The sequence below is a fragment of the Mesorhizobium captivum genome (genome assembly GCF_033977165.1).
GTDB classification, from domain to species: Bacteria; Pseudomonadota; Alphaproteobacteria; order Rhizobiales; family Rhizobiaceae; genus Mesorhizobium; species Mesorhizobium captivum.
On record NZ_JAVIJB010000010.1, the window covers coordinates 56,234 to 112,672 of the forward strand.

General features: G+C 63.6%; 54 protein-coding genes and 1 tRNA gene (1 of these 55 running past the window's edge). 33 read left to right on the forward strand and 22 right to left on the reverse strand.

The window, feature by feature from the left end; all coding sequences use genetic code 11:
* The 13 genes from RFM40_RS11165 to RFM40_RS11225 form a co-directional block, all read left to right on the forward strand.
* Positions 1-661: the 3' portion of a deoxyguanosinetriphosphate triphosphohydrolase gene (locus tag RFM40_RS11165; RefSeq protein WP_320226568.1), read on the forward strand. It extends 557 nt beyond the left edge of the window; 661 of the gene's 1,218 nt are visible here — the last part of the coding sequence; its start codon lies off the left edge, out of view; it ends in the stop codon at positions 659-661.
* A 62-nt stretch (positions 662-723) separates the two neighbouring features.
* The gene (gene argS / locus RFM40_RS11170) at positions 724-2,481 is read left to right on the forward strand and encodes an arginine--tRNA ligase (protein ID WP_320226569.1); all 1,758 of its coding nucleotides are present in this window, start codon (positions 724-726) and stop codon (positions 2,479-2,481) included.
* Between the two features lie 103 nt (positions 2,482-2,584).
* Positions 2,585-6,262: an SPOR domain-containing protein gene (locus RFM40_RS11175; RefSeq protein WP_320277550.1), complete on the forward strand. Its 3,678-nt coding sequence runs from the start codon at positions 2,585-2,587 to the stop codon at positions 6,260-6,262.
* Positions 6,263-6,396: 134 nt separating this feature from the next.
* A complete protein-coding gene (gene nagZ / locus RFM40_RS11180; protein ID WP_320275449.1) occupies positions 6,397-7,416 on the forward strand; it encodes a beta-N-acetylhexosaminidase in 1,020 nt (339 codons plus the stop codon).
* Between the two features lie 63 nt (positions 7,417-7,479).
* On the forward strand, positions 7,480-8,280 hold the full coding sequence (locus RFM40_RS11185; RefSeq protein ID WP_320277569.1) for a segregation and condensation protein A: 801 nt from the start codon (positions 7,480-7,482) through the stop codon (positions 8,278-8,280).
* Positions 8,277-9,032, forward strand: a complete 756-nt coding sequence (gene scpB / locus RFM40_RS11190; protein ID WP_320277551.1) for an SMC-Scp complex subunit ScpB — start codon at positions 8,277-8,279, stop codon at positions 9,030-9,032. Before RFM40_RS11185 ends, scpB begins: the two co-directional genes overlap by 4 nt.
* A gap of 179 nt (positions 9,033-9,211) precedes the next feature.
* On the forward strand, positions 9,212-9,430 hold the full coding sequence (locus RFM40_RS11195) for a twin-arginine translocase TatA/TatE family subunit (RefSeq protein ID WP_320221194.1): 219 nt from the start codon (positions 9,212-9,214) through the stop codon (positions 9,428-9,430).
* An 83-nt stretch (positions 9,431-9,513) separates the two neighbouring features.
* Positions 9,514-10,239 carry a Sec-independent protein translocase protein TatB gene (gene tatB / locus RFM40_RS11200; RefSeq protein WP_320226573.1) on the forward strand — a complete coding sequence of 242 codons (726 nt, stop codon included), beginning with the start codon at positions 9,514-9,516 and terminating at the stop codon, positions 10,237-10,239.
* On the forward strand, positions 10,236-11,102 hold the full coding sequence (tatC, locus tag RFM40_RS11205) for a twin-arginine translocase subunit TatC (RefSeq protein WP_320277552.1): 867 nt from the start codon (positions 10,236-10,238) through the stop codon (positions 11,100-11,102). Before tatB ends, tatC begins: the two co-directional genes overlap by 4 nt.
* Positions 11,103-11,303: 201 nt before the next feature.
* Positions 11,304-12,608, forward strand: coding sequence for a serine--tRNA ligase (serS, locus tag RFM40_RS11210; protein ID WP_320226575.1), 1,305 nt, complete (start codon positions 11,304-11,306; stop codon positions 12,606-12,608).
* 4 nt (positions 12,609-12,612) lie between these two features.
* Positions 12,613-13,371 carry a 5'/3'-nucleotidase SurE gene (gene surE / locus RFM40_RS11215; RefSeq protein ID WP_292338939.1) on the forward strand — a complete coding sequence of 253 codons (759 nt, stop codon included), beginning with the start codon at positions 12,613-12,615 and terminating at the stop codon, positions 13,369-13,371.
* On the forward strand, positions 13,368-14,021 hold the full coding sequence (locus tag RFM40_RS11220; RefSeq protein WP_320226576.1) for a protein-L-isoaspartate(D-aspartate) O-methyltransferase: 654 nt from the start codon (positions 13,368-13,370) through the stop codon (positions 14,019-14,021). Before surE ends, RFM40_RS11220 begins: the two co-directional genes overlap by 4 nt.
* Before the next feature lie 260 nt (positions 14,022-14,281).
* On the forward strand, positions 14,282-15,799 hold the full coding sequence (locus tag RFM40_RS11225) for a peptidoglycan DD-metalloendopeptidase family protein (RefSeq protein ID WP_320226577.1): 1,518 nt from the start codon (positions 14,282-14,284) through the stop codon (positions 15,797-15,799).
* A gap of 104 nt (positions 15,800-15,903) precedes the next feature.
* Here the strand turns inward: RFM40_RS11225 and RFM40_RS11230 are convergent, their stop codons facing one another.
* The gene (locus RFM40_RS11230; RefSeq protein WP_320226578.1) at positions 15,904-16,776 is read right to left on the reverse strand and encodes an ATP-binding protein; all 873 of its coding nucleotides are present in this window, start codon (positions 16,774-16,776) and stop codon (positions 15,904-15,906) included.
* A gap of 267 nt (positions 16,777-17,043) precedes the next feature.
* Between RFM40_RS11230 and yajC the strand changes: the two genes are divergently transcribed.
* The 6 genes from yajC to RFM40_RS11260 all read left to right on the forward strand — a co-directional run bounded on the left by yajC (position 17,044) and on the right by RFM40_RS11260 (position 22,822).
* Positions 17,044-17,382, forward strand: a complete 339-nt coding sequence (gene yajC, locus RFM40_RS11235) for a preprotein translocase subunit YajC (protein WP_067000009.1) — start codon at positions 17,044-17,046, stop codon at positions 17,380-17,382.
* A 55-nt stretch (positions 17,383-17,437) separates the two neighbouring features.
* Positions 17,438-19,996: a protein translocase subunit SecDF gene (secDF, locus tag RFM40_RS11240; RefSeq protein ID WP_320277553.1), complete on the forward strand. Its 2,559-nt coding sequence runs from the start codon at positions 17,438-17,440 to the stop codon at positions 19,994-19,996.
* A 127-nt stretch (positions 19,997-20,123) separates the two neighbouring features.
* Positions 20,124-20,513, forward strand: a complete 390-nt coding sequence (locus RFM40_RS11245) for an Mth938-like domain-containing protein (protein WP_320226580.1) — start codon at positions 20,124-20,126, stop codon at positions 20,511-20,513.
* Positions 20,514-21,362, forward strand: a complete 849-nt coding sequence (locus RFM40_RS11250; protein ID WP_320226581.1) for a phytoene/squalene synthase family protein — start codon at positions 20,514-20,516, stop codon at positions 21,360-21,362.
* Between the two features lie 81 nt (positions 21,363-21,443).
* Positions 21,444-21,872, forward strand: a complete 429-nt coding sequence (locus tag RFM40_RS11255) for a hypothetical protein (protein ID WP_320226582.1) — start codon at positions 21,444-21,446, stop codon at positions 21,870-21,872.
* Complete coding sequence (locus tag RFM40_RS11260) at positions 21,872-22,822, forward strand: sterol desaturase family protein (RefSeq protein ID WP_320226583.1); 951 nt, start codon at positions 21,872-21,874, stop codon at positions 22,820-22,822. The genes RFM40_RS11255 and RFM40_RS11260 overlap by 1 nt, the downstream gene beginning before the upstream one ends.
* A gap of 7 nt (positions 22,823-22,829) precedes the next feature.
* Here RFM40_RS11260 and RFM40_RS11265 read toward each other — a convergent pair whose 3' ends face one another.
* The 4 genes from RFM40_RS11265 to RFM40_RS11280 all read right to left on the reverse strand — a co-directional run bounded on the left by RFM40_RS11265 (position 22,830) and on the right by RFM40_RS11280 (position 25,375).
* Entirely contained in the window at positions 22,830-23,141 is a 312-nt protein-coding gene (locus RFM40_RS11265) for a type II toxin-antitoxin system ParD family antitoxin (RefSeq protein ID WP_320226584.1), read from the reverse strand.
* A 72-nt stretch (positions 23,142-23,213) separates the two neighbouring features.
* Positions 23,214-24,623 carry a methylenetetrahydrofolate--tRNA-(uracil(54)-C(5))-methyltransferase (FADH(2)-oxidizing) TrmFO gene (gene trmFO, locus RFM40_RS11270; protein ID WP_320226585.1) on the reverse strand — a complete coding sequence of 470 codons (1,410 nt, stop codon included), beginning with the start codon at positions 24,621-24,623 and terminating at the stop codon, positions 23,214-23,216.
* 421 nt (positions 24,624-25,044) lie between these two features.
* The gene (locus tag RFM40_RS11275) at positions 25,045-25,185 is read right to left on the reverse strand and encodes a DUF1127 domain-containing protein (RefSeq protein WP_071096637.1); all 141 of its coding nucleotides are present in this window, start codon (positions 25,183-25,185) and stop codon (positions 25,045-25,047) included.
* Positions 25,186-25,234: 49 nt separating this feature from the next.
* Positions 25,235-25,375: a DUF1127 domain-containing protein gene (locus RFM40_RS11280; protein WP_006335194.1), complete on the reverse strand. Its 141-nt coding sequence runs from the start codon at positions 25,373-25,375 to the stop codon at positions 25,235-25,237.
* 234 nt (positions 25,376-25,609) lie between these two features.
* On the opposite strand from RFM40_RS11280, the gene RFM40_RS11285 reads away from it, so the two are divergent.
* Both RFM40_RS11285 and RFM40_RS11290 read left to right on the forward strand, forming a co-directional pair.
* Positions 25,610-26,722, forward strand: a complete 1,113-nt coding sequence (locus RFM40_RS11285) for a DUF2157 domain-containing protein (RefSeq protein WP_320277554.1) — start codon at positions 25,610-25,612, stop codon at positions 26,720-26,722.
* Complete coding sequence (locus RFM40_RS11290; protein WP_320226587.1) at positions 26,719-27,300, forward strand: GDYXXLXY domain-containing protein; 582 nt, start codon at positions 26,719-26,721, stop codon at positions 27,298-27,300. The genes RFM40_RS11285 and RFM40_RS11290 overlap by 4 nt, the downstream gene beginning before the upstream one ends.
* Positions 27,301-27,353: 53 nt before the next feature.
* Here the strand turns inward: RFM40_RS11290 and RFM40_RS11295 are convergent, their stop codons facing one another.
* Both RFM40_RS11295 and RFM40_RS11300 read right to left on the reverse strand, forming a co-directional pair.
* Positions 27,354-28,286 (reverse strand): COG3904 family protein, encoded by a 933-nt coding sequence (locus tag RFM40_RS11295; RefSeq protein WP_320226588.1) that lies wholly within the window; start codon positions 28,284-28,286, stop codon positions 27,354-27,356.
* A gap of 332 nt (positions 28,287-28,618) precedes the next feature.
* A tRNA-Leu gene (locus tag RFM40_RS11300) sits at positions 28,619-28,703 on the reverse strand.
* A 344-nt stretch (positions 28,704-29,047) separates the two neighbouring features.
* Between RFM40_RS11300 and tig the strand changes: the two genes are divergently transcribed.
* The 4 genes from tig to RFM40_RS11320 all read left to right on the forward strand — a co-directional run bounded on the left by tig (position 29,048) and on the right by RFM40_RS11320 (position 33,178).
* Entirely contained in the window at positions 29,048-30,547 is a 1,500-nt protein-coding gene (gene tig, locus RFM40_RS11305; RefSeq protein ID WP_320226589.1) for a trigger factor, read from the forward strand.
* Between the two features lie 180 nt (positions 30,548-30,727).
* A complete protein-coding gene (locus RFM40_RS11310) occupies positions 30,728-31,252 on the forward strand; it encodes a hypothetical protein (protein ID WP_320226590.1) in 525 nt (174 codons plus the stop codon).
* A gap of 230 nt (positions 31,253-31,482) precedes the next feature.
* Complete coding sequence (locus tag RFM40_RS11315; protein WP_320226591.1) at positions 31,483-31,863, forward strand: c-type cytochrome; 381 nt, start codon at positions 31,483-31,485, stop codon at positions 31,861-31,863.
* A 496-nt stretch (positions 31,864-32,359) separates the two neighbouring features.
* On the forward strand, positions 32,360-33,178 hold the full coding sequence (locus RFM40_RS11320) for a DUF2189 domain-containing protein (protein ID WP_320226592.1): 819 nt from the start codon (positions 32,360-32,362) through the stop codon (positions 33,176-33,178).
* 43 nt (positions 33,179-33,221) lie between these two features.
* Here RFM40_RS11320 and RFM40_RS11325 read toward each other — a convergent pair whose 3' ends face one another.
* From RFM40_RS11325 to map, 8 genes are all read right to left on the reverse strand, one after another.
* Positions 33,222-33,695 (reverse strand): aminoacyl-tRNA deacylase, encoded by a 474-nt coding sequence (locus RFM40_RS11325; RefSeq protein ID WP_320226593.1) that lies wholly within the window; start codon positions 33,693-33,695, stop codon positions 33,222-33,224.
* 128 nt (positions 33,696-33,823) lie between these two features.
* Entirely contained in the window at positions 33,824-34,216 is a 393-nt protein-coding gene (locus RFM40_RS11330; protein ID WP_320226594.1) for a cytochrome C oxidase subunit IV family protein, read from the reverse strand.
* 26 nt (positions 34,217-34,242) lie between these two features.
* Positions 34,243-34,962 (reverse strand): heme-copper oxidase subunit III family protein, encoded by a 720-nt coding sequence (locus RFM40_RS11335; RefSeq protein ID WP_320226595.1) that lies wholly within the window; start codon positions 34,960-34,962, stop codon positions 34,243-34,245.
* A 10-nt stretch (positions 34,963-34,972) separates the two neighbouring features.
* Entirely contained in the window at positions 34,973-35,677 is a 705-nt protein-coding gene (locus RFM40_RS11340) for a cytochrome c oxidase subunit 3 (protein WP_320226596.1), read from the reverse strand.
* Entirely contained in the window at positions 35,674-37,443 is a 1,770-nt protein-coding gene (gene ctaD / locus RFM40_RS11345; RefSeq protein ID WP_320226597.1) for a cytochrome c oxidase subunit I, read from the reverse strand. Before ctaD ends, RFM40_RS11340 begins: the two co-directional genes overlap by 4 nt.
* 21 nt (positions 37,444-37,464) lie before the next feature.
* Positions 37,465-38,349 (reverse strand): cytochrome c oxidase subunit II, encoded by an 885-nt coding sequence (locus RFM40_RS11350; protein WP_320226598.1) that lies wholly within the window; start codon positions 38,347-38,349, stop codon positions 37,465-37,467.
* Between the two features lie 158 nt (positions 38,350-38,507).
* Entirely contained in the window at positions 38,508-39,269 is a 762-nt protein-coding gene (gene radC / locus RFM40_RS11355; RefSeq protein ID WP_320226599.1) for a RadC family protein, read from the reverse strand.
* 139 nt (positions 39,270-39,408) lie between these two features.
* Positions 39,409-40,236, reverse strand: a complete 828-nt coding sequence (map, locus tag RFM40_RS11360) for a type I methionyl aminopeptidase (protein ID WP_292300542.1) — start codon at positions 40,234-40,236, stop codon at positions 39,409-39,411.
* A gap of 219 nt (positions 40,237-40,455) precedes the next feature.
* On the opposite strand from map, the gene RFM40_RS11365 reads away from it, so the two are divergent.
* The 5 genes from RFM40_RS11365 to RFM40_RS11385 all read left to right on the forward strand — a co-directional run bounded on the left by RFM40_RS11365 (position 40,456) and on the right by RFM40_RS11385 (position 44,065).
* Positions 40,456-40,851: a hypothetical protein gene (locus tag RFM40_RS11365; RefSeq protein WP_320226600.1), complete on the forward strand. Its 396-nt coding sequence runs from the start codon at positions 40,456-40,458 to the stop codon at positions 40,849-40,851.
* 114 nt (positions 40,852-40,965) lie between these two features.
* Positions 40,966-41,202 carry a hypothetical protein gene (locus tag RFM40_RS11370; RefSeq protein ID WP_320226601.1) on the forward strand — a complete coding sequence of 79 codons (237 nt, stop codon included), beginning with the start codon at positions 40,966-40,968 and terminating at the stop codon, positions 41,200-41,202.
* A 140-nt stretch (positions 41,203-41,342) separates the two neighbouring features.
* Positions 41,343-42,317 carry an ABC transporter substrate-binding protein gene (locus tag RFM40_RS11375; RefSeq protein ID WP_320226602.1) on the forward strand — a complete coding sequence of 325 codons (975 nt, stop codon included), beginning with the start codon at positions 41,343-41,345 and terminating at the stop codon, positions 42,315-42,317.
* A gap of 108 nt (positions 42,318-42,425) precedes the next feature.
* The gene (locus tag RFM40_RS11380) at positions 42,426-43,856 is read left to right on the forward strand and encodes an ABC transporter permease (protein WP_320226603.1); all 1,431 of its coding nucleotides are present in this window, start codon (positions 42,426-42,428) and stop codon (positions 43,854-43,856) included.
* Positions 43,829-44,065 carry a hypothetical protein gene (locus RFM40_RS11385; RefSeq protein ID WP_320226604.1) on the forward strand — a complete coding sequence of 79 codons (237 nt, stop codon included), beginning with the start codon at positions 43,829-43,831 and terminating at the stop codon, positions 44,063-44,065. Before RFM40_RS11380 ends, RFM40_RS11385 begins: the two co-directional genes overlap by 28 nt.
* 18 nt (positions 44,066-44,083) lie before the next feature.
* Here RFM40_RS11385 and RFM40_RS11390 read toward each other — a convergent pair whose 3' ends face one another.
* Complete coding sequence (locus RFM40_RS11390) at positions 44,084-45,127, reverse strand: ABC transporter ATP-binding protein (protein ID WP_320226605.1); 1,044 nt, start codon at positions 45,125-45,127, stop codon at positions 44,084-44,086.
* A 214-nt stretch (positions 45,128-45,341) separates the two neighbouring features.
* Here RFM40_RS11390 and RFM40_RS11395 point away from each other — a divergent pair, with 214 nt between their 5' ends.
* On the forward strand, positions 45,342-45,647 hold the full coding sequence (locus RFM40_RS11395) for a DUF982 domain-containing protein (protein ID WP_320226606.1): 306 nt from the start codon (positions 45,342-45,344) through the stop codon (positions 45,645-45,647).
* A 105-nt stretch (positions 45,648-45,752) separates the two neighbouring features.
* Here RFM40_RS11395 and RFM40_RS11400 read toward each other — a convergent pair whose 3' ends face one another.
* From RFM40_RS11400 to RFM40_RS11425, 6 genes are all read right to left on the reverse strand, one after another.
* On the reverse strand, positions 45,753-46,439 hold the full coding sequence (locus RFM40_RS11400; protein ID WP_320226607.1) for an aspartyl/asparaginyl beta-hydroxylase domain-containing protein: 687 nt from the start codon (positions 46,437-46,439) through the stop codon (positions 45,753-45,755).
* Positions 46,440-46,539: 100 nt separating this feature from the next.
* Positions 46,540-48,033, reverse strand: coding sequence for an efflux transporter outer membrane subunit (locus tag RFM40_RS11405; RefSeq protein WP_320277555.1), 1,494 nt, complete (start codon positions 48,031-48,033; stop codon positions 46,540-46,542).
* Between the two features lie 11 nt (positions 48,034-48,044).
* On the reverse strand, positions 48,045-51,200 hold the full coding sequence (locus tag RFM40_RS11410) for an efflux RND transporter permease subunit (protein ID WP_320277556.1): 3,156 nt from the start codon (positions 51,198-51,200) through the stop codon (positions 48,045-48,047).
* A 4-nt stretch (positions 51,201-51,204) separates the two neighbouring features.
* On the reverse strand, positions 51,205-52,437 hold the full coding sequence (locus tag RFM40_RS11415) for an efflux RND transporter periplasmic adaptor subunit (RefSeq protein ID WP_320277557.1): 1,233 nt from the start codon (positions 52,435-52,437) through the stop codon (positions 51,205-51,207).
* A gap of 313 nt (positions 52,438-52,750) precedes the next feature.
* Positions 52,751-52,921, reverse strand: a complete 171-nt coding sequence (locus tag RFM40_RS11420; RefSeq protein WP_320226611.1) for a hypothetical protein — start codon at positions 52,919-52,921, stop codon at positions 52,751-52,753.
* Positions 52,922-53,041: 120 nt separating this feature from the next.
* Entirely contained in the window at positions 53,042-53,725 is a 684-nt protein-coding gene (locus RFM40_RS11425; RefSeq protein ID WP_320226612.1) for a hypothetical protein, read from the reverse strand.
* Between the two features lie 228 nt (positions 53,726-53,953).
* On the opposite strand from RFM40_RS11425, the gene RFM40_RS11430 reads away from it, so the two are divergent.
* Positions 53,954-54,679 carry a response regulator gene (locus RFM40_RS11430; protein ID WP_320277558.1) on the forward strand — a complete coding sequence of 242 codons (726 nt, stop codon included), beginning with the start codon at positions 53,954-53,956 and terminating at the stop codon, positions 54,677-54,679.
* Positions 54,676-55,938, forward strand: coding sequence for an ATP-binding protein (locus RFM40_RS11435; protein ID WP_320226614.1), 1,263 nt, complete (start codon positions 54,676-54,678; stop codon positions 55,936-55,938). Before RFM40_RS11430 ends, RFM40_RS11435 begins: the two co-directional genes overlap by 4 nt.
* Positions 55,939-56,439 lie beyond the last annotated feature (501 nt).

Here is a 56,439-nt window from a genome sequence, read left to right on the forward strand (position 1 = left end):
GCAGGCGATCCGCGACTATTCGGAGCTGCACGACCTCGAGCTCGACCGCTTCGCCGGCATCGAGGCGCAGTGCGCCGCAATCGCCGACGACATCGCCTACAACACCCATGACATCGACGACGGCCTGCGCGCCGGCTTCCTGACGCTGGAAATGCTGGAGGATGTCGGCCTGCCGGGTTCGATCCTCGAGGCAGTGCGCGCCCGCTATCCTGGGCTCGACGACGTACGCACCGGCCATGAGCTGATGCGCCGGCAGATCACATTGATGGTGGAGGATGTCATCGCGTCCACCGCCGCCAACATCGAGCGCCTCAAGCCGGACAGCGCCGACGCGGTGAGAGCGGCGGGCGACACGATGGTGACCTTCTCCGCCGAAATGGCCGCGGCCGAAAAGGAACTGAAGGCCTTCCTCTACAAGCATCTCTACCGGCATGCCGAAGTGATGCGCGTGCGGGCGGATGCCGAACAGATCGTCCGGGACCTGTTCGATGTCTATTTCGTCGACCCGCGCGCCATGCCGGACGGCTGGCGCGAAGGGCTCGACAGAGCGGAAGACCGCATCAAGGCGCGCAGCGTCGCCGATTTCCTGGCCGGCATGACCGATACCTATGCGCTCAAGGAGCACAGGCGATTGTTTGACCATACGCCCGATTTGAGCTAGGGCGAGCCTCGATTTTGCCGGCCAAGAATGCCGGTCGCCTCTTAAAGCCCAGAGCACACCCGATGAATATCTTCGCCGATTTCAACGCGCGGATTATAAAAGCTGTCGAAGCCCTTGATCTGAAAGACAAGGATGGCGTGTCGCCGGATCTGTCACGTATCGCGGTCGAGCCGCCGCGCGATGCGAGCCATGGCGATCTTGCCACCAATGCGGCGATGGTGCTGGCCAAGCCCACCGGCCAGAACCCGCGCGCCCTCGCCGAGAAGCTGATCGAAGTATTGCGCGCCGATACCGACATCGCGTCTGCCGATGTCGCCGGGCCGGGTTTCGTCAATCTTAGACTCAAGGACGGGTTCTGGCAGGCGCATCTCGCGGTGCTGCTCGGCGAGGGCCGCAACTATGGCCGCTCGAAGATCGGCGGCGGCCGCAAAGCCAACGTCGAATATGTCTCGGCCAATCCGACCGGCCCGATGCATGTCGGCCATTGCCGCGGCGCCGTCGTCGGCGACACGCTTGCCAACCTGATGGCCTTCGCCGGGTACGACGTGACCAAGGAATATGTCATCAACGACGCCGGCTCGCAGATCGACGTGCTCGGCCGCTCGGCCATGCTGCGCTACCGCGAAGCGCTTGGCGAAGACATCGGCGAGATCCCGCCAGGCCTCTATCCCGGCGACTATCTGGTCCCGGTCGGCCAGGCGCTGGCCGAGCAGTTCGGGCTTGGCCTGCTGGAGATGCCGGGAGACGAAGCGCTGGCGATCGTCAAGGACCGCACGGTCGACGCGATGATGGCGATGATCCGCGAGGATCTTGCGCTGCTCAACGTGCATCACGACGTGTTCTTTTCCGAGCGCACGCTGCATGCCGACAACGCCAAGAAGATACGGGCGGCGATCGCCGACCTGACGCTCAAAGGGCATATCTACAAGGGCAAGCTGCCGCCGCCGAAGGGCGAGAAGCCGGACGACTGGGAGGACCGCGAGCAGACGCTGTTCCGCTCGACCGCCGTCGGCGACGACATGGACCGGGCGCTGGTCAAGTCCGACGGCTCGTTCACCTATTTCGCCGCCGACGTCGCCTATCTCAAGGACAAGGTCGAGCGCGGCTTCGTCGATCTGATCTATGTGCTCGGCGCCGACCATGGCGGCTACGTCAAGCGGCTCGAGGCCCTGGCGCGCGCGGTCGCCGGCGACACGGTCAAGCTCACGGTCCTGCTCTGCCAACTGGTCAAGCTGTTCCGCGATGGCGAGCCGGTCCGGATGTCGAAGCGGTCAGGCGATTTCGTCACGCTGCGCGACGTGGTAGAGGAGGTCGGCCGCGACCCGATCCGCTTCATGATGCTCTACCGCAAGAACGACGCGCCTCTCGATTTCGACTTCGCCAAGGTCACCGAGCAGTCCAAGGACAATCCGGTGTTTTACGTGCAGTACGCCTCGGCGCGCTGCCACTCGGTGTTCCGGCAGGCGAGCGAGCAATTGGGCGAGGCGAATTTCGACCGAAACCGGCTCGTGGCCTCGGTCGCGTCGCTGACAGACGAGGGCGAGATCGGCCTGATCCGCAAGCTGGCTGAATATCCACGGCTGATCGAATCCGCCGCACTTGCGCTGGAGCCGCACCGGCTGGCATTCTACCTCTACGATCTGGCGTCCAGCTTCCACGCACACTGGAATCGGGGCACCGACAACCCAGACTTACGTTTTGTTAAGGTTAACGACCCACAATTGACGTATGCCAGACTAGGGCTGGTGCAGGCTGTTTCGGATGTTTTGACCTCCGGCCTGACGCTGATAGGAGCTGATGCGCCTACCGAAATGCGTTAGGTTTGACTAAAAAACCTGTCACCTTTTGCCCACATTGCGCTGGTAAGGGCCAACCCTGCGCGACGTCCATGGCGTCCGACTGTGTGCGAGTTCGGGAACAATAATGGCAGACAGAACCCAGCTGAAAGTAGCCGCAAACAACCACATCGCCGATGATGATCCTTTCGCGGAACTGACCCGCATCATGGGTTTCGATCCGCGCCAGCCGGTCAGGCCGCAGACGCCAGGGGCCGCAAAGGCTGCCCCCGCAAACCAGGCTGCGGAAGAGGGCGATTTCGACATCGACCTCGAAAAGGAGTTGATGGGCGAATTCGACGTTGCCGAGGAAAGCGCGCCGGTCGCGCAGCAGGCGGCCCAGCACCAGCCGGCTTACGAACTCACCGACGACGAGCTTGCCGCTTCCTTTGAGCAGGATTTCGTCTTTGACGACGCGGCCGACCACGCTCACTTTGCCGCGCCCCGTGCACCGGAGCCGACAGCTGACGATGATTTCGACAAGGCGGTCGCGGGCTCCTTGGACGTCTCGCCTCTGGAGGACGAAGTCTCGCCTCTGGAGGACGAGGTCTCGCCTCTTGAGGACGATCTTTCCGTCGACCAGGAAATGGCGGCCTCGCTGGATGATAGCTTCCGGACTGACCATAACGAGGCCGATGCGGGCCATGGCGCCGTCGCGGCCGCCGAGCCCGCCGTTGCCGAGCCTGCGGCCGAGGCGGCATTCGATGCCGATTTCGACAATGCCGTCCAGATGTCGATCGAGGACGAACTGGCGTTCGATGACCGTGAGACCGGGCAGTCCGAGGCCGCTGACGTTCAGCCGATCGAGGCTCATCTCGCTGCCGGCCAGCCGATCGCCGACGGAGATTTCGAGGGCGAGTTCGATCAGGTCCAGTTCGATCAGGCCCCATTTGACCAGGCGATGGCCGATGTCGACATGGATCTCGATCAGCCGATCCTGGAACAGGAACTGGTCGATGCCGAGCAGCCGGAGGCTGTCGAGGCAGCGCTTTTCGCCGCCGATCCCGAGACCGCCATCGATCCTGAGCTTGTTGCCGATCCCGAGCCCGCCGCGGATCAGGTCTTCGAAGACGATTTCGAGCTCAGCTTCCGTGACGCCCTTGCCGAGGAGCCGGAAGCTCCCGCCGTCGAGCCTGAACCCGTTGCTGGCCACCGGGCTGCAACCGATCAGGTCTTTGGAGACGATTTCGAACGCAGCTTCGGTGACGCCCTTGCCGAGGAGCCGGAAGCTGCCGCCGCGGAGCCTGAACCCGTCGCTGGCCACGAGGCTGCAACCGATCAGGTCTTCGAAGACGATTTCGAACTCAACTTCGGTGACGCTCTTGCCGAGGAGCCGGTAGTTCCTGCTGTCGAGCCTGTGGCTGCGGCTGAGCCGTCATTCGCGGAGCCTGCTCCGGCCGTATCGGCACCGGTTCCGCCGATTGCGGCAGTCGAGCCGGCCGAGCCGGCTGCGACCAGCGGCGAGCGGAGCCTGGAAGACGAGCTCAACGCGCTGCTCGGCGCTATGACCGCACGGCCCATCCCGGCAGCGCCGGCTCCGGTTGCTCCCACTCCGGTTGCTCCCACTCCGGTCGCCCCCACTCCGGTCGCCAAGGAACCCGCTCCGGCGCCGCAGCCGGCCGGCTACACCGGCCAGCATGCTGCCGTCGCAGCCGATGATCTCGATTGGGATCTCGATGAGCACGAGCTTGCGCGAAGCGAGGAGACCGATCAGCCTGCCGATGCCGATCTCGATGCGCTGCTCGCCGGCGAACTCGACCGGCAGGGCTTCGAAGACACGGCGGCTGAACAGAATGCCGAGCCGAGCATCGATTTCGATGACGAGGCTTTCGATGCAGCTTTTGCCAAGGGCATCGAGCAGGACGCGTCGGTCGCCGAACCGGCCCGGTCGTGGAGCCGCGTGACCCCGGTCGCCGCACCTGCGCAGGCGTCGTTCGCGACGCACCCGCTGACGGCCTCAGTGCCGCAAACGGCGGCTCCCGCCTATCGTGACGAGCCGGTGAAGGACTATTCCGCCTACGCCAAGCCGACGTTGGAGATGGCGGCGCCTGGCTATGGTGACGAGCCGACGAAGGACTATTCCGCCTACGCCAAGCCAGCCTCGGCACCGCCGCCTCGCCATCAGGAGGAAATGCCCGATGTCGAGACCGTCGACGTGCCGGAGCGCGTCGTGGCGCTGGCCGACGATCTCGATATTCCGGAGCTCAGCTTCGAGGAGGATCAGCCGGCGGCGTCCGCCTATGACGATCTCGATGCCGAGTTTGCGGGCTTGCTTAGCGAGATGAACGCGACGGAGATCGCGGCGGCTCCGGTGCAGAACCGAGGCTATGACGACGATTCCTACAATGCCGGGTTCAAGACCGGCTATGATCGTCGCGAGCTTCGCGCGGAGACGCCCGCCGCTCCGGCGGCCGCCTCCTATGCCGCGGCCGCGAGCGAATTCGATGCCGACGATTTGCCCGGCAGCCGCCCGGTTTCTCAAGCTGAGGGCTTCGCAGTCGACGAGCTCGACTACGATCCCGAGTTCGACGAGGCGATGACCGTGCCAGGCCTTGCCGAGCGCGAAGCCGCAAAGCCGCGCAGCCGTGGCTTCATGGTTGCCGCGCTCGTCGGCGCCGCGGTGATCGCCGGCGGGCTCGGCGCTCTTGCCTTCTCCTTCGGCGGCAAGGGCGGCAGCGAAGCGCCCGTAATCGTCAAGGCCGACAATTCGCCGATCAAGGTCAAGCCGGAAAATCCGGGCGGCGCCGTGGTGCCGAACCAGGACAACAAGGTCTATGACGCGGTGGCCAAGGGTGGGGCGGCCAAGCCCACTGAGCCTGTGCAGCAGAAACTGGTGACCAACACCGAGGAGCCGATCGACGTGGCGTCGAAGGAACCGCCGCAGAGCCGGATCGTCGACCTCTCGCCTGACGATACCGACGCAGCGCCTGGTACTGACGCAGCGGGCAATCCGAACGCCGCCGCGCCGAAAGCAGAAGCGCCGACTGCAGACGCCTCAGTGCCGGCTGGTGCCCAGGCGGCAGCGCCTGAGAGCGCGCAGCCGGCCGCTCCAGCGCCGAAATCGGAAGACCGCATCGCCCAGGTGCTGCAGGAAGCCGACAAGGGGACCAACAACGACGTCGTCGCCGTTGCGCCGCGCAAGGTCAAGACCATGATGGTGAAGCCCGACGGCTCGCTGGTTCCGCGCGAGGACCCGGCTCCCGCGCCGCAAGTTGCGGCGACGGAGCCTCCCGATCCGGTGCCGCAGCATGTCGCTCCGGCCGGACAGGGCGATGCCCAGTCGACGGGAACCGTCACGCCGGCCGCCGACCAGTCCGCGGATCAGGCCGATTCCGGTCAGGATGAGACCGCCAAGCCAACGAAACCGACTGCCGCGCCGAAAGCCGAAGCCAAGGTCCAGTCGACCAACACGCCGGCGAAAGTGCCGGTGGCGCCGCCGCGCCCGTCCGATCAGCCGGTCGACATCGTCGGCGAGGTCAAGCCCGACAAGGTCGCTTCCATCGATCCGGCGGCGGCAGGCGGCGGCTCGTGGTCGATGCAGGTCGCCTCGCAGCCGACGGTCGAAAGCGCTCAGTCGACCTACCAGGACCTGCAGCGCCGTTACGGCAGCGTGCTTTCCGGGCGCACCGCCAACATCGTCAAGGCCGAGATCGCCGGCAAGGGCACGTTCTACCGCGTTCGCGTTCCGGCACAGTCGCGCAACGACGCGATCAACCTGTGCACCAGCTACAAGGCGGCCGGCGGCACCTGCTTCGTGTCGCGCTGACCATCCCGAACGTCCCAAAGCCGGCGCTGCCCTCAGGGCCGTGCCGGCTTTTCGTTGTGGACGGCTTTCGGCATTCGAGCGCTGCGGGGCAGAGGTGATTCCCTTTGCTTTCCCAAAGCCCTAAGCTTCCTTCTATGACCGAATCAAAATCCATGATCCTCGGCTGCGCCGGGAAATCGCTCGCCCCTGAGGAAATCCGCTTCTACCGCGATGAACGCCCCTGGGGTTTCATCCTGTTTGCGCGCAACATCGGCGAGGCCGGGCAGATCCGCGATCTGGTAGCCTCGATGCGCGACTGCGTCGGGCGCCCGGATGCTCCGGTCTTCATCGACCAGGAAGGCGGCCGGGTGCAGCGCCTGCGGCCGCCGCTGGCGCCGAATTACCCTGCCGGTGGCGCGCTTGGCGCGCTTTGGCGCGACGATCGCGAGGCCGGCCGCCGCGCCACGTGGCTGCTGGCGCGGCTGCACGCCTTCGATCTTTCCCGTTTAGGCATCGCCGCCGATTGCCTGCCGGTGCTCGACGTTCCAGTCGAGGGCGCCAGCGACGTGATCGGCGCTCGCGCTTATGGCAAAGAGCCCAATGCCGTGATCGAGCTTGGCCAGGCTTCGGCCGAAGGCCTGATGTCGGGCGGCGTCCTGCCGGTCATGAAGCATATTCCTGGCCATGGCCGCGCCTTCGCCGATACGCATTTCGCGCTGCCGACGGTCGACACGCCGCTCGCCGAGTTGCGACGACATGATTTCGCCCCGTTCAAGGCGCTCAACCACCTGCCGATGGCGATGACGGCGCATGTCGTCTACAGCGTCGTCGACCCGGACAATCCAGCGACGACCTCGGCCAAGGTCGTCAACGAGGTGATCCGCGGCGAGATCGGCTTCGACGGGCTGTTGATGAGCGACGACACGTCGATGAAGGCACTTTCTGGGGATTTCCCGACAAAGGCGGCCGCGATCCTTGCGGCCGGCGTCGATCTCGTCCTTCACTGCAACGGCGTTTTCGAGGAAATGTCAGGGATCGCGTCGCGCACGACGGCGCTTGAAGGCAAGTCCTTGGCGAGAGCGGAGCGGGCGCTGACCTATATAAAGAGCCGCGACGTCGCCGACGAAAGTGCGATACGCGCGGAATTCGCCACCTATTTCGAAGCGGTGGCCTGAACCGAAGGGATAGAAGGGCAAGTGGCGGAGACATTGGACAGCAAGGCCGCGAAGGCCGCACCGATGGACCGTCTTTGGGCCGAGAACGACGATTCACGCCTGACCGGCGATCCGGCGCTGGTGGTCGACGTGGCAGGCTTCGAAGGCCCGCTCGACCTTCTGCTGCACTTGGCCCGCAATCAGAAGGTCGATCTGGCGCGCATCTCGATACTGGCGCTCGCCGAGCAATATCTGGCTTTCATCGAGAGGGTGAGGGCGCTGAGGCTGGAGCTTGCGGCCGATTATCTGGTGATGGCGGCGTGGCTTGCCTTCCTCAAATCGAAGCTGCTGATCCCAAAGCAGCCTGGCGAAGAGGGCGAGAGCGGCGAGGAACTGGCGGCGGTGCTGCAATTCCGGCTGAAGCGGTTGGAAGCGATGCGCGATGCCGCCGCAAGGCTGCTCAACCGCAACCGGCTCGGCCGCGATGTCTTCGCACGCGGCATGCCCGAGATGGTGATCGTGGAGAAGCGCAATGCCTATTCGGCCTCGCTCTACGATCTGCTGACCGCGTATGCGCAGCAGCGCCAGCGGCAGGCGATCAACAACGTGACGATCGCCCGGCGCGCCGTATGGTCGTTGAAGGACGCGCGCGACGTGCTGGGGCGGCTGGTCGGCACGCTGAGCGACTGGACGGCGCTGGACAGCTTCCTGATCCAATATCTGGCGGCGCCGGAAGAGAAACGCACGGCAGTAGCCAGTTCCTTCGCGGCGACCCTCGAAATGGTGCGCGAGGGCAAGCTGGAAGTGCGGCAGGACCAGGTTTTCGCGCCGATCTACCTGCGCGGGCGCGCACAAGGGGTCAAGGCAGTCGAGGTGGTATCATGAGCGAGCGCGCCAACGCTTCGGTCATCCCGTTCAAGGTCGAGGACGAGCCGGAAGACGAGATGGCCGAACAGGGTTCTGTTGCGAACCCCGCCGAGCGGCTGCAGCTGTCGGAAGCCGTCCGCATGGCCGAGGCGATCATCTTCGCCAGCGCCGAGCCGGTGAGCGAAAGGCAATTGGCGGCGCGCCTGCCCGAGGGCGTCAACATGGCGGCGGCGATGGCCGACCTGCAGGAAATCTACGCCAAGCGCGGGGTCAACCTGGTGCGGGTCGGCGATGCCTGGGCGTTCCGCACCGCCGGCGATCTCGCCTTCCTGATGAGCCGGGACTCCGTCCAGCAGAGAAAACTTTCGCGCGCGGCGCTCGAGGTGCTGGCGATCATTGCCTATCACCAGCCGGTGACGCGGGCCGAGATCGAGGACATCAGGGGCGTCGAGACCTCGAAGGGAACGCTGGACACGCTCTTGGAAACGGAGTGGGTCAGGATGCGCGGCCGGCGCCGCACGCCTGGCCGTCCTGTGACCTATGGCACGACCGATGCCTTCCTCGATCACTTCGCGCTGGAGGAAATCCGCGATCTGCCCGGCATGGAAGAGCTGAAGGGCGCCGGATTGCTCTCGACGCGCATGCCGTCCAATTTCTCGATGCCAGTGCCGCCGGCCGATCCGGAGGCACTTGCCGAGGATGAGGATGCGCTGACCGATATCGACCTCGAGGAACTCGGGCTGCTCACACCGCGCGTCACGGAAGAGTGACCTTGAATTTGCCGCGAATGGTCTATTAGCAAGGGCTGCGCGGATTCGTAGCAAGCCGGGCACGCTGAAAGTGCGTGACATCCGCTAGCCATTTTATCAACTTCATTGCGGTTGTGTTTGAATCCCCGTGCGAAAACGCATAGATCATCGCCGAGGGAAAACATTCGAGAGAGATTGTTATGGGTTCACTATCGATATGGCACTGGCTGATCGTTCTGGTCATCGTGCTTCTAGTGTTCGGCCGGGGCAAAATCCCTGAGCTGATGGGCGACATGGCCAAGGGCATCAAGAGCTTCAAGAAGGGCATGGCCGACGACGATACCGACGACAAGCGTACCGTCGAGCACCGCGCCGACGAGACCGTTTCGCCGGGTAAGGAAAAGGCCAGCAAGAGCTGAGCCCGGTTGTTGCTTTGAGCATGTCGTTGTCCCAAAACCGCTTCGCACTTTTGGGCGACATGCTCTCGTTGGAATAGATTGCCATGTTCGAAGTCGGTTGGAGCGAACTGCTGGTGATCGCGGTCGTCATGATCGTGGTCGTCGGGCCGAAGGATTTGCCCAACATGCTGCGCACCTTCGGCCGCACCGCGGCCAAATTGCGCGGCATGGCGGCCGACTTCCAGAAGCAGTTCAACGACGCCCTGAAGGAAGCCGAACTCGACGACGTCAAAAGCTCGGTCGACAGCCTGCGGGGGCTCAATCCGATGACCGAGATCCGCAAGCAGCTCAATCCGTTCGAGCAAGCGGCGGCCGATGTGCGGGCCGGCGTCGATACGATGATGAAGCCCAAACCGGCTTCCGATCAGGCGCCGTCGGATGCAACGACGCCGCAGGCGGCCGAGCCGCTGAAGAACGGCGCGACAGAGATGCCCGGCATCAACGGAACGGAGGCGGCACCGGCCGCGCCGATCTTTCCGGCCATGACTGACGCTTCGGTAACCGCGCCCGTTCCGGACACCGCTGCGCTTGCCCAGCCTGCGAAAAAGGTGGCCGCATCGAAGACGAAGACGGCCGGTGCAGCGGCGAAAGCGGCATCGGCCAAGGCTCCGGCGGCGAAAGCCCCGGCAAAGTCCGCGCCGGCGGCGGCAAAGGCTGCCGCGCCCTCCCGGAAGGCTGCGCCCAAGGCTGAAGCCAAGCCCGCGGCGGCAAAGAAGCCGGCCGTGAAAAAGGCCGCCGATGCCAAGAAGACGGCGGGAGCCGCCAAGTGAGTGTTTCAGATCAGGAAAAAGACGAGATCGAGAAATCGTCGGCGCCGCTGATCGAGCACCTCATCGAATTGCGCCGGCGTCTGATATGGTCGCTGGGCGGCTTCTTCATTGCTTTTCTCGTCTGTTTCTTCTTCGCCAAGCGCCTGTTCAACCTTCTTGTCGTCCCGTTCAAATGGGCGACGCAATGGGCGGGGCTCGACCCGCACAAGGTCGAGCTGATCTACACTGCGCCGCAGGAGTTCTTCTTCACCCAGGTGAAGCTCGCCATGTTCGGCGGCATGGTCATTGCGTTCCCGTTGATCGCCACGCAGATCTACAAATTCATCGCACCGGGCCTCTATAAGAACGAGCGCAGCGCCTTCCTGCCGTTCTTGATCGCGTCGCCCATTCTGTTCCTGATGGGTGCCTCGCTGGTCTATTTCTTCTTCACGCCGATGGTGATGTGGTTCTTCCTCGCCATGCAGCAGGCCGGGACCAACGACCAGGTGCAGATCTCGCTGCTGCCGAAGGTGTCGGAATATCTCAGCCTGATCATGACGCTGATCTTCTCCTTTGGCCTGGTGTTCCAACTTCCGGTAGTGACGAGCCTGCTGACACGCGTCGGCCTGCTGTCGTCGCAGGCGCTAGCCGAGAAGCGCAAATGGGCGATCGTCATCGCTTTCGTCGTCGCAGCGGTGCTCACCCCGCCCGATCCGATGAGTCAGATCGGTCTCGCCCTTCCGACCATCGTGCTCTACGAGGTCGCCATCTGGTCCTCGCGCATGATCGAGCGCAGCCAGGAACGTGACCGACTGGCGCGCGAAAGGCAAGAAAAGGCGGATAGCTCCGTTGCCGGAAATACGCGAGACGCGTCATCGACCTAGAGCGCGTCGCGTCGAAACGGATTCAGGCGACGCGCTTTAAAGTCTTTGTTTTGATGCATGTCGCCCAAAACCGCTGGGCGACATGCGTTAAGCGCGGGCCGGTCCCCAGCCGGAAAATCAAGGCAGTCCGCTTACCCGCCGTCTTGCATCGATGACAGATGCGGTTTACGCCCTCTGGCCTTAGCCAGGAGCGTTCATACCATGCTTGACATCAAATGGATTCGCGACAACCCGAAGGCCCTTGTCGATGCGCTGGTGAAGCGCTCCTGGTCGGCTGGCGAAGCGCAGTCCACGGTCGACGAGCTGATCGCCAGGGATGAGGCGCGGCGCGCGCATCTCAGCGAACTGCAGGTCAAGCAGGAGCGCCGCAACGCCGCCTCGAAGGAGATCGGCAACGCGATGCGTTCGGGCGACGCCGCCTTGGCGGAAAAACTCAAGGGCGAAGTCAGCGATATCAAGGTGTTCATCCAGAACGGCGAGGCGCGCGAGCGCGAGCTCGACAAGGCGTTGAACGACGCGCTCGCGGTGCTGCCCAATGTGCCGCTCGATGATGTGCCGATCGGCAAGGACGAGCACGACAACGTCGTCAAGCGCATCGTCGGCGAGGTGCCGACGCGGCCGAACTGGGTGAAGGAGCATTTCGAGATCGGCGAAGCGCTCGGCATGATGGACTTCGAGCGGGCGGCGAAGCTGTCGGGCTCGCGCTTCACGGTGCTGAAGAGCCAGCTCGCGCGCATGGAGCGCGCGATCGGCCAGTTCATGCTCGATCTCCACACGACCGAGCATGGCTATGAGGAAATCCAGCCGCCGCTGATGGTGCGCGACGAAGTGCTTTTCGGCACCAACCAGCTGCCGAAATTCGAGCTCGACCTTTTCTTCACGCCGCATGGCGACGGGCGCCTCGGCCTGATCCCGACGGCGGAAGTGCCGCTCACCAACCTCGTGCGCGAAGAGATCACCGCGCATGAAAAGCTGCCGCTGCGCTACACGGCGCTGACGCCATGCTTCCGCTCGGAAGCAGGCTCGGCCGGGCGCGACACGCGCGGCATGCTGCGCCAGCACCAGTTCTACAAGGTCGAGCTGGTCTCGATCACCGACCAGGAGAGCTCGCTTGCCGAGCACGAGCGCATGACCCAATGCGCCGAAGAGGTGCTGAAGCGGCTCGGCCTGCCGTTCCGTACGGTGACCCTGTGCACCGGCGATATGGGTTTTGGCGCGCGGAAAACCTACGACATCGAGGTATGGCTGCCGGGACAGAACGCCTATCGCGAAATCTCGTCCTGCTCGGTCTGCGGCGATTTCCAGGCGCGCCGCATGGACGCCCGCTACAAGGACAAGGACGGCAAGGGCAACCGCTTCGTCCACACGTTGAACGGTTCCGGCACCGCGGTCGGCCGCGCTCTCATTGCCGTCATCGAAAACTACCAGAATGAGGATGGCAGCGTAACCATTCCTGAAGTGCTGCGGCCTTACATGAGTGGCCTCGCCAAGATCGAATCGAAATGAGTTCATGCGCATCCTGCTGACCAACGATGACGGCATCCATGCCGAGGGGCTGGCGTCGCTCGAACGCATTGCCCGCACGCTCTCGGATGACGTCTGGGTGGTCGCGCCCGAGCAGGATCAGTCCGGCTACGCGCATTCGCTGTCGATTTCCGAGCCGCTGCGGCTGAGGACGGTCGGCGAAAGACACTATGCCGTGCGCGGCACGCCGACCGACTGCGTCATCATGGGCACGAAAAAGATCCTGCCCGGGCCGCCGGACCTCATCCTGTCGGGCGTCAATTCCGGCGCCAACATCGCCGACGACGTCACCTATTCCGGCACCGTTGCCGGCGCCATGGAGGGTGCGCTGCTCGGCGTCCGCTCGATCGCGGTGAGCCAAGCCTATTCCTATGTCGGCGAGGACCGGGTCGTTCCCTACGAGACGACCGAAGCGCTGGCGCCGGCGCTGCTGAAGAAGCTGATTGCGACGCCGCTGCCGGAAGGCGTGCTGCTCAACGTCAATTTCCCGAACTGCGCGCCCGACGAAATCGAGGGCACGGTCGTCACTTCGCAAGGCAAGCTCGTGCATAGCCTCTGGGTCGACGAACGTCGTGACGGCCGCGGCCTGCCTTACTATTGGCTGCGCTTCGGCCGCGAGCCGGTCGAAGGCAAGAAGGGCACAGACCTCTATGCGCTGCGCAACCGGCTGGTGTCGGTGACGCCACTGCAACTCGACCTCACCGCCCATGAACTCCGCGACCAGCTGACCAAGGCGCTGTCATGACCATGACTATCGACGATCGCGAAGGCTTTGCCGCTTTCCTGCTTCGCCTGCGGGGCAGGGGCACGGCGCCGAAAGCGTTGATCGCAGCCTTCGAGGCGACGCCGCGGCGGGGTTTCCTGTCGGCGCAGTTCCATTCGATCGCCTGGTCGGAGGGCATGCTGCCGATCGAATGCGGCGAGGCGATCGAGGGCGCGGACCTACAGGCGGCGGTGATCGCGGCTTTGGCCATCGAGCCGGGCAACCGCGTGCTCGAGATCGGCACCGGGTCGGGGTATACGTCCGCCGTTATGTCCAGGCTTGCCGCGCGCATCGTCACCGTCGATCGCTACAAAACCTTGATCGAGCAGGCAAAGCAGCGCTTCGAGGCGCTCGGCATCGGCAACGTCATCGCGCGCCAGGCGGATGCCTCCAACGGTCTGCCCAATGACGGGCCGTTCGACCGCATCCTCGCCTGGGCGGCGTTCGACAGCCTGCCCCGCTTCCTGCTCGATCAATTGTCGAGCGGCGGCATCGTCATCGCGCCCATCGGCCCGGAGGAGGGCGAGCAGGTGCTGACCAAGCTCACCAAGGTCGGCAGCCGCTTCGAGCGCGAGGACATCGGCATGGTCAGGCTGCAGCCAATCCTGCGCAGCGTCGCCGCGGTCACCTAGCTGGGCTTGGATTCAGGTGAGGCCGGCCTGCAAATGGCGGCCTCCTGCGCTTCCGGTGCTCACGTACGTTAAGTACGCTCCGCTCCGGTTCTCGGATGCCACCATTTTCGACTCGGCCTGACCTGAATCCAAACCCAGCTTCTGCGCTTTTCGAAATGTTTTAAGAAAATTTTCGTCGGATTCTAATGGGTTAACCCCGCAGTAACATTAACGCGCTTTAATCAGAACCAGTTTGTACCGGGTCTGTGCGGGTTAGTGCGATGCAATTCAATGGTTTGAAGGCAAACGGACGCAATCTGGCGCGTGGCTGCGCCGTCCTCGTGATCGCCGGCGCCGCGGCCGGGTGCAGCTCGCAGGCCATGCGCTTCAATGGTGTCGACGACGTCTTTACCTCGTCCACCAACAACCAGCGCGCCATCATCAACAAGCAGAATGCCGACCAGCCTTATCCGGGCGATACGGTCGCGCCGGCGCCTGTCGACGGCAGCCACACCCAGTCGGTAAGCCGCTCCAGCCTCGAGCCGGTGACGTCCCAGCAGTTGCCGCCGCCTTCGCAGGCGGCCGCGGCGCCTGCCAAGCCGATGCGGACCGCCTCGGCCCCGGCGCTCGCTCCGGCTCCTGCGGCGCCGCATCTCGACAAGACGGCCACCGGCACGGTCGCGCCGGCAGCGAAGCCGTTCAAGACCGCCGAGCCCGATGCCGTGCGCAACGCAAGTGCTGCGCCGCATGCGACCGAGATCGTCGTGAGAGAAGGCGAGACGATTTCGGGCCTCGCGCGGCAGTATCATGTGCCGGCGGATGCGATCATCAAGGTCAATGGGCTCGATACCAACAAGGGCATCAGAACCGGCCAGAAGATCGTCATCCCGGCCTATGCCTATTCGAGCAAGGTTGCCGACAACACCAAGCCCGCCAACACGCCGAAGCAGCCGGCGGGCGCGCCGGAGAAGGTTGCCGTGCTGCCGCAGCAGCCGAAAGTCAAGGACGGCAAGTCGGCCGCGCAGGTCGATGCATCGGCTGCGGCCAGCGGTTCGAAGAATGCCAAGCCGGCGCCGCAGATGGCTGAGGCCAAGCCGGCCGGCGCCGGCGGAACCTACACTGTCCAGCAGGGCGACTCCCTGTCCTCGATCGCGCGGAAGACCGGCGTCGGCGTCACGGCGCTCAAGCAGGCCAACGGCATGAAGGACGGCCTGCTGAAGATTGGCCAGACGCTCAAGGTTCCGGCCGGCGGCACCGTCGCCGCCGCCAACCCAGCCGCGACCAAGCCGTCCGTCGACCCGGTGACGACGGCGACGACGCAGCCGCCGGCAAAGACCACGCCGTCGCAGACGCTCGCTTCCTACACGCCGCCGAAGAAGGACGCCAAGGTCATCCAGCAGGCCGAGGACGACGATGCGGTGGCGCCGGATGCGACCGGCATCGGCAAGATGCGCTGGCCGGTGCGCGGCCGCGTCATCTCCGGCTTCGGTTCGGGCAAGGACGGCGTCGATATCGCGGTGCCGGAAGGAACGCCGATCAAGGCGGCCGAGAACGGCGTCGTCATCTATGCCGGCGACGGCCTCAAGGAGTTCGGCAACACTGTACTGGTGCGCCACGAGAACGGACTGGTCACCGTCTACGGTCACGCCAGCTCGATCGAGGTGCAGCGCGGCCAGAAGGTCAAGCGCGGCCAGGAAATCGCGCTGTCCGGCATGAGCGGCACCACCGACTCGCCGAAGCTGCATTTCGAAGTGCGCAAGAATTCGGCCCCGGTCGATCCGAGCGGCTACCTCGAATAGAACAAGAACAACTTGCGGGCCGCCTGACCTCCAGTCCGGCCCGCCGGCTTCAGCCCGCTCCGTCAGGAGCGGGCTTTTTCAGTTACAGCCCGAATGGAAGATCGTCAGTCCTTGAGCGGCTTGCCGAGCCGGCCGGCAAGGTCCTGCGTGAATTGCCAGGCGACGCGGCCGGAGCGGCTACCGCGTGTCGTCGCCCATTCCAGTGCGTCCGCGCGCAGGGTCTGGGGGTCGATGGTGAGGCCGTGATAGCGGACATAGCCGTCGATCATGTCGAGATACTCGTCCTGCGAGCATTTGTGGAAGCCGAGCCACAGGCCGAAGCGGTCGGAGAGCGAGACTTTTTCCTCGACCGCTTCCGACGGGTTGATGGCAGTCGAGCGTTCATTGTCGATCATGTCGCGCGGCAACAGATGCCGCCTGTTCGACGTGGCGTAGAAGATGACATTGGCCGGGCGGCCCTCGACGCCGCCTTCGAGCGCCGCCTTCAGCGACTTGTAGGAGGTGTCGTCGTGGTCGAAGGAGAGGTCGTCGCAAAACAGGATGAAGCGATAAGGCGCTGCCTTCAGCAGGCCCATCAGTTTCGGCAGCGTGTCGATGTCCTCGCGGTGGATCTCGATCAGCTTGAGCGGCCGGTCGAGCTTGTCCGAGGCGTTGACCCTGGCGTGCACGGCCTTGACCAGCGACGACTTGCCCATGCCGCGCGCGCCCCAGAGCAGCACATTGTTGGCGGCGAAGCCGGAAGCGAAGCGCTCGGTGTTGTCGAGCAGGATGTCGCGGACCCGGTCGACGCCGCGGATCAGGCCGATGTCGACGCGGTTGACCTTGCGCACCGGCTCCAGATAGCCGGGATCGGCCTGCCAGACGAAGCAGTCGGCCACGCCGAGATCGGTCTCGGGAACGGGCGGCGGGGCGAGGCGGGAGACCGCCTCGATCAGGCGGTCAAGCTTCTTGTTCAGGGCTTCCAGGCTATCGGTCATTTCCGGTCTTTTCGCTTTGGCATCTCGCAACGTGAAGCGGGTCCATGATTGCGCACCAAGGACCAACTGCAAGCTTTTGTTGGAGCACGATCTTTTCGGGCCGGCTCCAAGCGGCTTCCGGCTGCGACGCTCTAGCACGCGCCAAACGGCTGGAAAAGCAACGGATTCGGCGGGTCGCGCAGTTGCATTGGCAACTTTACCGACTATATTCCGCCCAAATTTTCGCGGGGCCGCAGCGGCGGTATTTTACCATCCAGGAGTCTCTTGATGTTCGTCACACCGGCATACGCCCAAGGCGTCGGCACCTCGCCCGATATGTTCATCAGCATTTTGCCGTTTGTCCTGATTTTCGTGATCATGTATTTTCTGATCATCAGGCCGCAGCGCACGCAGCTGAAGAAGCGCCAGGAAATGCTGGCCGCGGTGCGCCGCGGCGATACGGTGGTGACCGGCGGCGGCTTCGTCGGCAAGGTGACCAAGGTGATCGACGACAATGAGCTGGAGATCGACCTTGGCGGCGGAACCAAGGTGACGGCGCTGCGCTCGACGATCTCCGACGTGCGCGTCAAGGGCGAGCCGGTGGCGAACCAGAACGCCAAGAAGTAATCATCACCTCGATGGCGGAACGCTGCCGCTTGTACGCCTGAACGGATAAGAACGAATGCTGTATTTCTCGCGCCTGAAGATGGTCCTGATCTGGCTGGCCGTGGCCGTCACAGTGATCCTCGCCGCGCCCAACCTGTTCCCGACAAGCACGCTGGCGCAACTGCCGAACTGGGTGCCGAAGCGGCAGATGACGCTCGGCCTCGACCTTCAGGGCGGCTCGCACATCCTGCTCGAAATGAATCAGAACGATCTGATCAAGGACCGGATGGAGACGACGCGCGATGAGATCAGGACGCTGCTGCGCGATGCCAACCCCAAGATCAACTACACCGGCCTTTCCGGCTCCGGCCGCACCGTGCAGGTCCGCATCACGGACCCAGCTCAGCTCGACCAGGCCAAGAAGGTTCTGAAGCCACTGACCGACCCGGTGGCCGCCGGGCTGTTCAGCGGCGGCTCCATCCAGGAAATGTCGCTGGACGATTCCGAGCCGGGCCTGCTCAAGTTCACGGTCACCGACGCCGGCCTGAAATACCGGACCTCGACGGCGCTGACGCAGTCGATCGAAGTCGTCGAGCGGCGCGTCAACGAACTCGGCACCACTGAGCCGATCGTGCAGCGGCAGGGCGACGATCGCATCCTGGTGCAGGTGCCGGGCCTGCAGGATCCGCAGCGGCTGAAGGAAATCCTCGGCCAGACCGCCAAGCTGACCTTCCAGATGGTCGACCAGTCGATGCCCGTGCAGGATGCGCTGAAGGGCCGTCCGCCCGCCGGCTCTTCGGTCCTCTACTCGCAGGACGATCCACCGGTTCCCTATCTGATCGAGAACCGCGTCATCGTTTCAGGCGAGAATCTGGTCGACGCGCAGGCGACCTATAATTCTCAGACCAACGAGCCGGTGGTTTCGTTCCGTTTCGATTCCAAGGGTGCGACCCGCTTCGGCCAGGCGACGGCGCAGAATGTCGGCAAGCTGTTCGCCATCATCCTCGACAACCAGGTGATTTCTGCGCCGCAGATTCGCGAGCCGATCCTCGGCGGCACCGGCCAGATTTCCGGCAATTTCACGCCGCAGAGCGCCAACGACCTTGCCGTGCTGCTGCGCGCCGGCGCGCTGCCGGCGACGCTGACGGTGATCGAAGAGCGCACGGTGGGCCCGGGCCTCGGCCAGGACTCCATCCACGCCGGCAAGGTCGCGGGCGTGATCGGTTCGATCCTCGTGGTCGCCTTCATGTTCGTCGCCTACGGCTTCCTCGGCTTCCTCGCCAATATCGCGCTGGCCGTCCACGTGGCGATGATCGTGGCGCTGCTGTCGCTGCTGGGCGCCACGCTCACTCTGCCGGGCATCGCCGGTATCGTGCTCACCATCGGCATGGCGGTGGACTCCAACGTTTTGATCTACGAGCGCATCCGCGAGGAGCGGCGAAACGGCCGCTCGGTGATCCAGGCGATCGATACCGGCTTCTCCAAGGCGCTGGCGACCATCGTCGATTCCAACGTCACCTCGCTGATCGCGACCGTGGTGCTGTTCTGGCTGGGCACCGGTCCGGTCAAGGGCTTCGCCATCACCTACGCCATCGGCATCCTGACCACGGTGTTCACCGCCTTCACCTTCACCCGCATGCTGGTGTCGATCTGGCTGCGCCGCGCCCGTCCGAAGGAATTGCCGCGGGCGCCGGTCACCTTCATCCCGCCAGGCACCAAGATCCCGTTCATGGGCATTCGCCGCTGGACCTTCGCTTTGTCCAGCCTGTTGTCGATCCTGTCGGTCGTCGGGTTCCTCACCATCGACATCAATTACGGCATCGATTTCAAGGGCGGTTCGATGATCGAGGTGCAGTCCAAGCAGGGCGACGCCGATCTCGGCGACATCCGCAACAGGCTGTCCGAGCTCAATATCGGCGAGATCCAGGTGCAGCAGTTCGGCGCGCCGAACGACGTCCTGATCCGCGTCGGTACGCAGGATGCCGGCGAGAATGCCGAGCAGACCGTCATCGACAAGGTGCGGGGCGAACTGCAGGACCAGTATGATTTCCGCCGCGTCGAGGTGGTGGGGCCGACCGTTTCCGGCGAACTTGCCAAGCAGGGCACGATCGCGATGCTGATCGCTCTGGTCGGCATCCTGCTCTATGTCTGGTTCCGCTTCGAATGGCAGTTCGCGGTCGGCGCCATCGTCGCCACGGTGCACGATGTGGTGATGACGATCGGCTTCTTCGTCCTAACCGGGCTGGAGTTTAACCAGTCGTCGCTGGCGGCGATCCTGACCATCATCGGCTATTCGCTGAACGACACCATCGTCGTCTATGACCGCGTCCGCGAGGATCTTCGAAGATACAAGAAGATGCCGCTGCCGCAGCTCTTGAACAACGCCATCAACGAGACGCTGTCCAGAACGACGCTGACCTCGGTGACCACCATCCTGGCGCTGTTGGCGCTGGTGCTGTTCGGCGGCGAGGTGATCCGCTCGTTCACGCTGGCGATGCTGTTCGGCGTGGTGTTCGGCACCTATTCGTCGATCTTCATTGCCGCGCCGCTGCTGATCCTCTTCAAGCTCAGGCCGCAGGCCGCGACCGCCGAAGAGGAGCAGAAATCGGCGAACGGCAAGGCCGTGGCGACCTGACGCCGTCAGAGCCGGATGATTTCAGGTCGAGTCGACCTGAAATCTGAATCCGGCTCTAAATCAATGAGATAGAGCATGATGTCGTCCGAAAACCGCTCCGCACTTTTCGGCATCATGCTCTAGACCCATGGCCAAAGGCATCGTCATCCGCGAGGCGCATTTCCCGGGCCGGGCGCCGATCGAAGCCTACGGCAATGGCGGCTTCCGCTTTGCCGACATGTCGCATCGCGGCTCGCTTCTGTTCCTGCCGTCCGGCATTCATGGCTGGGAGCCGGCGGATCCGCTGGCGCTGAAAGTTTCGGACTTCGACAAGCTGTTCGCTGAAGCCGACAGGATAGAGATCCTGCTGGTCGGCACCGGCAAGGATCTGCGGCCGCTGCCGGCGGCGTTGCGCTCCGCGTTCAAGGAGGCCGGTATCTCGGCCGATCCGATGTCGACGGGAGCGGCGGTGCGGACCTACAACGTGCTTCTGGCCGAAGACCGCGCCGTGGCCGCAGCGCTGATTGCCGTCGATTGAATGGCCGTCGGTTCAACCATCGTCGTGGACGCGGTGCGCGCCGCCGACCCTGACCGCTATCTCTCGGCACTCTACGCGCCGGCCGGCAAGCGCGCCGCGCTGTTCGCGCTCTATGCCTTCAATGCCGAGATCGCCAGCGTGCGCGACCGCATCCACGAGCCGCTGCCGGGCGAGGTGAGGCTGCAGTGGTGGCGCGATGTCATCATGGCCGAGGGTGAGGCGGATACAGGCCATCCGACCGCCGATGCGCTGAGGGCGGCGATCGCCGCCAACCACCTGCCGAAGGCTGCCTTCGACAACATGCTCGAAGCCCGCATCTTCGACCTTTATGACGACCCGATGCCATCGCGGACCGACCTCGAGGGCTATTGTGGCGAGACCGCCGCCGCGCTGATCCAGCTTGCGGCGATGGCGCTCGATCCAACCGCCGCGCCGCGCTTTGCCGAACTGGCGGGCAGGGCCGGTTGCGCGCAAGCCATTACCGGCCTGCTGCTCTTGCTGCCGCTGCACCGCAGGCGGGGCCAATGCTACCTGCCAGCCGACATCCTGGCAGCCGCCGGGACGACACCGGAAGAGTTCGTCAAAGGCGAGGGCGATGCTGCCGCGGAGCGAGCGGTGGCGGCGATGATCGCGCTGGCGCGGGAGCATCTCGGCGCCTTCGAGAGGGGCGCGTCGGCGCTCCCCGTGTCGCTGCGCCCCGCCTTCCTGCCACTGGCGCTGACACGCGCCTATCTCGACAAGATGGAAAAGGCGGGTCGATCTCCACTCGCCGACACTGCGACGCTCTCGGCCTTGCGCCGGCACTGGCTGCTCTTGCGTCATGCAATGCGCGGCTGGCCGACCCTTTGACGTAAACGTCAATTGTGCTAGGGGTTCTGCCGCGTGGACTCGCGTCAAAGAAATGCGAGCCGCCGGAGGAGCCGCATTTCCATGAGCCTGCCAGTCCTGGTCGTCCTTGTCGTGTTCGGCATCGCGCTGTCGGTCGCGGCCGTGCATTTCACCGGTGGCACGACGACCGCTACGCTTTCGAGCGCGGACCAAGCGCTCGCGCGTTTCGGCGAGGATTTTCCTGACGAAAAGCCCCATGCTGTGCGGCTGACATCGGACAGGCACGCAGCGTTCCTCGAACTAGGCCCGCGTCGCTGCGGCATCGTCCAGAGCATCGGCGACTGTTTCCTGACGCGCATCGTCACGCGGCACGACGTTCTCGCGCTGACGAGGGAAGGAAACGTCGTGACCCTCAGGCTGAACGACTTCGCCTGGAAGGGCGGGAAGTTTGCCTTTGCCGACAAAGCTGACGCGCAGGCGGTGGCAGCGATGCTGCAGGTTCACGATCAAACCCAAAAGGCAGCAGCGTGATGGACGACTATAATTTTCCCCAGGTCACCCAGCTCGCGATTCCGTTTTTCGTCACCGCGATCCTGATCGAGCTCTGGCTGGTGCGCACCGGCCGCGCCAAGGGTTCGTTCGAGACGCGCGACACGCTGGCCAGCCTGATGATGGGAACCGGCAATGTCGTTGCCGGCCTGCTGCTCGGCGTCGTGTCCTACTGGGCGCTGCTGTGGCTCTGGCAATTTCGCTTCTTCAATCTCGGCCTGTCGATCTGGGTGTTTGTCGCCGCTTTCCTGCTCGATGATTTGCGCTACTACGTCTATCACCGCATCGCGCACCGGGTGCGCTGGGTGTGGGCCGAGCACGTCAACCACCATTCCAGCCAGCACTACAATCTCTCGACCGCGCTCAGGCAGAGTTGGACTGGCCTCTTGACCTTCACCTTCATCCTGCAGGCGCCGCTGGTGCTGCTCGGCTTCCATCCGGCCGTGATCGCCTTCGTCTTCGGCTTCAACCTCGTCTGGCAGTTCTGGATCCACACCGAGGCGATCGGCAAGATCTGGGGCTGGTTCGAATTCATCTTCAACACGCCATCGCACCACCGTGTCCACCACGCCACCAATCCGCGCTATCTCGACGCGAACTTCGCCGGCACGCTGATCATCTGGGACCGCATGTTCGGTACCTTCGTGGAGGAGCTGAAGGAGGACCGGCCGCGCTACGGCATCGTCAAGAACATCGGCACCTTCAACCCGCTGAAGGTGGCGTTCCACGAATGGATAGGCATGTTCAAGGATGCGGCTATGTCGGGGCTGACACTTCGCCAGCGCCTCAACTATCTCATCCAGCCGCCCGGCTGGAGCCATGACGGCTCGCGTGACACGTCGGAGACGCTGAAGGCGGCCTATGTGAGGAGAAATCCGGGTGAGGCGGGGAAGGCCGGGTTGCCGGTGGCGGGCGCGGAGCCGGCGGAGTAGTTAGCCGTCAGGCTGGTTCGCTCGAATCGTCAGCTGGAGGACCGCTTGCGGCTCTTGTCCGCTGGGCGAAGAGCTCTCGCAGCCGGGCGTCAACTTCTTCCATTGGGACGCTTGGCCTCGGGTCCTCGAGCGACGCCTTCACGCGTGCCCGGATCGACGCGATGCGCTCAGCATATTCTTCCTCCTCGCGCTGGAAGGCGCGGAGTGCGGCGCGGATGACTTCGCTCGCCGATCCGAAGGAGCCGTCCTCGACCTTTTCGCGGATCATGCGCGCCATGGCTGGCGTGACGGTGATCGACAGTTTCTCGGCGGATTCCATGGCATCGCTCCATGCCTATAAGGTAGGACGATATCCTACTTTATATGGGTCGTCCAACCGGAGCCGAAAAGATTATTCGGCAGCCTGCGCCTGCGCCGGTAGCCCAAGCCATTGCCTGCAATCCGCCAGCGCGCGAGAAGTGATGGCGTGTCTTTTGGCGACGGTTTTGTCCTTGCCGCGCAGGCGCTTGCCTTCATTCCTCGGCGCCTCGACCGGTGGGAACAGGCCGAAATTGACGTTCATCGGCTGGAAGGAGCGTTTTCCGGGCTCGTCGTCCGAGACGATGTGGCCGCCGGTAATGTGGTTGAGCAGCGCGCCAAAGGCGGTGGTTGGCGGCGGCCGCGAAGCTGCCTGGCCGAGCCTCTCGGCGGCGGCGAAACGGCCGGCAAGCAGTCCGATCGCGGCGCTTTCGACATAGCCCTCGCAGCCGGTGATCTGGCCGGCAAAGCGCAGCCCCGGCCGCGATTTGAGCTGCAGCGACGGATCGAGCAGCGTCGGCGAGTTGATGTAGGTGTTGCGGTGCAGGCCGCCGAGGCGGACGAACTCGGCGTTTTCGAGCCCTGGAATGGTGCGGAAGATGCGCACCTGCTCGGCATGCTTCAGCTTGGTCTGGAAACCGACCATGTTGTAGAGCGTGCCCAGCGCATTGTCCTGGCGGAGTTGCACCACGGCATAGGCCTTGACCGACGGATTGTGGACGTTGGTCAGGCCCATCGGCTTCATCGGCCCATAGCGCAGCGTCTCGACGCCGCGCTCCGCCATCACCTCGATCGGCAGGCAGCCGTCGAAATAGGGCGTGCCTTCCCACTGCTTGAACTCGGTTTTTTGCCCCTCCAGCAACGCCGCTACGAAGCCGAGATACTGCTCCTTGTCCATCGGACAGTTGATGTAGTCCTTGCCGGTGCCGCCCGGACCGACCTTGTCGTAGCGCGACTGGAACCAGCAGATGTTCATATCGATCGTGTCGAAATGCACGATCGGCGCGATGGCGTCGAAGAAGGCCAGCGCATCGGCGCCTGTTGCCTCGGCGATCGACTGGGCAAGCGAGGGCGCAGTCAGCGGCCCGGTGGCGATGATCGCCTGGTCCCACTCCGTCGGCGGCAGTCCAGGGACTTCCTCGCGCTGGATGGTGATCAGCGGATGCGCTTCGATCTTCTTGGTCACCGCATCAGAAAAGCCGTCGCGGTCGACGGCCAGCGCGCCACCGGCCGGTACCTGATGCGCGTCGCCGGCGCTCATGATCAGCGAGCCGGCGAGCCGCATTTCGGCATGCAGCAGGCCGACCGCATTGGTCTCGGCGTCGTCGGAGCGGAAGGAATTGGAGCAGACCAGCTCGGCCAGCCCGTCGGTCTTGTGCGCGTCGGTGCCGCGCACCGGGCGCATTTCATGCAGCACGACCGGAACGCCGGCCTTGGCGATCTGCCATGCGGCTTCGGATCCGGCGAGGCCGCCGCCGATGACGTGAACAGGATTTATGCTCATGAACGCCGAAATAGTCGCTTGGCGCAGCGAATGCAATTGCCGGATTCGACCCGGCTGAAGCGGAAGACTGCCTCAACTTTGTTTCTACGCAATTCCGGACGGAAAACCGTAAAACACTTTTCCTGGAATTGCTCCAAAAACAACAACACCCGCCGGGGGAGGAGGTCCGGCGGGTGTCGTTTTTGGGGTCGATCCTCGGGAGGAGGTGAAGATCGACCATATTCGTCATCGCCGGGGAGGAGGTCGGCTTTGACGAAATTCCTTCCGCCAATTGAAAAGGGGCGGATCCTTTCTGGAAAACAACGCCCGCCGGGGGAGGAGGTCCGGCGGGCGCCGTTTCGGTGGTCAACCCTCGGGAGGAGGTGAAGGTTGACCGTATCCGTCAGGGTCGGGGAGGAGGTCGACCCTGGCGAAATTCCTATTAAACCGCCTTGCGGGCGATCATCTTGATCTCGTCGCGAACGATGCCGAGATCATGGAGCTGGCGGTTCGAAAGCCGACCCAGCTCGGAAACCGTCTCGCGATAAACGCGCCAGTTGCGATAGCTGCGGATCAGGTTCATTGCCTTACTCTTTCAAAACTGGTTCGGACCATTCGCGGTCCGAAGCGGATTAGACCGCCTTGCGGGCGACGTAGTGGATGTCGCTGCGGCTAATGCCGAGGTCGGTCAGTTCACGGTTCGACAGGCGGCTCAGCTCGGAAACGGTGTCCCGGTAGCGGCGCCAGTTGCGGTAGTTGCGGATCAGGTTCATGGTAGTGCTCGTTTCGTCTTTGGTTCGGATCATTCCGTTTGTGTACGAACAGAAAATAGGTGGGATCATATCGGTTTAAAAGTGCGATTGGCGCATGGCAGCAATGCAAATTGTGCAATGCAACATTAACGGCCATTCACGCTTGCGATACAAAGAAGACCGAATCGGAAAATGCCGCTGCGTCAACGGTTTGGGCCGCGCGGCTAAAAAAATGACCAAGCTCGGGGGAAACGCATGGCGGGCTATGCGACGAAGGTGAGGGCGGATATCGCCCGCTGGCGGGACGCGGGCCTGATCGATGCGGCGACGGCAGACGCCTTGGCGCGCGACGTGGCCGTCAACGAACGAGCGTCGCTGAGCTTCGGCTCGATCCTGGCGATAATGGCCGCACTGCTGTTCGGCGCCGCGATCCTGATCTTTGTCGCGGCCAACTGGGAAGCCATTCCGCGGCTGGCGCGCGTGGCGGCGCTGTTTGCCGTCATCGTCGGCGGCTATGTCGGCGGCGCATTCTTGAAGACACGCGACCATGCAGCGATCGGCGAGGCGTTGTGGATTGTCGCCGCCGCGGCCTTCGGCGGTTCGATTGCGCTGATCGGCCAGATGTATCATCTGTCGGGCGACGAGGCCTCGGCGCTGCTGACTTGGTGCGCCGGCACAGCGCTCGCGGCGACCGCATTGCGCTCGAACCCGCTCACCGTCACCTCCGTCGGCATCGCCGACGCCTGGCTGTTCCTCAAATGGGGCGGATTTTTCCGCCGCGCCGAGTTTCCGTATCTTTTCGCCGCCATTGCGCTGGTGCTGTTCGCCATTTCATTCTGGACACGCAGCCAGGCGGCGCGGCACCTGATCGTCCTGTCGATCCTGTTCTATCTCGTGCTGCTGGCGATGGACCACAACACGCTCCAGGTCGCCATTCCGCTCGTGCTCGTCTCGGCGCTGCTGTTCGCGGCTGCGATCTTCGCAGCCGAACCTGTCGACAGGATCGTCCAACTCGGCGGCCGGCTGCCCTTGCACGCGCTCATCGGCTTTCTTGCCGGCCTGGCGATGGTCCAGTTCGAATTGGCCGACGAGGCGAGCTACAACGGCGGCTTTGCCATTGCCTCGGCGATTGCGCTTGCCGGCATCGTCGCGGCGATCACGCTCGGCGGCCGCGAGAGCCGGGGCTTGCGCTGGGTGGCCTATGCCGGCTTCGCCTTCGAACTCGCGATCATCTATGTGGTGATGCTGCAATCGATGCTCGACACGGCCGGCTTCTTCCTTGCCGCGGCCGTGCTGCTCGGCATCCTGGCGCTGATAATCATCCGCGTTGAAAGACGCATGAGGGCGCCAGGAGGAGCAGCGGCATGACCGGGAAACGACTGATCATCGCGGCATTGATGCTGGGACTTGTCCAGGTCGGTTTCCTCAGCTGGATCATCGCCGGGCGCGCGGCCACCCTGCGCAACGGCAAGGAAGTCCTGCTCAAGATCGAGCCCGTCGATCCGCGCGATCTCCTGCGCGGCGACTATATTGCGATCGGCAACAACATATCGCGGATCCCGGTGAAGCTGATCGCCAACATTCCGCCAGGCAAGTTCTCCAGTGACGACACATCGCTCGTGGTGCGGCTGAAGAAGGGCACCGACGGCTATTGGCAGCCGACGGCTGCATGGTTCGGCCAGGCGCCCGCGCCGGCCGGCCCGGACGAAGCCGACATAAGAGGGCACGTCGCCGAGGGCTGGGATCTGCGCTCGCCCGATGTGACGATCGCGCCGGAATACGGGATCGAACGGTTCTATCTGCCGGAAGGCGAAGGCATGGCGATCCAGAACGACATGCGCGTGCGGCCGTTCGGCATCAAGCTGGCGCTCTCGGCCAATGGCACGGCGCAGATCAAGGCGCTGATGGACGGCGACAAGACGCTGTTCGAGGAGCCGCTTTATTAGGGTGTATAGGGCCGCGGCGTCAGCGCGACGGTTCGCGCTAGCAAAGGTCCCGGTTATCGCTGGATATCGCCTGTCTCGGCGATGATTTTGGGATAGGGACCGATCAAGATCGTGTAGCTGAAGTCCGCTACGCCTTTTTCCTGCTTGTGTGTCGAGGGCCTGCGCACAATCCAGTCGTAGATGCCCGAGACCATGCAGCGGTCGTTGGCGCAACTGACCACAATGCTGTCATTGCGGACCTTGTATGCCCGTTCAGGCCATCGCTGATAATAGTTCCTCTTGTCCTGAACGATCGAACTGAGGTTCGTCAACTTGCCATGATAGTCGACCGTGGGAGCGTAGGACGCCTGAACTTGAGCAAGAGCGAAGTCGTTGTTGTCGCCATGATGCTCGATGAGATCCCGGACGAAGGCGACCGCAACGCTTTCCGGCTGTTGCCTGGCGTCGGGTGCAGAAGCAGGCGCGGGCGCAGGATTTGGCGTCGTTGACATCTGCGATGCATCTGCTAGCGATTGGTTCGCTGCGGCATTGGTCACACGCAACTCTGCCATTTCGCTGGCCGATAAGTACCTTATGTCATGCCTGTCATAGCTCGAAGCCAATTCCATCAGCTTGGGATCCACTCCCATCTCGATTACATAGGCTATGATTGCGGCCGTGCCGAACTGGACACGGGCCTTCGCTTCTTCATTGGACATCCCGTCAGCCGGTTTGAGGGACGGCCGATGAATGCCGATGGAGCCTGGTTCGGCAACACGGTGGACGCCACCCAAGAAGGCCAGTGAGCAGGCTGAAGCGCACTGCAATTGGCGAAGCTGAAGAGTATCCAACCCTGCCGCGCGGATCATGCGTCCCAAGCGAATCGCACTGCCGACGTTGCCGCCGGGGGAGTTGAATACGATCACCCTGGCCCTGCTGGTCGCGACCGCGTCGTCAAAGGCGTTCAGGGGTTCATTGGCGCCAAACTCACCGGAGACAATAAGCATTGGCTGCCGGCCCGGAGAGGAAGCCGAAGTGTACTCTAAGGCGTCAACGTGACAAGTCGCTGCCGCGACAGCCGACCCAACCCCCAGAACCAGAGAAACTACGCGCACAATCTGACAGAGCCCCCACCTGCCTATTGCAAGTAAGAACCTGTTAACGGGCTATTTCAAGGGCAATCGGAGCGCAAAAGCGGCATTGTCTCCGCGAGCGTAAGCGCCTTGCTTGCGCCGCCAGGAGTTGATGCCTCCGGTCCTCCCCTGCCCAGACTTCGGGAGGTCCCTTTGTCCACTGATCTGTCAGGCAGGCTGCCACCCGAAGCTCGAAGAGCGAAGGGTGGTGCGGATGAAGGGACTCGAACCCCCACGCCTTTCGGCACTGGAACCTAAATCCAGGGCGTCTACCAATTCCGCCACATCCGCGTTCCCCGGCAATCCCATGTAGCCATCATTCTGTCAATGTCGGGGTCCAGATCACGGTCATTCGCGTAATCGCGAAGATGGTTGAAAATTAGCCTAGCCTGTGACAAAAGGCGTGTCGAATGTGACGGGACGCGACTATCCGCTTCTGCAGAATGTAAGAAGAAGTAGGAAAAACAAAGACTTCTTCACATTTTTGGAAGCGCAGTTCAGGAGAGTTTGAGCCGCATTAGCGGTCAAATCGCCGGGTTCCGTACCAAAAGCCATTTCCGGCAAGATTATACCGGCAGGCTGTGAACGGCTAAGAACCGTTTGGCAGCCTCATTGGTGAAAACAAAGGTTTTAGGATGCAGGTCACCGAAACGCTCAATTCCGGTCTCAAGCGCGAGATCAAGATCACCGTGCCGGCCGGTGACATGGAAGCCAAGCTGATGGCGCGGCTGAACGATGCCCGCGACAAGGTGCGGATCAACGGCTTCCGCCCGGGCAAGGTACCGGTGCAGCACCTGCGCAAGATGTACGGCAAGTCGTTCATGGCCGAGGTCGTCAACGAGATCCTCAACGACTCGACCCGTTCGATCATCTCGGGCCGTGGCGAGAAGGCCGCGATGCAGCCCGAAGTGATCATGACCGAGGACGAGAAGGAAGCCGAGAAGATCCTGGCCGGCGGCGCCGATTTCGAATTCCGCCTCAATTACGAGGTCATCCCGGCGATCGAGATCAAGGATTTCTCCGACATCAAGGTGAAGCGTCAGGTCTATGACGTGCCGGAGACGGAAGTCGAAGACCAGGTGAAGCGGGTCGCCGAATCGGCGCGCAGCTACGAGCCCAAGGACGGCAAGGCCGCCGAAGGCGACCGTGTGACCATCGACTATGTCGGCAAGATCGACGGCGAGGCTTTCTCCGGCGGCGCCGGTACCGATCAGCCTCTGGTGCTCGGCTCCAAGGAATTCATCCCAGGCTTCGAGGACCAACTGATCGGCGCCAAGGCGGGGGACGAGAAGCAGGTCACCGTCACCTTCCCCGAGAATTACCAGGCGGCGCATCTGGCCGGCAAGGAAGCCACCTTCGACGTCACCGTCAAGGAAGTGGCGAAGCCCGGTGCGCTCGAGATCAATGACGAAACGGCCAAGAACCTCGGCCTGGAATCGCTGGAGCGCTTGCGCGATATCGTGCGCGGCCAGATCGAGAACCAGTTCGGTTCGATGACCCGCCAGAAGGTGAAGCGCCAGCTGCTCGACCAGCTCGATGCCGCCTATTCGTTCGAGGCGCCGTCGAAGCTCGTCGAGGCCGAGTTCAACAACATCTGGGCGCAGGTCAACCGCGATCTCGAAGCCGCCGGCCGGACCTTCGCCGACGAAGAGACGACGGAGGAAGAGGCGCGCGCCGAGTACATGCGTCTGGCAGAGCGCCGCGTGCGTCTCGGCCTGGTTCTGGCCGAGATCGGCGAGAAGGCCGGCGTCACCGTGTCGGATGAGGAGCTGCAGCGCGGCCTGTTCGAGCAGGTCCGCCGCTTCCCGGCCAACCAACAGCAGGAAGCCTTCGAGTTCTATCGCAGCAACCCCGAGGCGATCAATTCGCTGCGCGCGCCGATGTTCGAGGAGAAGGTCGTCGATTATTTGCTCGGCCAAATCTCGGTCGACGACATCAAGGTCAGCAAGGAAGAGCTGATGGCCGACGACGAGGAGGCAGAGACCGCGACCAAGGCAAAGCCGGCGAAGAAGGCTTCCTCGAAGAAGGCCGAGGCCAAGGCAAGTGAGGCAACGGCGGGCGAAGCCGCCGGCGAGGCCGAAGAGCCCAAGAAGAAGGCCGCGCCGAAGAAGAAGGCCGCCAAGGACGCCGAGTAAAAACGGCTCAATAACCTGATTTCGAAAGGCCGCCCTCGAGGCGGCCTTTTTCGTTGCTGTTCTTTGTTGTTGCGGCGCGGCAACACTACCAACTTCAGATGAATGGCCGCTGCTGGCGATACCGAACGTTGATGATTATCTGCGCGGTATCGCATTTCGCAGGGTCGTTTGGAGGCACAGGTGACAGTGGTATTCAAGCTGAGGGGCGTGGTGGTTGCCGCGGTGCTCTTGCTTGCCGCGGTCCATGCGGTTCAGGCCGGGCCCGATCTCGGCAACTGGCGCGTCGATGCCGCCGGCGACGGCCAGGTGACGGCGTCGCTTTACGCCACCAACAAGCTGATCACCGGCAACGGGGCGCTGGGCTACAGTCCGGTGCTGACGCTGGCCTGCCGGTCGGACGGCGAACCGCGCTGGAGCGAGTGGCTGCAGCTCAACGATGCGGTTTCGGCCAGCCGCAAGATCACTATGTCGGTCATGGTCGACGGCAGCAGCAAATTCGACGAGAGCTGGTCTGTCGGTCCGCGCGGCAAATTGCTGGTCAGGGAAGGCGATGACGGCATCAAACGGCTGGTTTCGGCGAGCCGGCTGTTGCTGTCATGGCGCTTTGGCCTGCTGTCGGGACGTGGCGAGGCCGATTTCGATCTCGCCGGACTCCCGGAGGCGATCGGCCAGATTGCTGCGAGCTGCAACACCGATCCGCCCTGATCGTTGCCGTTTGGAACAGGTTCGCAATCTCGGCGGCCCTCATCACCGCGTCCGTTTTAAGCCCTCGCAAAAACTGGCTTTTTCTACCCATTCAGACGATTCTGTGGTATGTAGGTGCCGCAATTCCACTGAAGAGGCGCGGATATTCCGCTCTACCCGTGCAAGGCACGCCAGCCGGGCTGGCGTGGTGCGGATCGTCCGGCGCAAACGACGATCAGGGAGGAAGTGCCATGCGCGCAACCGCGTTTTTCATCGTCTTGTCCGCCACGACATTTTTCGCGAGCCCCTCGCAGGCGCAGGATGCCGCCGCGGGCGAGAAGGTCTTCACCAAATGCAAGGTGTGCCATATCGCTGACAAGGACCAGAACAAGGTTGGTCCGTCGTTGAACGGCGTCATCGGGCGCACGGCGGGCACGCACCCTGGTTTCACCTATTCCGCGGCCATGACCGCTGCCGGAAAATCCGGCGTCAAATGGGACGAGCCCACACTGACAACGTATCTTCACGATCCCAAAGCCATGGTCAAAGGGACGAAGATGGCGTTTCCTGGCCTCAAGGACGATCAGGACATAGCCAACGTCATCGCTTACCTGAAACAGTTTTCCAAGTAAGCAGGGCCCTGCCAGGCTCCATTTAGTGGTCGCCTGCTTATTCCGAAGGAGGACGGTCGGCAATTGCGCTGCTGAATATCGCGTTCGGCGCCATCACGCCGGCAGCGCAAAAAATCCCAACAGCAGCAGAATAACTATGCCAAGGCCGAGTATGAGAAGCGTCCGCGTGTCCATGACGTTCACCTTCGCACTCTAAGAATACCGAAAAAGAACCTTTGGAGCCAGCACGCTGCTGCGGCCGACCCAAAGCGCGTAGCGATCTCTCAGGTCCGCTTCCATGCGCTTTAGATTTTTTGATTTTTCGCTTGTCTTGTCCCAAAACCGGTTCCCACTTTCGGGAGACATGCTTTGGGCCGGCGCCAGCCGGCAGGCGACAAATCGGGCGCAACGGAGTATGTTAGCGTTGGTGCAGGTCGCGGTTTGCGGGGCCAGCCATGCAGAGCGGTAGCACCGTGAGAACCCGCGACCTTGCCGGACCTGATCTGGAGGAACGGTCATGGCAAGCTTCCACGTGATTGCAGGTGCCAGCGAGACGCTGGAGCATACGAGAATTCGGAAGATCGGCGTATCCGACCTCTTCGACGCGCTCAGGCGCGGCGTCGAGGATTTTATGGTCAAGCCCTCGCATATCGTTTTTCTCTGCCTGATCTACCCGCTCGTCGGCGTCGTGCTCGCCGCCTGGACATCGGGAGCAAACGCGTTGCCTCTGCTGTTTCCGCTGGTGTCCGGCTTTGCGCTGATCGGTCCGTTTGCGGCGATCGGCCTCTATGAGATCAGCCGCAGGCGGGAAGCAGGGCTGGATGCTTCCTGGCGGCACGCTTTCGAGGTCAGGAATTCTCCGGCGTTGCCGGCGATCGCGGCGGTCGGGGTCATGCTGTTCGCAATCTTCATCACATGGCTTTTGACGGCGCAGATGTTCTACCAGTACCTCTTTGGCCCAGCTCCGCCGGAATCGATATCCAGCTTCATCAATGTGATATTCGCCACCGGACGCGGCTGGACGCTGATTATCCTGGGGCACGCCATCGGCTTCGTTTTCGCTGTCGTGGTCTTGTGCACGACGGTCATTGCTTTCCCGCTGTTGCTCGACCGGGACGTCGGCGCCTATGAAGCCATCCATACTTCGGTGCGTGCGGTGCTGGCGAACCCGATCGTAATGGCTGTCTGGGGGCTGATCGTCACTGTCGCCCTGATCATTGGCTCGGTGCCTGTATTCGCGGGACTGGCGGTGGTGCTGCCGGTCCTCGGTCACGCCACCTGGCATGTCTATCGCAAGGTCGTGGAACCGCCGGCCTCCCCCCGGCCGGCGAACTGAGCAGGTCCCTGTCATTGCGTGCCGGCGACGACGCAAGCGCCGTTCAGTAGGCCGGGTGGCTGAACCGCGCCTGACGCGCGCCTGTGGTCAAGTTGCGGAAATCCTTGCCGCTGACATGCACGAGCGTCTTGTGGTCGCCGCCCTCGAAATAGATGTCGGCGGCGTCGCCGAGGCTTTCGTCCAGAATGACCGGCACATCATAAGCCGCGCCGATCGGCGGTACGGCGCCGATGTCGCAATCATCGAAGAGCGATACGACCTCGTCCTCGGAAGCGAGCCCGAGGCGTTTGTCCATGACGTCCTGCAGCTTGTTGAGCTCGATCCTGTGGGTGCTTGGAACCACCGCCAACGCATAGCCGAGCTCGTGGTGAACGAGCACGGACTTCGCCATGATGCTGCCGGGCACATGCGCTGCGATGGCGCTCTGTCTGCTGGTGGCGGTCCGATGGTGCGCGACGGTGTCGTACGGGATTCCCTTGCCGTCGATAAAATCCCTCAGTCTGTTTGCTATCGTCATCTCCGCCTCCTTTGCTTGAGTTCACGATGCACCCGCCAAACCAAAATGGATTGGCGGCCTTATTGTTTCATGGCACGGGCGTCCGTCGTTTCAGGCCGGTTATGCTGCGGCTGGATTCAGATCGCGTGTCAGGGGCCGGGCCCGAAAAACGCGATACGGGTCAACAGCGTATAGTCGGCCTCGAAGACCATCATCGTCACGAAAACCAGAACCAGTATCGGCGGCAGGATGATCGCATACATCATCGCCAGCCGCTCCCAGGCCATATGCATGAAGACGGCAACGATCAATCCTGCCTTGAGCATCATGAAGATCAGGATCAGCGACCATCTGAGGTAGCCGTGGAGGCCGAAATAGTCGACCAGATAGGAGCAGGTGCTGAGAATGAACAGCCACGCCCAGACCACCAAATAGAGCTTGATCGGGTGTTCCTGATGCGTCTCCGCCTTGGCGACGGCCGTCGCGTCATGGGTGGGGTGCAGTGCGTGTTGTCCGAGACCGTTTGCGGTTGCTTCAGCCATATCTGCCTCTCAACAAAGCCTGCCTCTCACCAAAGATAGAAGAAGGCGAAGATGAACACCCAGACGAGGTCGACGAAGTGCCAGTAGAGGCCCATGATCTCGACATTCTCGTAACGACCCCGGCGGCTGGTGAAGAAGCCGGGCCGCCCGGTGTCGAAATCGCCCCGCCAGACTTTTCGCGCCACGATGATCAGAAAGATCACGCCGATCGTCACATGGGTGCCGTGGAAGCCGGTGATCATGAAGAAGCATGAGCCGAATTGCGCTGCGCCCCAGGGATTGCCCCAAGGCCGGACCCCTTCGGTGATGAGCTTGGTCCATTCGAAGGCCTGCATGCCGACGAAGGTCGCGCCGAGCGCTGCGGTCAAAAGCATCAGGATCGCGGTTTTGCGGCGGTCGCGCCGGTAACCGAAATTGACCGCCATGGCCATGGTTCCGCTGCTCGAGATCAGAACGAAAGTCATGATGGCGATCAGGATCAGCGGGATCTCCGAGCCGCCGATGCGCAAGGCGAAGACTTCGCTCGGATTCGGCCATGGCACGCGCGTGGAAATCCGCGCCGTCATGTAGGAGAGCAGGAAGCAGCCGAAGATGAAGGTGTCGCTGAGCAGGAAGATCCACATCATGGCCTTGCCCCAGGACACGTTCTTGAACGCGCGCTGATCCGAAGCCCAGTCGGCGGCGATACCGCGCAGGCCGTCGGGGCGGGCCATTGAGCTGGAATGTGTCAGTGTCGGCTCGGCCATCGCCGGTCTCCTAGGTCAGCAGCCTTTGGCAAATGTCGATGAGCGTCGCCGCCCAACCGGCCAGGACGGCGAAGATGCCGAGCCAGACGAAAAGCAGGAAATGCCAATACATGGCGCAGAGTTCGACGCTGAGGCGCAGCCGCTCCGGCCGCGCGCCGTACCAGGCGCCGACGCTCGTCCTGCCAAGGCCGACCAGCCCGCCCAGTATGTGCAGGCCGTGCATTGCAGTGATCAGGTAGAAGAAGCTGTTGGCCGGGTTGGATGCCAACGAATAGCCGTCCTCGGTCAGCTCCCTCCATGCCGTCAACTGGCCGGCCAGGAAGGCGAGGGCGGTCAGTCCGGCCGTCGCAAGACCGAGCCTGACCATGTCGATCTGGCCTCTGCGCGCGGCGACGACGGCGCATTGCAGCGCGACGCTGCTCAGCACCAGCACGCCGGTATTCAGCCAGAGCAGGCGCGGCAGCGGCAGCGGCCGCCAGTCCGACAGGCCCATGCGCATGAAGTAGGCGCTGGTGAACAGCGAGAACAGGCAGCCGACGACGGCGAGGAAGACACCAAGGCCGATCTTGGCGGTGGGCAGGGCCGACCGGTCGAGGCCGACGAAATCCCCGGCCATGCCTTGCTCGAGCCAGGGCTTCGCCAGCAGCCGCTGATGCGAAAGCCACCATCCGGCAAAGCCGGCGATGACGAGCAGGAAGACCAGGATGACGCTCATGCCGGCTCCCTGGAGGGGCCGAAAGAGCCCGGCACGTTCTGCGGTATGAAGTCCTCCTTGGCGCCCGGCACGCTGTAGTCATAGGCCCAGCGATAGACGATCGGCAGCTCCTTGCCGAAATTGCCGTGCGCGGGCGGCGTTTCAGGCGTCTGCCACTCGAGTGTGGTTGCCCGCCACGGGTTGCCGCCGGCCTCGCGGCCATGGCGGATGCTCCAGATCAGGTTGAACAGGAACACCATCTGAGCGAAGCCGACCATGAAGGCCATGATGCTGATGAACGAGTTCAGGTGGTGCGCCGACTCCGTCATGATGGTCATGTCGGTCAGTTCGGCGTAGCGCCGCGGAATGCCCATCAGGCCGAGATAATGCATGGGGAAGAAGATCAGGTAGGCGCCGAGGAAGGTGACCCAGAAATGGAAGCGGCCGAGCGTCTCGTCGAGCATGCGGCCGGTGACCTTCGGATACCAGTGGTAGATCGCGCCGAAGATCACCAGGATCGGCGCGACGCCCATGACCATGTGGAAATGAGCAACGACGAACATCGTGTCGGACAGCGGCACGTCGACGACGACATTGCCGAGGAACAGGCCCGTGAGGCCGCCATTGACGAAAGTGACGATGAAGGCCAGCGCGAACAGCATCGGTATCGTCAGGTGGATGTCGCCGCGCCACAGCGTCAGCACCCAGTTATAGACCTTGATAGCGGTCGGTATGGCGATGATCAAGGTGGTGGTGGCGAAGAAGAAGCCGAAATAGGGATGCATGCCGCTGACATACATGTGGTGCGCCCAAACCACGAAGCTCAGCGCGCCGATGGCGATGATGGCCCAGACCATCATGCGGTAGCCGAAGATGTTCTTGCGCGCATGGGTGCTGATCAGGTCGGACACGATGCCGAAGGCCGGCAGCGCGACGATGTAGACTTCCGGGTGGCCGAAGAACCAGAACAGATGCTGGAACAGGATCGGGCTGCCGCCATTGTGCTGCAGCTGCTCGCCCATTTCGACGATCGCCGGCATGAAGAAAGAGGTGCCGAGCAGGCGGTCGAGCAGCATCATCACACAAGCGACGAACAGCGCCGGGAAGGCGAGCAGCGCCATGACGGTGGCGGTGAAGATGCCCCAGACGGTGAGCGGCAGGCGCATCAAGGTCATGCCGCGCGTGCGCCCCTGCAGCACCGTCACGACATAGTTCAGGCCGCCCATGGTAAAGCCGATGATGAACAGGATGAGCGAGGAGAGCATCAGGATGATGCCCCAGTCCTGACCACCCGGCGTGCCGGTCATGATCGCCTGCGGCGGGTAGAGCGTCCAGCCCGCGCCCGTCGGCCCGCCCGGCGCAAAGAAGCTCGAGACCAGGACCAGCACGGCGAGCAGATAGACCCAGTAGCTCAGCATGTTGACATAGGGAAAGACCATGTCGCGGGCGCCGACCATCAGCGGGATCAGATAGTTGCCGAAGCCGCCGAGGAAGAGCGCGGTAAGCAGGTAGATCACCATGATCATGCCGTGCATGGTGATGAACTGGTAATAGGCCTCCGGAGTGATGAAGTCGAACGTGCCGGGAAAGCCGAGTTGCAGGCGCATCAGCCAGGACAGCACCAGCGCCACAAGGCCGATGGCCGTTGCCGTTGCCGAATACTGAACCGCTATGACCTTGGCGTCCTGCGAGAAGACATATTTCGTCCACCAGCTGTGCGGATGGTAGAGTTCCATCTCTCCGACTTCGGCGGGCGGAACGGCATCTGCGGGTGTGACGTCGACCATGGGAGCGCCTCCGTGCCTTGTTCAGCGGGCCTCAAGTGTTTCGAGTTTTACCGCGACGTCCAAACCGGACGCCATCGTCTTTCCTGACGGTTGGCTTGCCGAGCCTGTTTGCTTGGGCGCCGACAATTGCGCAAAGGTCTGCTGCTGGCCGAGCCAGGCCAGATAATCCTGCTCTGTGTCGACCATCACCACGCCATGCATCAGCGGGTGTCCCTGGCCGCATAGCTCGGCGCACAAGACCTGGAAGGTTCCGGTCCTGGTCGGGGTGAACCAGAAATAAGTGACCGAACCCGGGATCATGTCCATCTTGGCGCGGAACTCCGGGATGTAGAAATCGTGCAGCACGTCGACCGAGCGCAATAACACCTTGACAGGCTTGCCGACCGGCAGATGCAGATCGGCGGCCTCGACTAGGATATCGTCCTGGCCGTTGCGATCTTTAGGATCAACGCCTAGCGGGTTGTCAGCGGTGACGTCGCGGGTGTCCGAAGTGCCGAGCTTGCCGTCCTTGCCGGGCAGTCGGAAGCTCCATTGCCACTGCTGGCCGATAACCTCGATATCGGCCGCCTCGCTTGGCACGTTGACGAAGCGGCTCCAGACGAACAGGCCCGGAACCAAAAGGGCGGTGACGCCGACGGCGGTGACGACCGTCAGCCACCATTCGAGGCGCTTGTTCTCCGGCTCATATACCGCGCGATTGCCTTCGCGATGGCGGAAGCGGAACACGCAATAGGCCATGAAAAGCACGACGGCGCTGAAGACGACGCCGGTGATCCAGAAGCTGATGATGATGGTGTTGTCGATGTAGTCCCAGTTCGAGGCAATCGGCGTCCACCACCATGGGCTCAGGAAGTGGAACAACACCGAGCCTACGACGACCAAAACGAGTACAAGCGCTATGGCCATGTCCCGTTCCTCCAAGCATTCCAGGGGCGCGAAGCCGTCCCGACGAATGCCGAAGCCATCTTAGCTCGATTTGTAGTAGAAATTCTAGGGCCGACTACTGGATGTGCATAAGTGGCGCCTTCGCGGTCACCAGGGGACCACAAGCGCCTGTCTCGCCTCTAGATCAGCAGCAGGCCCTTCATCGAGGCGTTGCCCTTGCGGCCGATGATGATGTGGTCGTGGACTGCAATGCCGAGCGGCTTGGCCGTATCGATGATCTGCTTGGTCATCTCGATGTCCGCGCGGGAAGGAGTAGGATCCCCTGACGGATGGTTGTGGACCAGGATGATGGCGCTGGCCGAGAGTTCAAGCGCCCGCTTGACCACCTCGCGCGGATAGACCGGCGTGTGGTCGACGGTGCCTGTCTGCTGCACCTCGTCGGCGATCAGCCCGTTCTTCTTGTCGAGGAAGAGGATGCGGAATTGCTCGCGCGTCTCGAAGGCCATGGCCGAGCGGCAATAGTCGAGAAGCTGCGTCCAGTTCGACAGCACCTCGCGCCCGCGCACTTCGCCGCGCGCCATGCGCTGGGCGGTCGCTGCGATGACCTTGAGATCGGTCGCCGCTGCCGGTCCGATGCCGTTGACTTCCTCGAGCAGGGACGCCGGCGCGCCGAGCACCTCGGCCAGTGAGCCGAAGCGGCCGATGAGCGCCTTGGCGATCGGCTTGGTGTCGACGCGCGGGATCAAGCGAAAAAGCAGGAGCTCGAGCAGCTCATAGTCGGGCAGGGCATCTGCGCCGCCCGCGACGAAGCGTTCGCGCAGGCGGTCGCGGTGGCCGTGGTAGTGCGGTTTCTCCGCCGCTACGGCCTTTTTCTGTGATGTCTGCGGCGGTTCAGTCCAGGCTTCTGAAAAGAAGGCCCGCTCGTCGTCGACTTTCCCCATGGCCTGCCTATTCCCCCAGAAGGCTTCCGGCCGGGAGACTAAAGCAATTCCAGGAAGAGTGTGAAGCGGTTTTCCGTTCGGAATCGCGGCAAAACAAGAAGTAGGCCGGTTTGTCGTTTCCGTGAAACGATGAACCGCCCTACGCCGGCAGACCGGGCCGGTCGAGCTTTTTCGGCGACAGCGTGAAGATCTCACAGCCGGTATCGGTGACGCCGATCGTGTGCTCGTACTGCGCCGAGAGCGAACGGTCGCGCGTCACGGCGGTCCAGCCGTCCGACAGCACCTTCACATGCGGGCGGCCGAGATTGATCATCGGCTCGACGGTAAAAATCATGCCGGGCCGCATCTCGACGCCTTCATTGGCCGTGCCGTAATGCAGGATGTTCGGCGCGTCATGGAAAAGCTGGCCGACGCCGTGGCCGCAGAAGTCGCGCACCACCGAGCAGCGCTCGGCTTCGGCATAGGTCTGGATCGCCGCGCCGATGGCGCCGGTGCGGGCGCCGGGCTTGATGGCCGCAATGCCGCGCATCAGGCATTCGTAAGTCACCTCGAGCAGACGCTCGGCGGCGCGCTTGATGGTGCCCACCGGATACATGCGCGAGGAATCGCCATGCCAGCCGTCGAGGATATAGGTGACGTCGATATTGACGATGTCGCCGTCCTTCAGCGGCTTGTTGTCGGGGATGCCGTGGCAGACGACGTGGTTGATCGAGGTGCAGGACGATTTGGTGTAGCCGCGATAGTTGAGGGTCGCGGGCAGGGCGTTGTGGTCCATGCCGAACTCGAAGACGAAGCGGTCGATGGTCTCTGTGGTGACGCCGGGCTTCACCATTGGGACCAGCTCGTCGAGGCAGCGCGCGGTGAGGTCGCAGGCCTTGCGCATGCCTGCAAAGCCTTCCTCGCCATAGAGGCGGATCTGGCCGGTGTTTCTCAAAGGGGCCGTTGCGGCGTCGAGATAGGTAACCATTCTTGTCCGTTTTTTGGGTTGGCTCCTGATGCGAGCCGATGCGGAAAATTTTCTCCAGATTTGGCACTGGATGCCGCAAGGTTCAAGGACGAAGTGCCCTCAACCGGCCACCGCAGGGAATATTTGCTGGCGCAAGGTTGGCGCGTCAGGGCTCGCCGCAAGCTTTCCTTTCGCCGCCCCATCGGGTAGGGCGGGTCTGGATATAGGAGATTTATGCCGTTGACTGCATCGGAACGCGCCAGATCGAAGCTGCTGCCAGTCAGGTCCGCATGCTCGGCCCTGATGGCGCTGCTCGTGCTTGCGCTGGTGGGCTTCGCCCAGGCTGAAATCTCCGCCTCGACAGCCACGGCCTCGGGCGGCGCCGGCATCAGCGCAACGCGGCAGGGCGAAACGCTTGCACTGCTGAGGATCACCGGAAAGGCGCAAGCCGTCGAGGTGCGCGCCGGGCGGCCGCTGCCCATAAAGCTCGTGAGTGGAAATCCCGGCGCGCTCCACCCAGCAGGCGATTTCCTTGTTGCTGGCCAGGCTTTGCCGGCGCAGCCGAGCATCGTGCCTGCCTTTGCGGCCGCGCCGCTCTCGCTCGCCAATCAGCCTCGGGCGCCACCCGCCGTCTGAGCCCGGCGGTCGCCGGCCGCAGCTTTCACACCCAAACATTCCTTTGCGCCGCGACCTGGCGACGGCTATCGGCCGTCCGCCGGTTGCGTGGGGCGCCAATTCGGACATTTCTCGATGCAAAGCATCAAGACATTCAAAACGCTTACGCGCGTTGCCGCGGCAGCCTCGTTCCTGGCCGTCCAGGCAATCATCTGCATTGGCACGGTCTACTGGGCTGTCGCCGCAACGCTTCGCATGGAGGGGACGGCGGCGATCGTGCTCGCCGTCATCTTCGCCGGACCGTCCGCCTATCTGCTGATGGCGGTCTCACGCATGGCCTATGAGGCGGAGACCGACCCGGCGAACCAGTAGACTGACTGGATGCGGATACTTGTGACGGGCGATGCGGTTGCATCGCCCTGTCACATAATGGTTATCCTGCGGCTTTAGTCAGGTTTCCAGCCCCGGCGGGTGCCGGACTCCCCTCAGTTGCCTTGCGAACAGGTTTTCCCATGCGCCAGATCGTCTTCGCCGCCATGTTGCTGGCATCCACCCTGGCCAGTGCCTCCGCTGCCGACGGCACGCTCGTGCTCTACACCAGCCAGCCGAACACCGACGCCCAGCAGACAGTCGATGCCTTCATGGCGAAGAATCCCGGTATCAAGGTTGATTGGGTGCGCGACGGCACGCCAAAAATCCTGGCCAAGCTCCATGCCGAGATCGAGGCCGGCCAGCCGCAGGCCGACGTGCTTCTGATCGCCGACGTCGTGACTATGGAAGGCCTGAAGAAGGAAGGCCGGCTGCTCGGCTATCCGGAGGCGAAAGTCGACGGCCTCGATGCTGCCCTCTACGACAAGGACAAGACCTATTTCTCGACCAAGCTGATCACCACCGGCATCGTCTACAACACCAAGGCCCCTTTCGTGCCGACGAGCTGGGAGGACCTGAAGAAGCCGGAAGCCAAGGGCCTGATCGCCATGCCCAGCCCACTGACGTCCGGCGCGGCGATGATCCATACCGTGACGCTAACCGGCAAACTGCCGGAAGGCTGGGACTATTACGGCGCGCTCGCCAAGAATGGCGCGCAGGCGAGCGGCGGCAATGGCGACGTGCTCAAGGCCGTCAGCGGCGGCGACAAGCTGTTCGGCATGATCGTCGACTACATGCCGATCCGCGAGAAGGCCAGGGGCGCGCCGGTCGAGTTCGTCTTCCCGAAGGAGGGCGTTTCCGCCGTCACCGAGCCGGTCGCAATCCTCTCCACCGCCAAGAACAAGGACGCCGCCAAGGCTTTTGTTGATTTCCTGCTGTCGAAAGACGGGCAGGAGGTCGCCGCCAAGATGGGCTATATCCCGGCCCGCGCCGACGTCGCTCTGCCGGCCGGCTATCCGGACCGCGCCTCGATCAAGGTGCTGGACTATGATGCGGCCGCCGCGCTCGCGAACGACGGTGCGAACAAGGAAAAGTTCAGCGCGGTGATGAGCCAGTAGGCGGCATTGTCTTCCGCGGAGCATCGTATAGCGGGGCCGGACCCGGCCTTGCACGGGCTTGGCGGCTTCGCACCGCCAGCTCCGGTTTTCGGTCAGAGCTCGTCGGCAATGGCCGTGCTTTTGGTCATTGCCGTGCTCAGCCTGCTGCCGATGGCGCGCCTCGTCCTTGCGGCGATCGCGCCCGGCGGGGAGGCCGATTTCGCCGCCTTCGCCGCCCGGCTGGCTAGGCCCGCCGCCTTGCGTGCGATGTGGCATACGTTGGACACCGCCTTTTTTGGCGCGATGCTCGCGCTCTGTCTCGGAATCCCGTTCGCCGTCGCCGTCACCATGACCGATTTGCCGGGGCGAAATATTCTCGGCTTCCTCCTGCTGCTGCCGCTGATGATTGCGCCGCAGGTCACGGCGCTCGCCTGGTTGCATCTGTTCGGCCCGTCGAGCACGCTGCTTGGCATGCTTGGGTTGGCGCCGCCGCCCGGCACCGCCAACCCAATGCTGGGCCGCGGCGGCATTATCCTGCTTTATGCGGTGCAGCACGCGCCGATCGTCTTCATCACGATGCGGGCAGGGCTCTCGCGGGTGCCGCGCGACATGGTCGAGGCGGCGCGGTCCTGCGGCGCAAGGCCGCTCGGCGTCTTGCGGACCATCGTGCTGCCGGTCGTGCGCCCCTATGTCGTGGCCGCCGCGGCGCTTGCCTTCGTTTCCGGCGTCGGCAATTTCGGCATACCGGCGCTGCTCGGCATGCCGGTCAATTACCTGACGCTGCCGACCCTGATCTACCAGGACCTGTCGAGCTTCGGGCCGAGCGTGCTGCCGCAGATCGCGGCACTCTCGGTGCTCGTCGGTGCCCTGGCGCTGGCCGGCATGGCGTTCCAGTCGTTGGCCCTGCGCGGCGCAGGGCATCGCCTCGCCGCCGGTACGCCAGCGCAATTCGAGCTCGGGCCTTACCGTCTGCCGCTTGCCTGCCTTTGCTGGTCGATCATCGCCCTGATCCTCGTGCTTCCGGCCTGCGCGCTGCTGGCGACATCGCTGGTGCCGTCTTTCGGCGTGCCGCTCGGTCCGCAGACCGCAACGGTCGCCAACTATGCGGAGGTGCTCGTCCGGCAGGCATCGACCGTACGCGCGTTCCGCAATTCGCTGCTGTTTGCCGGCGGCGCGGCGCTGATCCTCGCCCTTGGCGTCATACCGATGGCCGCAAGGCTCGAGCGCTTCGACCGGCGCTGGCGGCGTGTGCTCGGCGGCATCGTCGACCTGCCTTACGCGATCCCCGGCGTAGTGCTGGCGATTGCCTGCATCCTCTTGTTCCTGCGGCCGTTGCCGCTGATCGGCAGCCTCTATGCGACGGCCTCGATCATCCTGATCGCCTATGCCATGCGGTTTCTGACGCTGGCGATGAAACCGGTGACGACGGCGGTCGGGCAGATCCCGCGCGATCTGGAAGAAGCGGCGGCGGTGTCGGGCGACCGTCTCGCCGGCTCTGGACCATCACCGCGCCGCTCGCGGCGCCCGCCGCAGTGGCGGGCGGTCTGCTCGTCTTCATGAGCGCCTTCAACGAATTGACGGTTTCGGCGCTGCTGTGGTCGAGCGGCAAGGAGACGCTGGGCGTCGTGCTGTTCAGCCTGGAAGAGGCGGGGCTGGGGACGCAGGCAGCCGCGATCGCCGTGTCGACGATCGTCGTCGTGATCGTGCTGCTTCTGGCCCTCGATCGCTTTGGCCGCCGCCTGCCGGCAGGCGTTCTGCCCTGGCGATAGCCTTGAGGCCGAGGGGCTTCAGGCGCCCGGTACCACCCAGGCGTCGGATACCGCGACATGTACCCGCTGTCCCGTCGCCAGCGCTTCGGTGCTGTCGATAAGCAGCAGCTGCCCTGGTTCTGAGAGAGCCAGCCGAACTTCATGGACCGGCCCGCGATAGACGCTGTCCAGCACCGTCGCCGGCAGACCGTCGGCGGCGATGTGCAAGGCTTCCGGTCGCAGCAGCACCTTGACCGTGCCCTTGGGCTCGCCGTGGCTGCGCGCGGCAAGTCGGTGCCCGGCGATATCGATCGTCGAAGTCTGTCCCGAATGGTTGACGGTATTGCCGGAGATCAGACTGCCGCGCCCCACAAAGCCGGCCACCGCTGCGTCGGCGGGAGAGCGGTAGATCTCCTGCGGCGTCGCCGCCTGCAGCAGTTGGCCCTTGCTCATGACGGCGACGCGGTCGGCAAGCGCCAGCGCTTCGGCCTGGTCGTGTGTGACATAGACGATTGTCGCGCCGGTGCGGCGATGGACCTCGCGGAACGCATCGACCATCGACGAGCGCAGATGCATGTCGAGATTGGCGAGCGGCTCGTCGAACAGGATGATCCTGGCTTCCGCGATCAGGCAGCGGGCGAGCGCCACGCGCTGCCTTTGGCCGCCCGACAGCTCGTCGATGCGACGTTTCTCGAAGCCGCGAAGGCCGACAATGTCGAGCACTGCGGCGACACGGGCGGGAATATCGGCGGAAGAGACGTGCCGGGCTTTCAGCGGATAGGCGACGTTTTCGGCGACATCCATATGCGGCCACAGCGCGTAGGACTGGAAGACGACGCCGACATTGCGCGCCTCCGGCGGCAGTTGCCGCGTGGGATCGGCGACGAGCATTTTGCCAAACAGCACGCGGCCTTCGCTCGGGGCCTCGAAACCTGCAATCAGCCGCAGCATTGTCGTCTTGCCGCAGCCCGACGGGCCAAGAAGGGCAGTGAACGAACCCTCCGGAAAGGTTAGCGAAACACCGTCAAGCGCCGTCGTCTCGCCGTACCGCTTGCTGAGGAACTCGACCCGGATTTCGCTCATGTTTCCGTCCACGGCAGATGCGAGGCCCGGCAATACGTTGGAAATCCGGCATTGGCAATGCGCGCGATGTCGATCCGGGCAGAGCGCCGATCTGCCGCACCAATGGTGGATCCGCGCACCGTACTGAGGTCACATTCCTGCGCCAGACGATCCCGAAAGCAACTTTTCAGAACGAACGGCGTTGCTCCAACTGCGCCAGTTCGGGAGACAGGGAATGGACAGACTGCAATTCGAGGTGCCGGTGCGCATCACGCCCGCGCCAGGCCTGCCGGTCGAGGAAATCTATAGCGTCGAGCAGGCGCTCGACTTCCTCCAGGACTGGCCGAAGCGCCGGCAGGGCAAAGTCTATGACGCCGCCTTCAACGCCTGCTTCGGTGCAACGGTCGACGTGGCGGGCACCGAGGAAGCCTGCCGGGCATTCATGGCCTTCTGCCGTGTAAGCGGTCTGCTTGCCAGGGATATGATGTTGCCAGTCAAGCGCGGCGGCAGCGCAAGGGGGTTTCGCGAGGCGCGGGTCTAAAGCGCATTGCGATCTTCCAGGTTCGCTCTGTGCGCTTTAGGTTTTTGATTTTACGCATGTCTTTATCCCGAAATCGGGTCCCACTTTCGGGAGACATGTTTAGGCTCAACCCCCGAAAGACACGCCCCTGTAGTGCATTCCCACCTGTACGCCGCGAACGATCAGGCGCGATAGGATTTCCATATCCAGCGGCATCTCCGGTCGCCATACATCAAGCAGCAATGCTATGCGCGCCTGGTCGGCGTTGTTCATGACCTCGTGCTCGAAAGTGTCGTCCCACAGCAGGCACTCGCCGTCGGCGATCCGCCTCTCCTCATGGTTGATCATCATGATCGTCGCCGGGCGGCCGTCAGGCTGTTTCGGGATGACCAGGCCGAGATGAAATCTCATAATGCCGCGAAAGGGGCCGCGATGGGCAGGGATGTGCTTGCGCGGCGCCAGGAACGAGACGGCCGCCGATTTGACCTCGGGGCATTCGGACAGCAGCCGGCTGAGGCTAGGCATGCGCGCGAGGTTCTGCGGGATCGTCATGTCATAGGCCTTGAGCACGAACATGCGCCAATCGAGGCCGTCTTTGGCCGAAATCTCGGCCTGCTCCGGCATGATGTCGTGGAAACGCGGCACCCGGTTCAACTGCACCGACAGCGCTTCGTCGCGAATACTCTGCCAGGCAGCCGCGAACTTCGCTGCGTTAGGAAAATGCGTGCCGATATCAAGAATCGCTGGTGCATCTATGCGCTTTTCATAGATGCGACGGACCAAATCGGTCCCAAGATCGTAGGCGCTCGACATCTCATTACCTCGATGAGTTTATGATATAGTTAGGCGATTGCTTCCGGCCATCGCTCACGGAGATTTGTTTGGAGCGTTCAGACAGACGCTCGGCTTCGTATCACTGCGTGCTCGATGCCAGCCGCGGACCAGCGCCGACATCGACGACTTCAGGCCTGGTGCTGTCGATCGTGCCGTCCCAGCCGCCGCCGAGCGCCTTGTTGAGAGCGATGTAATTGGTGGCGATCGACACCCGGCTCTGCAGCAGCGTGTCTTCGGCCGAATAGAGCGACCGCTCCGCATCCAGCACGTCGAGAAGACTTGTCTCACCCGCCTTGTAGAGCGTTCTTTCGAGCCTGGCGGCATCGCCATAGGACTTCGCGGAGGAGGCGAGCTTGCCGTTCCTGACGCGCTCCTGCGACAGTGAGACCGTCGTGTTCTCCACGTCTTCCAGGGCCGTCAGCACGGCGGTCTTGTAGGCAATGAAGTATTGGTCGCGCTGGGCCTTGGCGATGTCGACGGCGGCTCGCAACTGGCCGGCGTTAAACAGCGGCACGCTGAGCGTCGGGCCGAAGGACCAGCCGATGGTGGAATTCCTGCCGAGATCGCCAAGTTTCAGGGCGGTGGTGCTGATGTCACCCGTCAGGCTGACGCTCGGATAACGCGCCGCTTCGGCTTGGCCGACTTTGGCGGTGTACTGAGCGTATTGTCGTTCGGCCATGCGCACGTCCGGGCGGGTAAGCAGGATGTCGGCCGGAATGCCGGTCGGGATCGGCAGGCGTGGCATCGGGATCGATGTGGGGCGCTTCAATCGGGCGGTTAAGGCGGCCGGCGGCCGCCCGGTCAGCACCGAAAGGCGATGCACCGCTTCGGCATAATTCGCTTCGAGGGTCGGAACGTCGGCCTCGATGCTGCTTGCTTGTCCCATGGCCTTGGCGACATCGGCGGCGGTCGCCGTGCCGGCCAGAGCCATCGTACGAGTGAGTTCGGCGGTCTGCCTTTGCGACGCGGCCGAGCGCCGGGCAAGCGCGATGCGGGTCTGGTAGCCGCGTGCCTGGACGTAGTTGGAGGCGACATCGCCGATCAAGGTCAAAAGGGTCGAGCGGAGGCTCTCCTCGGAAGCGTCCAATCGGTAGCGGGCGGCCTCGACACCTCTGCGGTTGGCGCCGAAGAGGTCGAGTTCCCAACTGGCATCGAAGCCTGCCTGGTACTGGTCGTAGGTCTCGCTGCCGACACCACCTGACGTGGTCGCGGCGACCTTATTGCGCGTGGCGGAGGCCGAACCGTCGGCGGACGGAAATAGCGTCCCCGCGGACTGACGGTAGCTCGCGCGCGCCTCGCGGATCTTGGCCTTGGCCGTCGCCACATCCAGATTGCCGGCAACGGCTTCCTCGACCAGCGCGTTGAGCTCTGGATCGCGAAGCTTCAACCACCATTTCGACAACTGCGCCGGCTTCGCCGGTTTCGCAGGCTTCTGCCCGCTCCAGCTTGCGGGCATAGCCAGCAACGGTTTTTGGTAGTCTGGGCCGACGACGCATCCGGTGAGCAGGGCGGCGGCAAAAATGGGCAAAAAGAGCCCCTTCGCGGTCCGCAGACCGCGTTCGAAACCTGTCATGACTGAAACCCTTATTGCTGAGTGGCTGTGGCTGGCGTCCCGCCCGTATCCTGCCCAGAATCCTGCTTGGCGGCCTTACCCTTGAAGATGCGGCGCACCGTGACGAACAGCAGCGGCACCAGGAACACGCCGATCACGGTCGCGGCGATCATGCCGCCCATCACGCCGATGCCGACGGAGTTCTGCGCCCCCGAGCCGGCGCCGCTGGCGATCGCCAGTGGCGTGACGCCGAGAATGAAGGCCAGCGACGTCATCAGGATCGGCCGCAGACGTTGTCGCGCCGCTTCCAGCGTCGCCTCGACCAGCCCCATTCCGGCCGCCTGCCGCTCGATGGCGAACTCGACGATGAGGATGGCGTTCTTGGAGGCGAGACCGATCGTGGTCAGCAGGCCGACCTTGAAATAGACGTCGTTGGTCTGCCCGAACAGGCTTGCCGCCGCGAGCGCGCCGAAGATGCCGATCGGCACTGACAGCATGACGGCGAACGGGATCGACCAGCTTTCGTAAAGCGCGGCGAGGCAAAGGAAAACGACGAGCGCCGAGATCAAATACAGCGACATCGCCTGATTGCCGGAAAGCCGCTCCTGATGCGACAGCCCGGTCCACTCGTGCGAATATCCGGCGGGCAGTTGCGCAACCAGCCTGTCGATCTCGTCCATGGCGGCGCCTGAACTCTGGCCGGCCGCCGCCGCGCCCTGGATTTCCACGGCCGCCGAACCGTTGTAGCGCTCGAGCCTGGGCGAGCCGTATGTCCAGTGGCTGGAGGCGAAGGCCGAGAACGGCACCATGGCGCCGCCGGAATTGCGAACCTGCCATTTGTCCAGGTCTTCCGGCTGCATGCGGAAGTCGGGATCCGATTGCAGATAGACCGGCTTCACCCGGCCGCGATCGATGAAGTCGTTGACGTAGTCGCTACCCCAGGCGGTGGAGAGCGTGTTGTTGATATCGGCGAGGCCGATGCCGAGGGCGCTCGCCTTTTCCTGGTCGATGTCGACCGAGAATTGCGGCTGATCCTCCTGGCCGTTGGGGCGGGTGTTGGCAAGCAGCTTGCTCTGTGCGGCGAGACCCAGCAACTGGTTGCGCGTCTGGATGAGCGCCTCATGGCCGGCGCCATTGACGTCCTGCAGGTAGAAGTCGAAGCCGCTGGTATTGCCGAAACCCTGGATGGCGGGAGGGGCGAGCGCAAAGACCTGCGCATCCCTGACCTTGGAAAAAGCGCCCATCGCGCGGCCGGCGACCGCTTGCGCGGCGAGCGCCGGTGACGTGCGCTTGTCGAAATCCTTCAGCCGGACGAAGGCGATGCCGACATTCTGACCGGCCCCGCCGAAGCCGAAGCCGGAAGCCGTGAAGACCCCTTCGACAGCGTCCTTCTCCTCATTGAGGTAACGGTCGGTCACCTTGGCGAGCACGCGCTCGGTCCGGTCCTGCGTCGCGCCCGTCGGCAGCTGCACGCTGGTGATCAGAATGCCCTGATCTTCTTCCGGCAGGAACGAGCTTGGCAGCCGGGCAAACATCCAGCCCATGGCGATGACGATGGCCAGGAAGACGACGAGGAAGCGCTTGCCCCGGTTGATGATGCCGTGCGAGCCGTCGCGATAGGCTGTCGTGCCACGGTCGAAGGCACGGTTGAACCAGCTGAATGGACCTCGCTGCGTCGCGTGATCCCTGGGCGGCCGCAGGATCGTGGCGCAGAGCGCCGGCGTCAGCACCAGCGCGACCAGCACCGAGAGCACCATGGCCGAGACGATGGTCACCGAGAATTGCCGGTAGATGATGCCGGTGGAGCCGCCGAAGAAAGCCATCGGCACGAACACGGCCGAAAGCACGGTGGCGATGCCGATCAAGGCGCCGGTGATCTCGTTCATCGATTTGCGCGTCGCCTCTTTCGGCGGCAGACCTTCCTCCTGCATCACGCGCTCGACATTCTCGACCACGACGATGGCGTCGTCGACGAGCAGGCCGATGGCGAGCACCATGGCGAACATGGTGAGCGTGTTGATCGAATAGCCGAAGAAGGAGAGCACACCGAAGGTGCCGAGCAGCACCACCGGCACGGCGATCGTCGGGATGATGGTGGCGCGCAGGTTCTGCAGGAAGAGCAGCATCACCAGGAACACCAGCACGATCGCTTCGGCCAGCGTCTTGACCACCTCCTCGATCGACAGGCGCACGAAGGGCGAGGTGTCGTATGGGTAGACGACCTCGACCCCTTGCGGGAATGTTGAGCCGAGCCGATCGATCGTCGCGCGCACCGCCTCGGCGGTGCTGATGGCGTTGGCGCCGGTCGCCAGATTGACGGCGACGCCGGCCGCCGGCTTGCCGTTGTAGAAGGCCGCCGTGGTGTAGCTTTCGGCGCCGATCTCGACCTTGGCGACGTCGTTCAGCCGAACCAGCGAGCCGTCGGTGTTGCTCTTCAGGATGATGCTGCGGAACTGCTCGGCGGTCTGCAGCCGGCTTTTTGCCGTCACCGTGGCGTTGAGCTGCTGCCCTTTGCGCGCCGGCAGGCCGCCGAGTTGGCCGGCGGAGACCTGCGTGTTCTGCGCCTCGATGGCGGTCGCCACGTCGCTCGGCATCAACGCATATTGGGTGAGCTTGTCGGGATCGAGCCAGATGCGCATCGCATAGCCGGAGCCGAAGAGCTGTGTCGAGCCGACGCCTTCGACGCGCTTCAGCGTGTCGTTGACCGTGCTGTCGACGTAATCGGCGAGGTCGGTAGAGTTCATCTTGCCGTCGCCGGAGACGAAGCCGATGACCATCAGGAAGCCGGTCGAGGATTTGGAGACGGTAATGCCGTTGCTCTGGACGACCTGCGGCAGTTGCGACTGCACGAGCTGCAGCTTGTTCTGGGTCTGCACCTGGGCGGTGTCGGGATTGGCGGCGCTGGTGAAGGTCAGCGTGATCGAGGCCGAACCGGTCGATGTCGAGGTCGCCGTCATATAGTCGAGATTATCGATGCCAGTCATGCCCTGCTCGATGACCTTGGTCACCGAGTTCTCCACCGTCTGGGCGTCGGCGCCGGGATAGGTGGCGCTGATATTCACCGTGGTGGGCGCGATCTGCGGGTACTGCGAGATCGGCAGCGACCGGAGCGCGAGCAGGCCGCCCAGCATGATCACGATGGCGATCACCCAGGCAAAGATCGGGCGGTTGATGAAGAAGGTCGACATCGCCTCAGTTCCCGGTTGCGCCAGATGCCGGTTGCTTGCCGGTGCCGGGGGCTTTGCCACCGGCCGGTTCTGCCGTGGCGGAGGTCTGCTCGCGATCCTTGATCTCGCCGGTCGCCTCGTCGATGGTCACCTCGACCGGCGTTGCGTCGCCGCCGGCGCGCACCAGTTGCACGCCTTCGACCACGACGCGGTCGCCGTCGCCGACGCCGGAATCCACCAGCCAGTTGTTGCCGACGCTGTTGCGCACGCTCAAGATGCGCGATTCAACCTTGCCCTGGGCATTCACCACCATTGCCGTCGCTTCGCCCTTGGGATTGCGGCTGACGGCGCGCTGCGGCACCAGGAAGCTGTTTTGGGCGACACCTTCCTCGACGATGGCGCGGACATACATGCCGGGCAGCAGCAGGCGGTCGGGATTGGGGAATTGGGCTCTGAGCGCGAAGGTGCCGGTGGACAGATCGACATTGGCGCCGGCGAATTCCAGCTTGCCGGTACGCGAATAGATGGTGCCGTTGTCGAGCTTCAGCTTGACGCTGACATTGGGCCCGCTGAACTTCAGCCGGCCTTCGTTGATTGCCTGGCGCAGGTTGAGCAGATTGGTGCTGGACTGCGTGACATCGACATTGATCGGGTCGAGCGAGCGAATGGTCGTCAGCACCGTTTCCTGGTTGGCGGTAACCAGCGCTCCAGGCGTCAGCGTGGATTTGTCGATCCGGCCGACGATCGGCGCGGTAATCGAGGTGCGGTTGAGGCTGATCTTCGCGGTCTCGACGCTGGCCTTGGCGGAGGCCACGTCCGCCTGGGCCTGCTTCAGCGTCGCGGCGGCATCGTCGTAGTCCTGCTTCGAGACCACGTTCTGCTTCAGCAATCCGGAATAGCGGTCGAACTTGGCCTGCGCGGTGGGAAGTGCTGCTTCGGCTTTCTGCTGGGCGGCGACGGCGCTGTCATAGGCCGCCTGATAGCTCGCCGGATCGATGAGGTAGAGCGGCTGTCCCGGCACCACCTCGGCGCCTTCCTGGAACAGGCGCTGCTGGATGATGCCGTCGACCTGCGGGCGCACCTCGGCGACGAGGGAAGCCGCGGTGCGGCCGGGCAGTTCGGCGGTGATCGCGACCGATTGCGGATGAAGCGTGACGACGCCGACCTCGGGCCGGCCGACGCCGCCCATGCCAGGCGGAACCTGGCTCTTCTCCTGCGAGCAAGCTGTCAGAAGAAGCGCGGCGCAGACTGCTGTCATCCAAGGCAAGAGCCGGTAAGCCCGCTGGAAAGACTGGCTCGACTGAATAAGCATGGACTGGATCATCTTTCGCTGAGTTTGCGGTCGAGAAGTACGCCGGTCGCGGCGATCGGTGTCACAGCAATTGGCCGCGCCCGCTTGGGGGGCGGCATCGAGCAGTGCGTCGAAGCGGCTTATGCCATGCTCCTTTTGCGCGACCAGAGCATGTTCCAGGCGCGATGCCCACCAGCACCAGTATGCCGATCGGCCTTGAGATGCCAAGCGTCTCGCTTGCAAGTCGCAAGAGGTTGCCGTTGGCGTCGCCGGATAGGTTCTACGCGATCTTGCGGCCATGATTTCCGTATCTGCCGGGTCGCTCCGAAGGTGGAAGCGAAAGGCGATAGCCGGCGAAGCTCAAGCGGATCGCGCCTTTGATCTTGGCGATCGGAGCGTGCTGTCCGATGGGGAAGCTTGGGGCGACGGATGCGATCAGCCGCAGCATCATCAGTGCTTCCCACATGCTGGTTCTCCATGCGCTCGTCGCGACCGCGCGGGGCATCGCCAATTCGAAAAAAACCGGCCGGCCCGTGAACGGGTGAGTCAACGGGCCGGCCGGCGCAGCCGGTCAGAGTTGCTCGCCATTCCGGGGTAGGGGTGGCTGGAGCTGCCCGCCATGTTCATGCGGACCTCCGGGGCCGGCTGCATCGTCCGGCGGATTGCCCCATGGACTGGGGGGCGGGCCGAGCGGCCGATCCGCCGAAGCGAGGATTTCGATTTGTTCGGGCGTCAGCTTGCTGCGCAGCGCGGCAATGGCGTCCTTCAGCTTGGCGGCCGAAGCCGCGCGTTTGGTGACCTCGTCAGCCAGTCGCTCCTGGAAAGCGAAGGGATCGCGCTGCGCCTGATCCGGGCCGCCGGGGGCAGGCGGCCCACCTGCTTCAGGACCGCCGGGAGTGCCGGGGCCGCGACCGAACCGCGGCGGCGCCAGCACCGCCTGCAGCGCGCTGGTGTAGTCGCGCCAGGCATCGAGCTGCTCGGAGCGGATGCCGATGCGGGTTTCGAGCGCCGAAAGCCGGGCGGCAAGCATTTCCGGCGGCGGTGGTCCCATGCGGAAGCCGAAACCCCCCGGCCCCTGCGGGCCGTGCCGCATCACCCCATGCGGGCCGGGCCAGGGCATCGGGCCTGCATCGTCCTGCCGGCCGATCGCCGGCGGCTCGTCACCGGATGCCGCGCCAGGGTCGGGCTGGGCGGCCAGCACGGGATGGATGGCCGCGACCGAGAACAGGCCGAGCGCCAAAAGTCTGCTTCGCATGACGTGATCCTTTCTTCTCACACTTCGGATGGCAGCAGGATAGGAAGCGTCTTTTGCCGCTTTGCTTCGGCACGTTGCCGAAGGTTTCCGCAAAAAGGAGATTTGTTTCCGAATGTTTCCGGCGCCGCCACGGAAACATTCCGTTGCAATTTTCCGTGCCGCTTGGCGGCGGCTCTCCCTATAATCCCCACTCCCTATTATCGGGGGCGAAAGGCAAATCGGCCAGACATGCAGGCGCAATCCCATATTCTCGTCGTCGACGACGATCGCGAGATCAGGACGCTGCTCGGGCGCTATCTCGACGGGCAGGGATTCAGGGTCTCCGTGGCGGCCGACCGGCGCGAGTGCGAGCAAAAGCTCGCCACCGGCCAGTTCGACCTGATCGTGCTCGACGTCATGCTGCCGGACGGCTCCGGGCTCGACATCTGCCGGAGCTTGCGCGACCGCAAGCCGCATATTCCGGTCATCCTGCTCACCGCGCTGAAGGAGGATGTCGACCGCATCATCGGCCTGGAGCTCGGCGCCGACGACTATCTCGGCAAGCCGTTCAATCCGCGCGAGCTCTCGGCGCGCATCCGCGCGGTGCTGAGGCGCTCCGCGCCGGAAGAAGCCGCGCCGCCCAGGGTGCGCGTCTACCATTTCGCCGGCTACCGGCTGGAGCCCGACACGCGCAAGGTGGTGGATGCCGACGGTGAGATCGTCGATCTCACCGGTGCGGAATTCGACCTGTTGCAGGTCTTTCTCGACCGGCCCGGGCGGCTGTTGTCGCGCGACCAGCTGCTCGACCTGACGCAAGGGCGCGAGCGCGATCCGCTCGAGCGCTCCGTCGACGTGCTGATGAGCCGGCTGCGGCGGAAATTCGCCGATGCCGGCGAAGAGAACCTGTTCAAGACCGTGCGCAATGGCGGCTATCAGCTCACCGCGCGCGTCGAAACCGCGGAGACCGAGGCGTGACCTCGCTGCGCAGGCGCCTGATCGTCCTGCTTGTCGCTTCGATCGTCGGCGTCGTCGGCCTTGCGACGGCCGCTGTCCTCAGTGTCCGTGGGGGAGGGCCGCCACCGGAACTGACCGTGCCCTGGGTCGCCCAGCAGATGGAACTCGTGCTGCGCCTGCCGCCGGTCGCGATCCCGGACGTTCTGCGGATTGAATTCAGCGACCACCCGGCCGGCGGCCCGGTCGCCCGCCCGGAAACGGCTATGCTCAACGACATACTGCGTCGGAGGGGGCTCGGCGCTGCTGCGGTCGTCAACGAAAAGGTGGGGGAGCCCGGCCAACTGGCGTCGATGCGACTGCCCGACAATCGCTGGGCTATCGTGGAGGTTCCGCACGTCAAGCCGCCAAGACGAGAATGGCTGGTTCTCGCCGGCTGGATCTCGCTGATCGTGGCCGGCGCCACCGCCGTCTCGGTCTATTTCACTGCCGTGCTCATCCGGCCGCTTGAGATGCTTGAGGCGGCGGTTTCCAAGATCGGATCGGATGGCGTGTTGGCGGCGGTGCCGGAAGTGGGGTCGGCCGAGGTCAAGGCGACGGCGCACGCCCTCAACCAGCTCTCCGCCAGGCTGAAAACCACCATGGAAAGCCGCATGCGCTTGGTCGCGGCCGCCGGCCACGACCTCAGGACGCCGATGACCAGGATGCGGCTGCGCGCCGAATTTCTCGACGAGGACCGCGAGAAATGGCTGCACGATCTCGACGAGCTCGACCGCATCGCCGACAGCGCCATCCGCCTGGTGCGCGAGGAGGTGAACCAGGACGCGGTCGAGCCGCTGGAATTGGACAGGCTGATCCGCGATATCGAGACCGAGATGACGTCTCTCGGTCATGCGGTGTCGATCGACCATCTCGACTGGGTCTCGGTCAAGGCCGGGGCGCTCGGCCTGCGCCGCGCGCTGCGCAACCTGATCGTCAATGCCGCCACGCATGGCAGGGGCTGCGTCGTCGCGCTTACCGCGCTGAACGGCCAGGCGGTTCTCACCATCGCCGATCGTGGCCCCGGCATCCCGCCGGACCTGTTGAACAAGGCGTTCGAGCCATTCTTCCGGGCCGATCCGGCGCGCACGCAATTCATTCCAGGGGCGGGATTGGGGCTTGCGATCGCCAAGGAGATCATCGAGCGCTATGGCGGGACGATCCGGCTGGAGAACCGGCAGGGGGGAGGGTTGCTGCAGACGGTGGTTTTCGACGCCGTTTCCCAACGGAATCGGCGCCATTGAGGTCGCTTATTTGAACTGTTCAATCACCGGAGCCGGCGGTTTGTCAGTTGCTGGCGCCGGCGTGCAATCTTGCCCCTTGCACTCCTGGACAGGGTTGTCCTTCGGGGGCAGGCAATTCTGACCCTCGCAGTGCACTGCCGGCTGTTCTTGCGCTGCATCACCGTTCGATTGGGCAGGCTGATCCTCGGCGCGGACGGCCAGAAGTCCTGCCAGTGCGGTCATGGCCGCGCACAAGAGCGCTATCCGGGCCAAGTTCATCTCCGCGCCTCCACGGCTGAGAGCGTGTACAATTCTACCCTTCGGGTTGAGGCTGACATACCGTCACTTGCGAACGAAGTTAACGGCGTGTTTTCGCCTACACTCAATACAGCGCGCTCAAACGAAGCGGCTTATGATTGCGTTCTTCGCAACCGCAAGCGGAAACAGTCGTTTGCAGGGCTCGGAGGCTTCGGCTTCCGGGCCTTTTGACGTGCAGACTGGAACAAGGGACTGGGCGATGCG

Bases quoted from the DNA above. Each gene is read 5' to 3' on its own strand.
- RFM40_RS11275 (WP_071096637.1), bottom strand. From the start codon at position 25,185: ATGAACCTGATCCGCAGCTATCGCAACTGGCGCGTTTATCGCGAGACG.
- RFM40_RS11380 (WP_320226603.1), top strand. From the start codon at position 42,426: ATGGCCGTGCTTTTGGTCATTGCCGTGCTCAGCCTGCTGCCGATGGCG.
- RFM40_RS11350 (WP_320226598.1), bottom strand. From the start codon at position 38,349: ATGGCCATAGCGCTTGTACTCGTTTTGGTCGTCGTAGGCTCGGTGTTG.
- RFM40_RS11330 (WP_320226594.1), bottom strand. From the start codon at position 34,216: ATGGCTGAAGCAACCGCAAACGGTCTCGGACAACACGCACTGCACCCC.
- RFM40_RS11245 (WP_320226580.1), top strand. From the start codon at position 20,124: ATGGCCAAAGGCATCGTCATCCGCGAGGCGCATTTCCCGGGCCGGGCG.
- map (WP_292300542.1), bottom strand. From the start codon at position 40,236: ATGGTTACCTATCTCGACGCCGCAACGGCCCCTTTGAGAAACACCGGC.
- nagZ (WP_320275449.1), top strand. From the start codon at position 6,397: ATGACCGAATCAAAATCCATGATCCTCGGCTGCGCCGGGAAATCGCTC.
- argS (WP_320226569.1), top strand. From the start codon at position 724: ATGAATATCTTCGCCGATTTCAACGCGCGGATTATAAAAGCTGTCGAA.
- radC (WP_320226599.1), bottom strand. From the start codon at position 39,269: ATGGGGAAAGTCGACGACGAGCGGGCCTTCTTTTCAGAAGCCTGGACT.
- RFM40_RS11315 (WP_320226591.1), top strand. From the start codon at position 31,483: ATGCGCGCAACCGCGTTTTTCATCGTCTTGTCCGCCACGACATTTTTC.
- ctaD (WP_320226597.1), bottom strand. From the start codon at position 37,443: ATGGTCGACGTCACACCCGCAGATGCCGTTCCGCCCGCCGAAGTCGGA.
- surE (WP_292338939.1), top strand. From the start codon at position 12,613: ATGCGCATCCTGCTGACCAACGATGACGGCATCCATGCCGAGGGGCTG.
- RFM40_RS11425 (WP_320226612.1), bottom strand. From the start codon at position 53,725: ATGCGAAGCAGACTTTTGGCGCTCGGCCTGTTCTCGGTCGCGGCCATC.
- trmFO (WP_320226585.1), bottom strand. From the start codon at position 24,623: ATGAGCATAAATCCTGTTCACGTCATCGGCGGCGGCCTCGCCGGATCC.
- yajC (WP_067000009.1), top strand. From the start codon at position 17,044: ATGTTCGTCACACCGGCATACGCCCAAGGCGTCGGCACCTCGCCCGAT.
- RFM40_RS11285 (WP_320277554.1), top strand. From the start codon at position 25,610: ATGGCGGGCTATGCGACGAAGGTGAGGGCGGATATCGCCCGCTGGCGG.
- RFM40_RS11325 (WP_320226593.1), bottom strand. From the start codon at position 33,695: ATGACGATAGCAAACAGACTGAGGGATTTTATCGACGGCAAGGGAATC.
- RFM40_RS11265 (WP_320226584.1), bottom strand. From the start codon at position 23,141: ATGGAATCCGCCGAGAAACTGTCGATCACCGTCACGCCAGCCATGGCG.
- RFM40_RS11185 (WP_320277569.1), top strand. From the start codon at position 7,480: ATGGACCGTCTTTGGGCCGAGAACGACGATTCACGCCTGACCGGCGAT.
- RFM40_RS11295 (WP_320226588.1), bottom strand. From the start codon at position 28,286: ATGCTTATTGTCTCCGGTGAGTTTGGCGCCAATGAACCCCTGAACGCC.
- RFM40_RS11220 (WP_320226576.1), top strand. From the start codon at position 13,368: ATGACCATGACTATCGACGATCGCGAAGGCTTTGCCGCTTTCCTGCTT.
- RFM40_RS11175 (WP_320277550.1), top strand. From the start codon at position 2,585: ATGGCAGACAGAACCCAGCTGAAAGTAGCCGCAAACAACCACATCGCC.
- RFM40_RS11230 (WP_320226578.1), bottom strand. From the start codon at position 16,776: ATGACCGATAGCCTGGAAGCCCTGAACAAGAAGCTTGACCGCCTGATC.
- RFM40_RS11405 (WP_320277555.1), bottom strand. From the start codon at position 48,033: ATGACAGGTTTCGAACGCGGTCTGCGGACCGCGAAGGGGCTCTTTTTG.
- RFM40_RS11375 (WP_320226602.1), top strand. From the start codon at position 41,343: ATGCGCCAGATCGTCTTCGCCGCCATGTTGCTGGCATCCACCCTGGCC.
- RFM40_RS11280 (WP_006335194.1), bottom strand. From the start codon at position 25,375: ATGAACCTGATCCGCAACTACCGCAACTGGCGCCGCTACCGGGACACC.
- RFM40_RS11260 (WP_320226583.1), top strand. From the start codon at position 21,872: ATGGACGACTATAATTTTCCCCAGGTCACCCAGCTCGCGATTCCGTTT.
- RFM40_RS11290 (WP_320226587.1), top strand. From the start codon at position 26,719: ATGACCGGGAAACGACTGATCATCGCGGCATTGATGCTGGGACTTGTC.
- secDF (WP_320277553.1), top strand. From the start codon at position 17,438: ATGCTGTATTTCTCGCGCCTGAAGATGGTCCTGATCTGGCTGGCCGTG.
- RFM40_RS11370 (WP_320226601.1), top strand. From the start codon at position 40,966: ATGCAAAGCATCAAGACATTCAAAACGCTTACGCGCGTTGCCGCGGCA.
- scpB (WP_320277551.1), top strand. From the start codon at position 8,277: ATGAGCGAGCGCGCCAACGCTTCGGTCATCCCGTTCAAGGTCGAGGAC.
- tatB (WP_320226573.1), top strand. From the start codon at position 9,514: ATGTTCGAAGTCGGTTGGAGCGAACTGCTGGTGATCGCGGTCGTCATG.
- RFM40_RS11225 (WP_320226577.1), top strand. From the start codon at position 14,282: ATGCAATTCAATGGTTTGAAGGCAAACGGACGCAATCTGGCGCGTGGC.
- RFM40_RS11395 (WP_320226606.1), top strand. From the start codon at position 45,342: ATGGACAGACTGCAATTCGAGGTGCCGGTGCGCATCACGCCCGCGCCA.
- RFM40_RS11415 (WP_320277557.1), bottom strand. From the start codon at position 52,437: ATGACAGCAGTCTGCGCCGCGCTTCTTCTGACAGCTTGCTCGCAGGAG.
- RFM40_RS11400 (WP_320226607.1), bottom strand. From the start codon at position 46,439: ATGTCGAGCGCCTACGATCTTGGGACCGATTTGGTCCGTCGCATCTAT.
- tig (WP_320226589.1), top strand. From the start codon at position 29,048: ATGCAGGTCACCGAAACGCTCAATTCCGGTCTCAAGCGCGAGATCAAG.
- RFM40_RS11335 (WP_320226595.1), bottom strand. From the start codon at position 34,962: ATGGCCGAGCCGACACTGACACATTCCAGCTCAATGGCCCGCCCCGAC.
- serS (WP_320226575.1), top strand. From the start codon at position 11,304: ATGCTTGACATCAAATGGATTCGCGACAACCCGAAGGCCCTTGTCGAT.
- RFM40_RS11320 (WP_320226592.1), top strand. From the start codon at position 32,360: ATGGCAAGCTTCCACGTGATTGCAGGTGCCAGCGAGACGCTGGAGCAT.
- RFM40_RS11255 (WP_320226582.1), top strand. From the start codon at position 21,444: ATGAGCCTGCCAGTCCTGGTCGTCCTTGTCGTGTTCGGCATCGCGCTG.
- RFM40_RS11390 (WP_320226605.1), bottom strand. From the start codon at position 45,127: ATGAGCGAAATCCGGGTCGAGTTCCTCAGCAAGCGGTACGGCGAGACG.
- RFM40_RS11250 (WP_320226581.1), top strand. From the start codon at position 20,514: ATGGCCGTCGGTTCAACCATCGTCGTGGACGCGGTGCGCGCCGCCGAC.
- RFM40_RS11420 (WP_320226611.1), bottom strand. From the start codon at position 52,921: ATGATGCTGCGGCTGATCGCATCCGTCGCCCCAAGCTTCCCCATCGGA.
- RFM40_RS11340 (WP_320226596.1), bottom strand. From the start codon at position 35,677: ATGAGCGTCATCCTGGTCTTCCTGCTCGTCATCGCCGGCTTTGCCGGA.
- RFM40_RS11195 (WP_320221194.1), top strand. From the start codon at position 9,212: ATGGGTTCACTATCGATATGGCACTGGCTGATCGTTCTGGTCATCGTG.
- RFM40_RS11430 (WP_320277558.1), top strand. From the start codon at position 53,954: ATGCAGGCGCAATCCCATATTCTCGTCGTCGACGACGATCGCGAGATC.
- RFM40_RS11410 (WP_320277556.1), bottom strand. From the start codon at position 51,200: ATGTCGACCTTCTTCATCAACCGCCCGATCTTTGCCTGGGTGATCGCC.